We start from the raw sequence: 47,446 nt of genomic DNA on the forward strand, positions 1-47,446 counted from the left end.
TAAATATTCTTTATTGATGTAAAAATTATTCCACACTTTTTCCCGTCCCCAATTTAGTTTAAAAAACACCACCGGACATTAGCCCAGCGGTGTTCCTAAATTCAAAGCAGTCTATTCCATTTAAAGTTAGTCCATCATTAATGCGAGTATGACCCGCCACGAATGGTAATAACCCATTGTGTTATGGCAAATCGTTGCCCGCCGCGAAGTAAACGTCGTACCATTCTTGCCGCGTCAAGTGTACATCCGTACCGGCAATACTTTCACTTAGATGCTGCGGATTCATTGAACCTAAAATCACCTGCATGTTAGCCGGGTGCCGGACGATCCACGCCGTCGCAATCGCATTCTTAGTTACGGCGTACTTATCCGCTAATTCCTGTAACTTCTTATTGAGTTTGGGGAACTTCGGGTTATCAATGTAAGTGCCCGCAAAGGTTCCGTATTGGTACGGTGACCAAGCCTGAATCGTCATGTGGTGTAAGCGGGAATACTCAATAATCTCGCCATCGTGGTTAACACTGGAATCATCTTGCATGTTGGTATGTAACCCAAACTGAATGGGACCGGTGTGCATGACACCAAACTGTAACTGGTTGACCATTAATTTCTGGCTTAGGGCCGCTTGTAACATCGTGACCTGCATCGGGTTAAAGTTAGAAACCCCGAAGTGCCGAACCTTCCCAGCAGCCTGTAGTTCGTCAAAGGCCGCGGCAACTTCGGCGGGGTCCATTAAAGGATCGGGCCGGTGAAGTAAGAAACCGTCTAAATAATCCAACTGCATCCGTTGCAAGATCCCGTCAACCGCCGCAATGATGTGCTTTTTAGAAAAATCATACCGTTTGCCGAAAACTAAGTCCCCGTGGCTACGGTTGGGATCAAGTACGATGCCGCCCTTCGACTGAATGAAAAAGTCATCCCGTTTTAAGTCGGCTTGTTTGAGGGCCTGACCAAAGATGCGTTCCGATTCGCCGTTGCCGTAAATATCGGCGGCATCAATAAAGTTGACCCCCTTGGCGTGAACGGTTTCCAACACCTTAGTCGCGGCACTAGTATCCAGACTGACCATCCGCATAATGCCCAACGCTACCGCCGAAACGCCTAGCTGACTGTCGCCTAATTTAATTGTCTTCATCCTAATAATCACCCTTTCTTAAAAATTCAACCGTGAATTACGACTTGTTTTAAACTATCAATTGCCCCGATAACGCTAAAGTCAAAAAAACGCTGGTCATTTGTCGCGCCACGATTGGCGGCGTAATACCACCGTTCATGGCTAACGCGTCGGTGTCCATAACAGTTTGAACCCCTTTGACCGTGGCCTGATAATTCGGTACTTCTTGGTAAATTCGTTGATACGGTCTTACCATATTAACAACCTCCCCATCACCACTTTCACCATAGCACGCTTAAAAACGCGGACCCATTTTTTATAACCATTAATTGTGAAACCAAACTAAATAACTTACCAAAAAAGCAAACGGAGTCCTGCACCCCATTTGCCTTAATTTTTTGTAATTTTAAAATATAACGCTCACTCACCAACCACGGTCCAGTTTTAGCAACCTTGTCCGTCAACCGTCGTACCGTTTTTTCACTACTACCACGGACTAATGGTTATCATTTTCTTGCTGCTCTCTCAGCTGTTTTTCCAAATCCTTAATTTTTCGTTGTTTCCGGTAAATATAGTAACCTAATAAAGCTAACAGTAATAAAATTAATAGGCCCACCCCAATCCATAACCACCAATTGGTTTGGTGGTCAATTACGGCACTTTTATTAAGTTTATCCGCCTGCTTACCCGTAATCGTAAAGTCCTTAGTAAATTCCCAGTGTTGTTTCTTAGAAGTGACGATAATTTTTGCCGTGTACTTACCCGGCTTTAACGGCGTCGTCCCCACCTTAAGAGGCAACGCATAAACGGAATTAGGCGCCATTTGTCCATTTTTATTTTTCTGTTGATAGACCGCCTTCGTACCACCATACTTATAGATCTGAACGTTGGTTGCTAACTTATTTAAAAAGGCGGCCGTCCGGTTTTCAAGTTCGATAGAAATCTGATTGTAACTGTTGGATTGGGTTGCTTTAATTTCCCCCAACGTCAGTTGATTTTTCTTAAATTCCTTCTTACCGTGCAAGACCGTTGCAATCGTGTACGAGTACTGGTTGCGTATGGCGACGGCGTGCTTGTCCGGCTTTTTATCCGCCTGTTTTAAAAATGTCAATCCCCCAACCAACAATCCCTCATAAGACTTTTTGGGCATTTTAATTTTAAAGTTAACGACCTTACTCTCACCCTTTTTTAGGGTAAGGTTCCGTTGCTTGGTCGTAATCAATTTACTAATATCGTACGGCAGGTTGATACTTTTATCCGCTTTCAAATATTTATATTGCACAGCAGCGTTGACGTTAGTGGTGGCCTTGGCGACACTGGTATGGACCGTAATTGATTTAGAACTGGTATTTTTAACGTTGACCGCCAGTGTTTGCGTCTGCTGAGGTTTTAACTTTAAATCAAAATACGTCACCGATTGGTCGACCTGATTCTTGGGAATTACGGGAGAAACTTCAAAACCAACCGTATTGGCCGAAGCCTTACCACCTAATAATAGTCCCGCCAAGCCTACGATCAAGACCAAACCAATTTTTTGCCACTTTTTAAACACCGCTATGACCTCCTCTTATGTATGATAAACGGCGAGCTGTAACATCCCACCGTTCTTCAACCCGCCACCTTAACTATTGGTTACCAGGTTGACTCGTCAATTCCCAAGTTAACGTCGTTGAATACGTTTTGTTGGCCAACCGTGCCGAGTTTGCTGGTACGGACAACGTTGACTGACTGATATCTGCGATTGAATTACCGTTACCTTGACCGCTTGCCGCCGTCATAAACGGTGTACTGCCATCTTCCGGATTAAGCTCAACTTTCTTAACTAGGGTTGGTGCTTCCTCCCCGCTATTAGACGAACCCGTACTGTAAGAACTCACTAAGGTAATCTTGGAACCATTCAGAGTATCCTTGTCAGTTGTTTCAAAATAGCTATCCTGCGCCACGCTTAAATTCCAACCAGTTGGGTCTCCCCGTAAGTCAGAAACGGAGATTTTTGCATCTGTGTTAACGTTGGGATAAGAATCCGTCGTTGAATCAATTTTATTTTTAAGTCCAAAATCTAAATTAGCCGCATCCGTATCCGTACCATTGTTTTGATTATCAATCGTTATTGAACCTTTTTCAAATCCAACTTGCCCGTTAGATTTGTTTGAAGTCGTGTCATCAGCACTTGCCGTAACGGCCATTCCCGCAATTAATGAAACGGAAAGCATAAACCCTAAGAGTGTTTTTTTCATGATTGTGTTCCCCTTTTTCTAAATTTAATTGTGATTAGCAACATTAATAACGCAGTACCCGTAATAACTAGCTATTAATTTTCTTATCAGTATTTACGCCATATCATAGCCATATGATGACGATGATTGGTCCTTATCAAAATCAACTATTTCCATCAAACACCACCTTTAAATGCTGACAGTTGCCTAAACGTAACGGTACAACAACTACTTATTTTCGACCCCGTTAGTTAAACTCCAGCTCACCTCAGCAGTATACGTATCCTGCCGGGGAACCGTACCACCCGCTACCTTCAGTTTTAGGCCCTCCGTACCGGTTGATAACCAATTTTCAGAAACGTTAACTTCCCCACTACCGCTAGTTGTATCCGCTATCAATTGTACGGGCTGAGTCGTCCCAATCGTTGCCCGTTCACCAGCTGCGTTTTGATAAAGCAACGTGGCATCCAATGAAGCCCCGGTAGTCGTCCCCGTAAAGGGTTTTGTTAATTGCGCCGATAAGCTCCAACCGGCCGTACCATAATTTTTAATTTTGAGATCACCCGTTTTGGACGTTAAATCGTAAATTTGTTCTTCGTTAGAAATCTTGTGGTTTCCAAAGTTAAAGGCCGTCATTGTTTCCGTAAACGCCGGTCCAAGGGCGGCATAGACGTACGTTACCTCGATCGTCTTTCCAGATTGATAGGTTCCCTTAGTATTACTAGGCGTTGTGACCAATTGATAACCGTCAATGTCTAGCGGCGTGGTTTCGTACGGGCCACCATCCGCACCGTACATGACCGTACTTTTATGGACCGCCGTCCCCAGCGCGTCTTGGTAATTGACTTGAACCTGGGCATCCGTTGCCCAATAATAGTCACCAGCCATCGTGTGCCCGTCATACTGTGCCATTAATTCCGCGGAGGTATACATTTGGTTAGTTCCTTGTAAAACCCAGGTTCCGTTATACGGTGCGGTCGAAGAAACCGTGGGTAGTCCAGAACCAGTCAGTAACGTATTTTCACCAAGGACCAGGTGCCGCAGCGCGCTCATTCCGGAAAACATACTACTCAACTTGGCATTAGGGCTCATCTTCCAAGTTGAAAGGTCTAACGCCGTTAGTCGTGAACAATTCATGAACATGCTGACGTATGATTGAACGGTACTCACATCCCAGTCTTTAAAGTTAACGCTGGTTAAACGTGAACAATAATAAAACATTGAAATCATCGACGTCATACTAGTAAAGGTTTTGCCGTTCAGTTTAACGGCATCCGTTAGCACCGTTACATTGTCTTCGGCCAATCCCAGATGCGTATCCAAATAAAATAACGAATTCATTGAAGTAACGGATGAAAAGTCGTTTTGACTCATATCCACGGAAGATAACAGTGAATCCCCGGAAAACATTGAATTGAGACTCGTAACATTCTTCAAATTCAAATTTTCCAAATGATCAATATGACTGACAGCGTATAATCCTGCGAACAGATAATCGTATTTAGTCGCGGCACTAGCAGTTATCTCACCATCAATCGAAACTTCAGTAATACTGCTGGCAAGGTCATTCCACGGTGACCCCGAAGTTAAATTACCGACCGTCCCCTGAAAATCTCCACCACTTAGGTGCAATACCCACTTGGTCGTAATGGTGGTTGAACCAGTCGCCGGGGTAACCCACCATTTTACCGTTCCTAACGTTCCCGCCGGCGTCGTACTCTCGGCTTTCGTGACCATTGAACGGGTCTTTAAAGCCTGACTTGACGCCGTTGAACTCGTTGCCGAACTCGCCGCGTTATCTTCACTTGAACGGCTCGCTTCACTGGAGGTGGAAGTAGTCGTTGCCGTCTTCTCCGCATTCGTCGTTGCCGTTTCTGAATCACCACTTTCCGCCTGATTCGCAATGCTCATGGCATCCAAACTAGTCGCCAATTCCGAACTGTCTGTCACCCCGGAAGCATCGGAAGCGGTATCTGCGGCCCTTGCAATCACGTTTGCAAACCCGGGCAATACCAACAACAACGTTATGACACTAATAACCCCCATTCTTATGACTCGTCGGCATATTCGCAATCTTTACACCTCCCGCAAAGCCCGTTTTCGTAATTGATTCCAACATTCAAATATAAGAATGAATCAATGGTTTTATTAAGCGTTTACATTCTACCAACAACGTTTAACGTAGTCAACCATTAACCCTAAATTTATCGAATCAGTTTATTTTTGTACGACCAACCCGCCATTTACTTTATGACGTTTTTTACCGATAACCGCGCGCCATCCGGTCTCCCCGTACTTCTTTTTGATCCACTAAATTTAGCCATAAAAAAATCTCCCGGAATTTAATCCGAGAGATCAGCGGCATAATCGCCTAAATTATTTTTGAGTAAAAGTCCAAGCAGCTGCTGGTGCAACGCCGGCCTTGGTCTTGATAACCTTGTTCTTAGCGTTAACTAACTTAAATTTCTTAGCGGAAGTGTAACGCATGTAAACCGTGCTCTTCTTCTTTGAACCGCTTGGCGTGTAGGTCAACTTCCAAACGTTTGCAATCTTAGTAGCGGAAGCTTTGTAGCTAGCGTAAGCCACTAAGGTCTTAGTCTTTTTACCATTCTTGTAAAGTTTTTGGTTGAAGCCCTTCTTAGCACTGAACGTCCAAACTTGGGAATACTTGTTAGCCGTGTTGGACTTCCAAGTCCCTGCCGGTGCCTTGACGTCAAACTTTTTAGCAGTTGTCTTCTTAGTGGCCTTTTTGGCTACTGATTTTTTGGCAGTCGCTTTTTTGGTCGTGGCTTTTTTAGCCGTAGTCTTCTTGGCGGTTGCCTTTTTGGTGGTAGCTTTCTTGGTAGCTTGAACCCGAATAATTTCGTAATAGTAAGCCTTCGTCTTAGGGTTAGTTGCATAAACGTAGACGTTACTATTAGTCTTTAACTTCTTTGAAAGCTTAACGGTGTACTTGCCCGTCTTCTTAGCGGCCGTTGCACTCCCCAAATTCTTCTTGGCATTCTTAGTAGCCTTGACCGTAATCTTAGAACCCTTAGTTGCCGTCCCGGTGATGGTCTTAGAGTTATGATAGATGGCATTTACCTTTAAACTCGGGCTCGTAACCTTCTTAGTCGACTTAGTTGCGGCGTTAGCAGTCATTGCAGTCGTTGGTACCGTAACCGTAGCACCCACAGTAGCCACCGTTACTAAGCCAGTCAATGCGACCATGAATTTTTTCATGATAATGTCCCCTTAATCTCGACCGGATCGATTCCGGTATTATTTTTGTAACCGCTTAGTAGTATAACAGTATTTTTACAATTTGATTACATAAATTAAATTATTTTACAAATTTTAAAATAATTTGACTTTTCAAATCCAGAGGAATCCCGGATTCGTCTTTGTCATCCCGTGACTAAGCTCACCAACGTTGCACCCGTTAGTTGGGATTGGTAGCCGCACCCGACACCGACCTAAAATTTTGGCTTAGTGCTCTTGGAAACTGCTAATGCCGACCTAAAGCGCCCAGTTATCCACTGTGGACAACTGGGCGCTTTAGGTTAAGTTCATTTTTCCACATTTTCTTACTTCAGCGGTAGACAACCGTTAACTTGCTGAATCACTTGCGCGGCTAATTCGTTAGCCTGCCGGACCGCCGTTTTCAAATCCATCCCGGCCATTAATCCCGCTAAGAGTCCGCCACAGTGGGTATCCCCCGCCCCAATCGTATTCGTAACGGGAACGGTGGCACCCGGAAGTGTTTGGCTAGTTTGACCATTGTAATACACCGTCCCCCGTTGACCCAACGTCACGATGACCGGGCTGTGGGTCAGTGTGAATAACCGGTGTAACTTATCCTCAAGGTTATCCCCACCTGGGACTAACTCGTCAAGTTCGGCTTCATTACAGTGCACCATTACTCGGTCGCTTAAAATCGCATCACGACAGTCGGCCGGCAAATGCGTGACCCGCGGTGACGGGTCAAAAACCACGTACGCTTGCGAATGCCGCTGTGCCAGGGCCTGCAAAATCACTTGGGCCGAAATGGGATTCTCTAACTCGTAACCACTAATGTAAAAGTAGTCGTAACTTGTTAAGTCCAGCCGGTCAAACCAAGCTGGCTGCCAACACTGCTCAACACCGTCGATGGTTAAAAAGCTCCGTTCACCATCCGGCTCGACCAGCGCCAAATCCCACCCGTTATCGCCGGTTTCAACGGGCAGCGTTACTGGAATCCCGTTCCGTTCAAAATCGGCGCGCACCGTGGCCGCCTGCTCACCAATTCCTACCGGTACAAACAGTTCCGCAATTTGGCCAGCTGCCCGTACCGCACCATAAACGTTGTAGGCACAGCCCCCAACGTGGCTGGCAACCGCTTCACCAGTTACGTCGGCTCCGGACGTGGGGAGTGTGGGGACGTTGACCACCACGTCCACAAAAACGGCGCCTAAAATTAGGGCCCGACTCATGACCGAACCCCCGCAACCGCGGAACTACGGCTCAATGCCTTAACAACTAACATACAAATGATCGCCACGCCGGCCGCGACGAACACGCCTAAACTATTATTGCGAAAAATACCGTGCGCAAACGGTCCGTTCCAAACGGCGTTGTTGGTAAATAGGAACCCCGTCACCGTCGCAATTCCCCACGCACCAATGCCACCCCAGTTGTAGCGAACTTTAGAATCAGTCGTCATCAGCGTCACGTCGTAACCTGCTTTTCTAAACATCGCACTGTCGCAAAGAAAAATGGCCACCCAACTCGCCAAACAGATTCCCAAGAAACTGAGAAAAATTTCAAAACTAGCTAAGAAGTTTCCCGCAATAAATAGGACGTAGACCGGCACTAGTATCACGATCAATCCGTGAATCGTTAATGAAACTGGTTGGGACACTTTAATACCCATCGTAGCTAAGTTAATGCGGGCCGAACGCAATGAAACGATACACTGCGGAATCAAGCCTCCAGCCGCGACTAGGAAGTAAATGACTCCTAACCCACTCGGTAAAGCGCGGTACATGACGCCAAACGGATCACCAGTTGTCGCTAACGAAGGTTCGATCGTACTGAGCAGAATGCCCCCGGCCATCAGGATAAATAGCGGCACGGCACCACCCAGGGTCGTACTCCAAAAGGTGGCCTTAGCACTGGTCCCGGGTTTAACGTAGGCGCCCCAATCGGCCGCGGCCATGGACCAAGAAATACCAGATCCCGCGGCAACAATGCTAATGGCTGGCAATACACCACTCACCCACCGACCGCCGGGTAAGCTCAACGCGGCGTGCCAATTTGCCTTGGTCAAGAAAAAGATCAGGATAACGACGGTCAGCGCGCCAAAAACGTAACTGAGCCACGTTTGAATTTTCCCCAGCGTTGCTTCCTTTAATAGGCCTGAAAGCAGCACTAGGCCACCAAAAATTATCAACGCGACGGCCCGGGTCACACCGTTTTGAGGGACGTTTAAAACCCCGTACAGTGACATTAGCAGCATTGTTCCGGTAATCACGTTGACCGCTAACCAGCCGACCATGTTGAACCAGGCAATCGCATTGGGAATCTTGTTGCCGTACGTTCCAAACGCGGCCCGACTAAGTTTAAAAGTCGTTACGCCTTCCCGTTGACCAATCATGGCAACCCAACCAGGCACTAAAAACGACAGGCTCCCAACTAAAGCGGCAAAGAGCGCCTGCCCAAATGACAAGTGGTACGCTACGATCATGGCGCCAAAGACAAAGCCCATGATTCCGACGTTGGCGGCAAACCAGTTATAGAAGAGTTTGCTAGGTGTTAAGGTTTTATCTTTTTCTGAAACTTTAACCGTATCATTATTCATTAGAAATTTTTCCCCCACAAAAGCTAATTAATATTGGCATTTAAAATTTGGTCCGCATAAGTATGTAAATCGTGCAGCGGATTTTGTTCATCAATGGTTCGACACCACGCCGGGTCAATGCTGTTGACCCCATTTTTGGCCCCACAAATGGCGGTCGCCATTGCGCCAATCGTATCGGTATCCCCACCCAAATTGGCACACATTAACGCACATTGACGTACATCACGGGTATAGTACGCAATGGCAATTGCCGCCGCGGCACTTTCCGACATCATCGTTCCGGTGCCGACTAGTTCGTAGATTGCCCGACTGAACCGTTGTGGCTCGTTGCGGGTCTCGTGCGCAAGTCGTACCCCTAGTTCCACCCGTGAACGGAGCTTGGCCGCCCAGGTGGGAGTCCCTAACCGGTACGCTTGATCACAAACCCGTAAAGCGTAGGTCACGATTGCATCCCAATCGTAATTGGCAATTGCCGCGGTAACGGCCCCGGCAATCAAACCGGCACCCCCAATTGCAACGTCACTCGCATGGGTCACCTTGGTCACGGTCGCCACCAACTTAATCAGTGCTGACGTTTGCTGCGGTTCAAAGAGCGCCCCCACCGGTGCAATCCGCATTGCAGCACCATTAGTTAGCGCTTGGGCGGTCACCGCTTGAGGATCACGTCCCGCTTTAACGGCCAGTAACGCGGCCTTACTACTTGGTCCCAGGATATTCAATTGCCACGCATTTGCCGCGTCCGCCCACGCTAAAATTTGGTGGACAATGCTTTGCGGGTCGGCCCGCCAGTTGGTCGTAATCAGCGAATCTAAGATAGCGAGGGCCTGACCGGTATCATCGGTATACTCCCCACGCGCGTAGTTTTTTGCCACCCGATTACTCGGTGCTCCCGCCACAAAGGTGGTGATGCCCTCCGGATAATTTTGCCGGATGGTCTCCACCGGCCACAGTTCCGTTGGCATGCCCAGCGCATCCCCGATAGCCTGACCATACAGTGTTCCTAAGACCTGATCACGCGTTCGTGTCATTTTTAAACACCTCCCCTTTTAAGCACCGTCCGTTAAACGTTGCCTGGATAAACTAAAATCAGCATAACAATCAACTGTTTAGGCATTGTAAAAAGGACGTTATTTTTAAGTATATTTTGCGCCATTTGTTAGTTTCCACTTTACAATTCAAAAAACCATGTCCACCACCCCATTACGGGATGGCAAACATGGTTCCGTCTGAACGCTTTCTTAACGGTTACGTTCCCACCGTTTCAACCGTTTAGTTCCAACCAGGATACCGACGGTCACAATGATTAGCGGGCTCACGTTTAGTGGACAAAATAGTAGCACCATGATGCCAGCCACCACCGGGTTATCCAATAGACACCCGGCCATGGCAGTTGCTACCACGGCTACGACCACCAGCTGATCAAATTGCGGGAGCCACGCGGCCACTGCAAACCCCTGGGTAAAGCTGGCAAAGAGGATTGGAAAAATATCCCCACCACACCAGCCAAACTGTAAACACCAGGCCAGGAAAAGAAGCTTTACGGCGGCCATACCACTAAGCAGCCACGGGTCACGGTGCTGCCATGCGCCCACTAACAAGTGCACGCTGTGTTGTCCCGAGAATAGCAGGTCGGGTAACCAGTGGGCAATCACGACGATCCCCACCGCACCTAAAATAACTTTTAGCATGAGTGCCGGTGCCCACCACTGGATCAGCTTGTGCCAGTAGCGACCCAGCCAGCGCCAGAGTCGCCCGTAGATACCCGCCCCCATAATTAACGGAAGGATAATGAACCAATCGCGCGCGTGCCAAGTCGATGCACCTAATTTGGTAATAAACGACGGTTGGTCCGTATGCCGCATCAAAATAAAGAATGCTAACAGACCGTTAAGACTAAATATCAAGTATAGTAACCGTTTTTGCCGCAACAACCGTGAGCTTTTAACCGCAACGCGTTCATCGTAAGCCTGCAAATAGCTGTTAAACGTCAGCAGCCGTTGCAAACGGGTTTTAACGGGTAACGCTTTAACCTGCTCATAATTAAAATAAAGGTAACGAATTTTATCCGCTTGCCAACTCGACAAAGTAATGATGGCACTCAGTAACGCGGCTTCCGGCCCGACTCCGGCACCAAAGCTCAAAATGACTAGGGTCACCAATAAGTTGACGAAAACTAGCCGGTAATCACCCAGCTGGTGTTCCTTTAATCCAACCATCGCGGTCTGAGCAGTTTGCGGCATTTGTGGCCACCGTTTCAGTAAGACGTACAATAATCCGGCACCCGCGGCAACCACCAAAATTTGCAAACCCGGGTTAGTACTGCGCCACAAGACGGCGGACACCGCCGCTTCGACAATTAAAAAGGCGCTGGCAAGTATCCCAATCAGGGCGCTTAGCACCAAGCCGTACGCGGTCACACTTAATCTTTTCAAACTAATCCCACCGTTCTACGTTTCTAAATTGCTTTTAGCTTAACACGGACCTAAACGTCTTGTCAGCCGCCACTTTTCATCCCATAAAAAAACGCCTTTACTCGTGGATGAATTTCCAAGCAAAGGCGTTAAATTAATCCTGCCACGGCACGTTGACACTGATGTGGCCGTTAAAATGTTCCTGCCGCTTTAACTTCGCCAACCGTTCGGCCCGCCGTTGTTGATAGCCCTCCGTCACGAAAACGTACTCCGGCTTATCCGCCACTAATTGGGGCAAGGTAATGCCCGGTTGAGTCACCACGAAGGTCGAAAAGCAGGTCAAGCCCAAAAAGCGTTCGCCAGTTTTTAAGTGTTCTCCAATGATCTTAGTAAACACCTCAATGGAGCGACTCCCGACACCAGAAACGTACGATTCCATACACATTGAATCTTGTAACCGGAACGGCATCAAAAAATTGACCTGGTCGACCGACGCGGTAACGGTTTCAATCCGGGCCAGTCGTGACGCCGCAATCGACGAATTATCGTCAATGGTAGCTAACGTTTTACCGCCAAAAACGGTATCGTGTTCGTTTAAATCCGCCGAAAAAACCCGGTGATTACTAATTGATAAAGTTTGCGATACTTTGATTGTGTCCATGCTGCACCCCCGCAGATCCTAATTAAATTAAACTTCCGGTACTTCATACTTCTATTCTAGTGGAATCTACGCACCGAATAAAGTGAATTATGACATTTAAGGTTATCCACCATCGTGTGGACAACGCACCCCGGGACGAATAGTTTTCAACATGTGGATAACCATTTGATCAGGTTAGTTATCCACCATTTTTATCGTTTTCCACCGATGCCTGCCAATAGTGGGGCATCAGTTCTGCCAGTTTAACCGTTCGTACGGGGTGCAGGTTAACTAGTATTTCAATGTCAGGGCTAGTCGTCCCCAGTTGCATCATAAATTCTCGGCAAGCCCCACACGGCATTAACAACTCGTTACCCCGTACCGCGACCACCTTAATAGCGGTATTTTCACCAGCCGTTAACATGCTACCAGTGTGTTTCGCTCCGCGCAGTACCCAAGCGAGCACGCCGTATCAACTGAGATTCCGGTGTAAACGTGCCCGTTTGCCGTTAACACGGCCGCAGCCACGCTCCCCGCGTAGACCGTAGCCGAAACATCGTGCGGCTGACAAGTCGCAACTGCTTGCTGATATAACGCTTGCCAAGTGACGTCGTTCATCTAACATTCCCCCTTAAATTCGGTTAATCTTTATGACCACCCATTTGTCCTCACATTTTACGGACTTATCCTTATGAAACCATACTGATCATTTAATTACTATGGTTATATTTTTCAACTTAATATAAAATAATTAATGGCAATTACTTCCGGGGGCAACGGGAAGTTACGCCACACCATTATTTTTGAGGAGTGAATAAAATGAAGAAAGTCACCGCCACTTGGACTAAGTGGTTCTTGATGTTCGTCCTACTACTAGGGAGCGCGACGGCCACCACCGCCGTGACACCGTCAACGGTCGCCCACGCCACGACCGTTTACGTCACCCGTACGGGGAAACATTATTTTTACAATCGGCACGACCGGGGGTTGAACCGGGCCAAAAAGGTCTACTCAGTTTCGTTATCAACTGCTAAACGGCGAGGATTAACGTTATCCGCCACCGAAAAGGCGCCAACCAAAAAGAAAGTTGCTAAGAAAAAGGTCGTTAAAAAGGCCCCTAAAAAGAAAAAGACGGTCGCCAAGAAAAAAGTCGCTAAAAAGAAAACTACTAAGAAAAAAGCGGCCAAAAAGGTCACTAAGAAGAAAAAAACATCCGCTAAAGCTAGCGGAACCTACGTCGCAGCGGCCAAAAAGTACCGGGTCAAGGTTGTTAACAAAAATAAACCCGGCTTCAGCAAGGCCACCCTTTCCACTAAAAAGGGCGCTTGGCAAAAGTACGGTCAACTAGATTTATATAACCGGGCTAGCGCCGCAAACGCCATGCTCAATAAAAAGCTAATGCCAACGGCTAAGCGTGAAGCCCTAACCATTAACCCGACTGGCTGGCACAATAAACGGATTAAATCCGGCTGGTTATACAACCGGAGTCACTTGATTGGTTACCAGTTAACGGGCCAAAATAATAACTGGAAAAACTTGATCACCGGGACCCGCCAACTCAACGATCCCGGCATGACGAAGTACGAAAACAAGGTGGCGACCTATTTAAAAGCCAGCTCCAAGCACTACGTTCGTTACCGGGTAACCCCCGTGTTTAAGAATCACGAACTACTCGCCCGCGGCGTTAAAATGCAGGCCCAGTCCGTGGGTTCCAACAAAGTTAAATTTAACGTTTACCTGCCAAACACTCAAACTAGCATGAAGCTCAACTATGCCAACGGTTTGAGCAAGGTCGCCAAGTAATCAGCCGTTTAAGGCAATGTTAAAACCGATTGCGTTTCTCAATGAGAAATACAATCGGTTTTTTAATTCAAAATCAATTAAATGGAAAGGGACTTAGCGACCGGGTTAATAACTTAAGGCTCGCTGGCCATCCCGACGCCAGTACTTTTTAAAACTTGCAGTGGTCATACTAGTTTTTTTGTTCGTCCACGGATCATTGTAGTAAATACGAGCCGGACTATAACCGGTCATAGTCAGGGCGTGGGTGTTAAAACCATCGACTCCGCTAACCCAGAGCGTTACCGGGTGACCGCGATTAATTTGCTTCTTCAGCGTTGCCACCGACGTCCCCGTTAAGTTAACTGCCGAATGGGCGTGCTTTTTCACTAACTTCATCAGTGCTGGCGGGTACACCGTCCAACCATAACTGGAGTACGGGTTACCCACGAACCCCTTGTTAGGATTACTGCTACGCGGCATCTCCAAAGTTAAACTCAGCTTGGTCACTTTGCTCCCCTGGTAGCGCAACATCATCGTCACCGCGGTAATTTCACACCCGGTCGGCAACTCCGGGCGTTGCGCAATTAGCGGTACGTTCAGCTTCTTGGCCGCATAATGCCAACTTGCCGTTCGATAACGATTTTTGGTGCCCCGTAAGTTAAACGTCCTCGTCGTTAAGCTCCGGGATGCCCGCAGCCTGAAGTTTCCCCGCGCATCAGCTCGTGCCCGGGCCAGTACTTTTTGTTTGGTACTGAACATTTTAAGCGTGGTTCCTGCCACCGTGTGACCAGTCACCGTCCTACCGCTGACCTTCACCCGGGAAATTTTCAGCGGAACCGTATATTTCCAAGTAACCGGTTGATAGCTCTTTTTCTGGGCCGTAACGTTCACCGGCTTGGAATTGATTGTCTGGATTGTGTTAACGGTAAAGTGACCCTTACGATTGGCCCGGACGCGCCCCAACACCCGTTTTTTCAAGTTTAAAACGCTAACCGTGGCTCCCGCCGTGGTTTGCCCGCTGACCCGGTGTTTTGTCACCTTCACCCGACTAACTCTAAGTGGTGCAACGTACTGCCAGCTTCCCGCGTGGTAGCCCGCTCGCGTTGCTTTTAGTTTAAACGGTGTTCGGTTAACCATTTGTGTAGTCTGTATGGTGAAATGACCGTCGACATCGGCAACGTCCGACCCCACTAATTTTTTCTTACTATTTATTATTTTAACCTTAGCACCGGCTGCCACGTGGCCACTAACGGTCGTTTTGCCAACTTTCACCCGGGTGACTTTTATCTTAGCCAGGTACCGCCACGACGCCGACTGATAACCCGTCCTTGTTGCCCGTAAGGTAAAGGGAACCTTTGTGAGGGCCGTGCTAACCGTGACAGAAAAACGGCCCCGTTCATCGGCCGTCGTAGTTCCCAAAATTTCCTTGTTACCGTTAATGATTTGCACCGTGGTCCCCGCCACCGTGTATCCGCTAACCGTGGACTTAGTGACCTTAACGTTTGTCAGTGTCAACGTTTGTTTGGCCGTGGTAGCCGTCATGGTCTTCGTAGCGGGGGCCGTCGGGGCGGCTAACCGCTGACTAGCTTTACCACTAATGATGGTTTCACGACGATCTGAACTTAGCCGGCTTGAATTCGGTTGCCTAACAGTTGGCACACTGCTCAAGTTAGCATTGCTAATACTTGTTTTTCTTACTAGTGTTGCATTTGTCGTCTCCGCCTGACCCGTTAGTGCAACTAAGGTCATCCCCAGCGTAAGCGTCATCGCGGTCATGATTAACCGTGAACTTCGTAATTGCATGGTTTCCTCCAAGGTGTCACCCGGTTACTAAACGCCCCATTTAACCAAGTAAATATGAATTATTTTATTCCCCACTACGTATAGTGAATGTAACCGTTTTCTTTGTCAATAAATCACCCAAAACATACTAACTTTTACTCGTCCGCTCCGATCGAACAACGACCCTCATTAAAACCCTCGAACAAGCCTTTCCCCGTCTTGCTGAAACTAACCGCTTAATTTCAAGCACCCAAATACTAGCACACCCCTACCACGTTCAACTGTTAGCCGGCGGGGTGGTCAACCTTTCCATTCATTGGCTACAAACTAATCAGCCCGAAACGCCCTGCCAAATGGGGTATCACGTTGTCCATTCAGTTCAGAAGATTTAAAAAAACTGCGACGGAATTTTAAAGAGCGTCAATTACTCAAAATAAATTGATGAGTAATTGACGCTCTTTACTTGCCGTTACGACTCGCCACGGACCAACACCGTTAAAAATCGTTCTCGTCTTCGATAATGTGCTCCTGCGTTTGCCGAAAAATGGTGATAATGTGCTGATCGCTCAACCGGTAATGAATGTTACGACCACGGCGCGCATTCGAAACCAAATTTAGTTGTTTTAACACGCTCAGCTGGTGGGAAATCGACGACTGACTCATGTTCAGCGTGTCCGCAATCTCCCCAACACTCAATGGCGTCTCGGCTAACGCCAGGATAATTTTGACCCGGGTCATATCGCCAAACGCCTTAAAAATATTAACCATGGCGGCTAGGGACTCGTCGTTAGGTAGTTCCGCTTTCAAATTATAAAGGGCCTTTTGATGCTCCTGCTCAAAGTTTTCTTCAGACATACGTAATCCTCTTGTTTATTTTTGTTGAAAATCCTCACAAACTATTATATTATACTTTATATATGAATGGTTGTTCATATATTCACTCATTCATGTAAACCTTTTCTTAGGAGGCTGAGCCATGAAAACGAACAACGCCCAACCCGTTTATCAGTTCAAGAAACGCCGGCAACGATTACGCGCGCAGTTCAGTCCGGCAACTAAAAAAACGATCAACCGCATCCTAATTGCATTCATTTTACTACTTATTGGCGTTAGTGCCACTTTGCCGCTTCCCGTTACCGTTACGACGTACCTCGTCGCCTACGTCGTAATTGGTGGCCGAATCCTTTACAAAGCGATTCGTAACGTTGGTTGCGGCCAGTTTTTCGACGAAAATTTCTTGATGAGCATTGCCACGCTTGGCGCCCTAATTTTAGGGGAATATCCCGAGGCGATTGCCGTCATGTTGTTTTACGAACTTGGCGAAGTCTTTGAAGACGTCGCCGTTAACCGTTCCAAGCGGTCAATTTCAGCGCTGATGGCGGTGAAGCCCACTTCCGCCACACTGATTACAAATGGTCAAACTAAGGTCGTCGCGCCTGCCAAGGTTCAAATTAACCAAACAATTTTAGTTAAACCCGGGGAAAAGATCCCCCTAGACGGAACCGTTGTTCTGGGGCAGTCAGCGGTCGATACGTCGGCGTTAACTGGTGAATCGATTCCACAAAACTTAAAAGTGGGTGACGCGGCCCTCAGTGGTGCCATCAACCAAACCGGAACGCTCCGGATCAAGGTCACCAAAGCGTACCGGGATTCAACGGTTGCTAAAATTTTAGACTTGGTTCAAAACGCCACTAGTAAAAAAACGGCAACCGAGAAGTTCATTACCCGCTTTGCTAAGGTATATACCCCCATCGTTGTCGGGCTAGCGCTAGCCCTAGCCGTGTTACCACCACTCGTAATTGGCGCCGCTTGGTCCACGTGGATTTATCGGGCCCTAATCTTTCTCGTGATTTCGTGCCCGTGCGCGTTGGTCATTTCCGTCCCGCTAAGCTTTTTTGGCGGTATCGGTGCGGCTTCAAAACAGGGCATCCTGGTCAAAGGAAGCAACTACCTCGAGGCGTTAAACGCCGTGGATACCGTGGCGTTTGATAAGACGGGAACCCTCACCAAGGGTCAGTTTGCCGTTACGGACGTGTTGCCACAAGCCAACGTCACGCAAGACCAGCTATTACAGCTAGCCGCCAGCGTGGAGCAGAATTCGACGCACCCGATTGCCGCCTCAATTTTAGCCGCTTACCCGGGTGAACTGCTACCCGTTCAGGACGCAACCGAGCAAGCGGGGCACGGACTACGGGCCACCGTTAACGGGCAGACCGTAATTGTCGGGAACGCTAAGGCCCTAAACGCCGCTAACGTCACTTTTATTAAGCCGGACGCCCCCGGTACGGTCATTTACGTCGCGGTTGCCAACCATTACTGGGGCTGCGTGGTCATTGCGGATGAACCCAAAAACGATGCTAACCGGGCCATTCAACTGTTAAATCAGCGTGGTATCCAACAAACGGTCATGCTGACCGGTGATAATCACACCGTCGGGACGACCATTGCTAAGCAGCTCCAGATGACCAACGTTTATACCGATTTATTACCCGCTGACAAAGTTAAAATTGTTGAACAACTGACTACACCAGCCCACCACCGGCACAAAAAAGTGGCCTTTGTGGGTGACGGAATCAACGATACGCCCGTCCTCGCAACCGCGGATGTCGGGTTTGCCATGGGTGGTCTTGGTTCCGACGCCGCCGTGGAAGCTGCCGATATCGTGATTATGGGTGACGAACCGTCCAAAGTTGCCCAAGCCATGCAGATTGCCAAACGTACCCGTCAAATCGTGATTCAAAACATTACCTTTGCGTTGGTTGTTAAGATTATTTTCTTACTACTCGGCGCCCTTGGCATGGTCAACATGTGGCAGGCGGTTTTTGCGGACGTCGGCGTAACCATTCTAGCCGTCCTAAACGCCATCCGGTTACAATTCATTAACTTTGATCGTTAGGGCTCAATCACACCATAAAAAGACAGTACCGTTCGCAGTCGCTAACCAGAACGGTACTGTCTTTTTATTAACTCTTTCAAATCCATTAATTACGAACGCGTGTAGTGTTCCGCTAAGCGGTCCCCGCACCACTGAACGATTTGGACGATCACAATTAAAATCACAATAACACTAATTAAAACCCCGGTATTGTAACGGTTATAGCCGTATTGAATAGCTAAGTCCCCAATGCCACCGGCACCAATTGTTCCGACCATCGCGGAGTAGCCTAACAGACTGATCAACGTCAACACCACGCCCCGAATTAGCGCCGGTAAGGCTTCCGGAAAGAGGACTTCTTGAAAAATCAGGAAAAAGCCGGCACCAGTTGAACGGGCCGCTTCGACCACCCCGGCGTCAATTTCGGCAAAGGCCCCTTCGGCTAAACGGGCAAAGAACGGAATTGCCGCAACGGATAGGGAAACCGCCCCGCCTAGTGGGGTGTACGGATCACCCGCGACTAGTTTTGCAAACGGAATCAGAACCACCATTAAAATTAAAAATGGTAACGAGCGAATGGCGTTAATAATAAAACCACAGATACTGTTTAACACCGGCCGCGGTGAAAACAACGGGTTCGAAAAATAGTACAAGAACAGGCCAATTAGGGTCCCAAAAATAATCCCAATGAAACCCGAAATAAATACCATTTTAGCGGTATCCCACAGGGCCGTACCTAAATTTTGCTGTAAAATCGTAATGGTTTCATTCATGCGTGGTAACCTCCTTAACGTAATCGACCCGTTGTTTAAAGACTTGCACGGCCCGGCTGATTGCCACCGCCGTTCCGGTCAAGTATACGACCAGCACCCCAATGGCACGCTCCTGAATAAATTCAACCCGGCCCTGAATAATATTAATATCGATGCCGGTTTCCTTGGCAATCTTCGTAATAATCGGGTTCAGTGAGTCACTGCCCCGGTACCGTAAAGCTAAGAGTTGACCATCAGTTTGCGTCACTTGGGCTTGGACCTTGGCTGGCAAGGTCGTATCCAAAAAGCGACTAACTAGCCGTTGCCCCATGTCCGATTGGGGTGCCGCAAACAAATCGTACGTTGACGACTGTTCAACCAGCTGACCGTTCTCCATCACGGCGACCCGGTCAAACAAGCTACGTGCGACTTCCAGTTGGTGGGTAATGAAAACGATCGTAATGTTTAACCGCTGATTAATGCCCTTTAAAATTTCAATGATTTCTTCGGCTGTTTCGACGTCCAACGCGCTCGTCGCCTCGTCACACAGGAGAATGTCGGGGTCGTTGGCGAGCGCCCGGGCAATCCCCACCCGTTGTTTTTGGCCACCCGACAGCTGACTAGGATAGTTATCCTGTCGGTCTGCCAGCCCCACTAAATCTAACAGTTCAGTGATTCGAGCGGGTTGCTGTTTTTCCGGATATCCGCCCGCAGTTAGGGCAAACGCCAAGTTTTGGGCTAGAGTCCGGTTATTGATCAAGTTAAAATTTTGAAAAATAAACCCAATTTTCCGACGAACTTTGGCAATCGTTTTAGCGTTGGCCCGGGTCAAATCGGTCCCGTCCACTACGACCTGACCGTTACTAGGGGCTTGCAAATAGTTAATTGTCCGAACCAGCGTTGATTTACCAGCGCCAGATAAACCTACAATGCCAAAGATCTCACCCTTTTCAACACTCAGGGAAACGTCTTTAACGGCTTGTACCGTCCGGCCCTTCTGTTTAAAGGTCACGTCAATATTTTTTAATTCAATTTGACTCATATTCGGTTCCCCCTACTTCCAACCCGTGGGTTGATCAAAATCTTTAAACTGGGACTTGGCAATGGCCTGCTTAAACGCCCGACTGTTTAACACCGACTTGACCGCCTTAGCAAACTTAGAATTCTTGTTACTCGTTTTGACCACGAAAACTTCTTTGTAATCATCCGACAGTTTTTCCAATGCGAGTGCCTTGGACGGATCCAACTTCGCACTCCAGGAATAGTTGCCGGGAACTACCGTGATCGCAACGTTACTTAGTGATTGTGGTAATTGAGCGGCGTCTAACGTTTTAATGGTTAAATTTTTCGGATTAGTCGCGATGTCCGCCTTGCTGGCCGTCGTCACGTTGATGTGCTTTTTGAGCGTAATCAAGTGTTGGGCGGCTAACAGTTGCAGTGCTCGTGCCAGGTTAGACGGGTCGTTGGGAATTGAAACGGTCGCACCATCCTTTAAGGCACTCAATTTTTTAAGCTTCTTGGAATAGATACCCATCCCGAGCGTTGGTGTTTGCGCAATGGCGGATAATTTCAAATGGTTCGCCTTGGCAAAGGTTTTTAGATATAACGAGTGTTGGAACAGGTTGGCATCAATTTCCCCAGAATTTAACGCCTTATTCGGTTGAACGTAGTCGTTAAATTCCTTAGTCACAACTTTGTAGCCCTTCTTTTCCAGCAACGGTCCGATGACCTTAGTTGCCATGTCCCCGTATGGTCCGGCGGCAACCCCGATTTTAACCGTTTTTAACTTGGACCCACTGGCCCGACCATTACTGTTGCGACTCAAACCAAAAATGGCAATGAACACCACCACAATTCCGACTAACGCTAACAACCACTTCGTATTTCTTCTCATAATCTCATCCTCATCCCTTTTTTATTTTTAAGGCGATAAAAAAAGCCGTCCCGTTATCTAAAATAACAAGGACGACTCCACGGCCGCGGTACCACCTTAATAGTGCCTAAAGACACCTCTCATGCAGAACTAACTGCTGCGATAACGGGCATTTGCCGCAACTAGTTTACGCGTACGCTCACCAGTTGAATTCGTTAAAAAAGACCATCTTCACAACTCGCTCCGGATCACCTTTCAGCAGTTGGTGACTCTCTGTTGCCGGTTAAAAATTGCTACTCATCTTTCGTGCTGACCACAATTATGGCGAAATGATTAAAATTTGTCAAGTTGTTTTTTAATTTAATTTTAATTCTAATCAAATTAGTTCCGGCATTTCCTGCCAAGCAAAACTTTGTCCGATTAAAACCGTTATAATATTAATATAATTATTGATTTGAAAGGAGGCGCCACCGTGCAACGTCATACTCACTTCACGGCCCTCGGGATCGTTCTCGTAGCCGTAAATATGCGGTTACCCATCACTGCAATTCCACCCATCATACACGATCTGCAACGGGCCAGCGGCCTTTCCGCGACCGTTGCTGGTTTATTGACTTCCATTCCACTATTGACCTTCGCCATTTTTTCATCCGTTTTCACTAAGGCTAGTCAGCGTTGGGGCACGTCCCACGTTCTCCTGTTCGCCTTTTTGATCCTATCCCTTGGTGCCGGATTCCGCGTTTTACCGCAAGTCGTAGCACTCCTACTTGGGACCTTTTTAATTGGTTTAGGCATTGACGGCGGTAACGTGATTATTCCGGCCATTATCAAAGAACGGATGCCCGAGCACCCGACCCGCGGTGTCAGTTTGTACACCACTTCCATGGTGCTCATGAGCTCACTGGCAACCGGCGTGGTTGGTTTGCTGACTACCAAGTATTCCCTTACGACTACGATGACGGGCCTGTTTCTGCTGTCCTTAGTTAGTGTGATTGGCTGTCTGTTACTACTTGGTGATCACTCTGCGGAAACGCGCCCAGCGGCTAAAGCCGAGCCCCGGCTTCCTCGTTCAATTTGGACGGATCGCCTGGCCTGGCTAATTACCCTGTTCTTCGGACTGCAGGCGCTTCTATACTATTCACTCGTGACGTGGATGCCCACCATTTTTCAATCGGTCGGTTACACGCCGACCGTGGCGGCCATGCTCGTGACCATCCTGCAACTCGCCTGTTTGGCGTGCGCGCTGTTGACGCCCCTATTTGCGAACTCGAAGGGTGGAAAACGGTTCATGTTAGCCGTGATTGGCCTTGGGTTCGGTTGCGGTTCAGTCGGAGTCTTGCTTCCAATTCATACCCTGATAATGGGCGGCTTGCTCGCCCTCCTAATGGGCATTGCTTCCGGCTTTTCGTTTAATTTGGCCATTATCTTCTTCACCCAAAAAACAAGTAACGGGCGGGAAACCATCGAAGTCTCCGGTATGGCGCAAACTTTTGGTTATTTATTCGCCACGGTCGGTCCGTTTTCCTTTGGCTTGTTAAAAAGTTGGCAAGGTTCCTGGCAAAGCACCCTCATCATCTGTCTCGTACTAGCCATCACGATTTTCATCACCGGTCGTTTGATTGAACGGCAGGAAACGGTTTTCCAAGACCAACCGTAACGGGTTATTATTTCATAAGTTAGTTAATATAATTAATAACAAATAAACCTATTATAAATATCTCAATATGATATAGAATGTACATGGTTCATAGATGTTCAAAGTAAACGGGCTGAATTTTAATTGTTGGGGGAATCCGCAAACCTTCAACACCTATCAACCAGTGGTCATTTAGTTGGGGGAAGGCTTCAAAGGTCTACTTGGTCTTCGCGAACCCAGACTAGCATTAACCATGGTTTGAACGCGTCCTTATTCACTTAACGGCCGAAGTTAATAATCAACCGTGGGTCTTCCGTCTTTCACATCCGTTTGACGGCAGCTAGATAATGTATGTGACGGAAATCAATGTGGCATCACGACTGGGGATCGTGATGTTTTTTGCGCTTTACTCGGTAACCACGCCTTTTATGACCAAATCAAAAATTCCAGCTAAAAGCCGAACGGGCCTTCGCTGGAATTTTTAAATGATTATTTTTAACGCGCGTCAAACTGGTTTGAAAACTTACTCAAAATTTCGTAACCGGCTTGTTTAACGTCATCCGCACTGTTGCTTTGGTTGGTGAACAGGATAATCCCCTGACCATTAGTTTTAGTCAGCTGGACCCAGTTACCAACGTGGTTCTTGGCCAAAGTACCGTAAACCACCTTGATGTTTCCGTTGTGGCGGACGTACATGCCTCCCGAATAGCCATTCCCCGACCGCGTTTTAAGTCCGGTCAAATACTGGTAATCAGCGTAATTCAGGATCTTCCCATTTTGTAGGCCCCGCTCAAAGGTATAGTAATCATTGGGAGTGGTATACATATTGCCCGCCCCGATAATGTAGGATAGCAATTTATTATTCGGGTTAACCCCTTGTTGATAATTTTTATTATTAAACTTATAACTGCGTGCCTTAACGTACTTATTGGAAACCGTATTCCACATATAAGTATGCTTCAAGCCCAGCGGTTTAATGATCCGCTTCTGTAAATTATATTCATACGATTTGCCGGTATAGGCCCGAATGATCCCCGCCAGCAAGATGTAGTTATCATTATTGTAATGGTAGGACTTGCTTGAAACACCGACCCGATTGATGCGACTAACTGCCTGATTGACGGCCTGTTGCTCGCTTAACTGCCAGCCCGGTACCTTCTCAGAATTACTGTCCATAATCCCGGAAGTCTGGGTCAGCAAGTTCCCCACCGTAATATTGCGAGCGCCCGTCAAGTTCGGGTACCAACGACTGATGGCCGTATTTTGGCTCATCTTATGACTCGTTTTTTGCGACTCAGTAATGAGCTGGACCATCATGGCCCCCGTCATGGCTTTCTGCAGCGAAGCCCCCTGATAAAGAACGTTAGATTTATTATTTAAAATACGGCGCCCATAATTCGCATAGCCATAACCTTCCAAATCACGGTTATTTTGCTTGCCGTTAATCACCAATACCTTGCCGCGGAGGTGGTGGTTATTCATGATCTGCTTTATTTCCGTTGCCAAGTAAGTATTGATCAACGGCTTCTTGGGTGTCGTGTAACCGCGCCAAACCCAGCCTTTTGACTTGGCACTAGTAACGTAATAATAAACAGCATTTTTAACCGTCATTTGCTTAGTCACTTTAAACTTCGTAAATTTATTTAATTTATATTTACTAATGAAATTGGTATGCTTCCGAACCACCTTAAAGTTATAAACTTTTTTATTACTAGTTTTTAATCGGTAAGCTGGTTGGACGTAGACCGTTTTTTTAATGGCTTTACGATTTCTAACGGCGTTTTTAGGTGTGTAAGCCTGCGTGTAACCACGCCAAACCCACCCCTTTTGGCCGGTCGTCGTGGTGAAATGGTAATAAACGGCGTTATCAATATTCATCCGGTGATCAACGTACATCACGTTTAATTGGTTGAGGCGGTACTTAGTCTTAAAATTAATCCGCTGATTACTACCCACGGTGCCATCAACAAGGTCGTAAGCCCGGTAAACCGTTGTCCGGTAGGCCGGTCTCACCTTAACGGCATCTTGACGTTTTTGATACTTGGACGTCGTGTGCTTGCCCACCGTTGTGGCAACCTGTGCACTGACTGGCCTGACAGCCATGGCCTTTGCGTGTATCCCCAACTGACCAAAGGCGGTCGCTACCGTTACCAATCCGACTAACTTCACTACTGCTTTTTTCACTGTATTATTCTCTTTTATAAAATTCATAATCTTCTCCCTGAATCATTGTATATTTCAGGGAAAGGCTTATCAAGGTTAGCCAGAATAAAATAGTTGATTTTTGTAAATAATTTAGTTTGTTCCAGGACCTTTTCATTATTATTGTGACTTAAAAACCCACTATTGACAGTTTTTTTGCCAATAGTGGGTTAAATATAAATTAACTTTTTTTACGTCGTGTGACAATCCCACCAATAAGCGCTAATAAGACCAATCCAATTACACCGATAATCATCAACGTTTGTTGCCGTTGTTCACCGGTCTGTGGTAGTTGTTCGGCTGGTTGCTTCGCATTAGTATTAGCAGTTTGCTGGTACGATTGCGGCGTCTGGTCACCTTTCGCCATTGCAAATAGTTGACCTAGCGTCGTTTTAGCTTGATTGACCACCGTAAATACGTCATTACCCGTAACGACATCCCCTCGTCCAGCCGTGATAGTTGGGCGGTGCGGCGTTGCCAAATTTGGCTTACCCGGAGTATCCGGCATAGGAATCCCCGGAACTTCGGGTAACGTTGCTGGCTTGGAATCCGAGCCACTCGGTTTCAGTACATCGTTATGGTTAGTGGTTCCGGGTTTACCTGAACCAGAATTACCAGCTTCTTCCGAATCAGCCATCTCAGTGACATCGGGTTTCGCTGGATCGGTCGTGCTTGGCTTCTCCGGTTCCGTTGGTGCTGGTTGACTTGGGACTTCCGGGTCAACTGGATTCGTCGTCCCCGGCTTTCCCGGTTCCGTTGGCGCCGGTTCACCTGGGACTTCCGGGTCAACTGGGTGCGTCGTCCCCGGCTTCTCCGGTTCCGTTGGTGCCGGTTCACCTGGGGCTTCCGGGTCAACCGGGTTCGTCGTCCCCGGCTTCTCCGGTTCCGTTGGTGTTGGTTCACCTGGGGCTTCCGGATCAACTGGACTCGTCGTTCCCGGCTCTTCCGGTTCAGGATCTTCCGGTTCGGGTTCGCCCGGTTCCGTCACGGGTGGCTCAGGTTCGTCAACGTCATCGCTACCTTCACGATGGATGCTGGTAGCAGCGTTAGCACTATTGCCGTTACTATCCGTATAGTGAATCGAATTACTAAACGTATCGGTATTATTGGGATTATCCGTTGTCGTCTGGTAAGTCAGATGCAGATTCGATTGGTAGGAGCCCTTAATTGTAAAATAAATTTCCGTCCCAGCGGTCTCGACGCTGACCGGAACGTTATTGCCCAAGTCGTCAGTCAACTTAGCACTGTTCTCCACGTAAGTTTGATTAGAACTTAATTTATCAGTAAAATTTGGATCCAATAACCGGTGACCGTTAGACGTCAAGTCAACCGACCAATTGATCTTTGTCTGGTCACTGACATCAGTCCAAGCGGCCGCCTTATGCAATTCAAGCGGAGCCGTTGGAGCCGGCGCGGGTGGCGGAGTCGGCAGCGTGGGCTTCGCCGGAACGTTCCCGTACACGTCAAAGTTTAAGTAACCTTTCCGACTTAGGGTCGCAATTTGTAAAGCCCGGTTCAACGTCATGGTTCCGGTCGTTGCACCCTTGGCAATAAAGAAGGTTCCTAAAGAACCACCCAAATTACCAACAATGGGAAAACTTTGGTCTTCCGTCACGTGAACGTTACTGGGTACGTAACACGTCATGGTATCCCCACTCCGAACTTTAGCTGAATCCGGAATTCGCCACTTATAATTGACCGTGTAATGGTTGGCTTCCGGCAGCTGTTCAGTATGTGAATAAACCTTACCCTTGTCGTCTTTAATGATGGCACTATTGGCATCAAGACCAACGGCTTCAGTTACCTCACGAGCGTGACTAGTCAGGGGGGGACTAAAATTGATGAAAATAATCCCGGCAAATAGCAGGAGCACCCATTGCCAAATTTTCTGCATGCTGTTTCCTCCTCGATTAATTGTTCAGTTTTAAAGCAGCGAACACTAGATTACCATGTCTGTACACGCTATAAAAGGTTTATTTAATCGTTTGTAAATTGTCAAAATTAATTGTAAGCGTATTAGAATTATGGCCTTATCTTTAATATTTATGTTAATAATTCAAGAACCATCGCAATTTCCCACTTTTGCTTGCATTTGGAATAGCGTGAATATTTATCAATAATATTCAATTAATAAATATAATCTGTGAAGAATCGAAACCCTAAAGGCCGTAAAAAAGGCTGGCGCGAGAATTTTCTCGTACCAGCCTTAAACTAGCGATTTAAATTTTAATTCCAATCATAGTCGGTCGGATCTTGCAATCCACGGCCAGTCGCCTTATCAAGCATCAACCGTTGTTCAAAGTGGGCCACGTTACGCTTGGTTTCTTTGACCATGTCCGGGTTAACGGAAACGTAGTCAATCCCGCTTTGAATCAGGAAGTTCGTGAATTCTGGATATTCAGACGGGGCCTGCCCACAAATTGAAACGGTCTTCCCGTCCTTGTGCGCCGCCGTAATGAGGTGCCGAATGGCCCGTTTAACGGCTAAGTTACGTTCATCAAACAAGCTGGCCACCTTGTCGTTGTTCCGGTCACAACCGAGGATCAACATTGCCAAATCATTGGAGCCGATTGAGTAGCCATCAATGAATTGGTTAAATTGGTCGGCTAAAATAATGTTTGACGGAATTTCTGCCATCATGTAAACCTTGAAGTCGGCGTTGCGGACGAGTCCCTCGTGACGCATGATGTCCGTTACCTTCTGGGCTTCATCGACGGTCCGAACAAACGGAATCATTACGTTCAGGTTTTTAAGTCCAAACTCGTTACGAACTTTTTTGACAGCGGCGAGTTCTAGCTTAAACGCGTTCACGTACTTCGGATCGTAATACCGGGAAGCCCCCCGCCAACCTAATAGATCAGCTGGTTCGTGTGGTTCGTACTTTTCGCCACCCTTAAGTTTGCGGTATTCGCTCGACTTAAAATCGGATAGCCGTAACACGACCGGCCGGGGTGCCATGGCCCGCGCAACTTTCGAAATTCCGTCGGCCAGCATGTCGACCACTTTTTCAGGGTGCCCTTCTTCAATTAAGTAGAGCGGGTGTTCGTGGATGTAAGTCGTCCAAAGGAACTCTTCACGCATCAACCCAATGCCGTCAGCTGGTAAGGTGGCGTACTTTTCAGCTAATTCGGGATCACCTAAATTCATCATAACGCCCGTTGCGGTTGGCGCGAAGCTCTCGGCAGCGACGACTTGGGTCGCCGTGCCGGTTGCCGGGGCAGCCTTTTTCAAGATGCCTTCGACCTTACCTTGGTAAACCACCCCGTTTTTAGCGTCGACGGTGACCACGTCGCCCGTATGCAAAACGTCGGTTGCCGCCACGTGCCGGCTTTCAGTCCCGACAATGCACGGAATCTGCATTTCCCGGGAAACGATGGCTGCGTGACAAGTCATCCCACCGTTGTTCGTCACAATGGCCGCCGCCTTCTTCATCGCGGGAACCCAGTCCGGTGACGTCATCAGGGTAACTAAAACCTCACCCTGTTTAAACTTATCAATGTCCTTGGGACTGTCAATCACGTGGACCACGCCACTGGCTAAACCCGGACTGGCCGGTAATCCCCGAACAACTACTTTAGCGTCAGCCGCGGCCACGCTCTTTTCGTCCTTTGCTTCCTTGCTGTCCGCCTTGTTACGCTGTGACCAAACGGTTTCTGGCCGGGCCTGAACGATCCATAACCGGTTGGTGTTCGTGTCCAACGCGTATTCCATGTCCATGTAGCAGCCGTAGTGCTTTTCGATTTGTTTAGCGTAACCGGCTAATTCGATAACTTGACTATCGGTCAAGACTTGCTTTTCCTGTAGTTCGGCGGGCACGGCTTGTTCCTTAGTTCCGCCGTTTGCGACCCGCATTAACTCAACTGGTTGCTTAACCACGTTGCGTTCCACGATCTTCATGGAAGCTTTATCCACAACGAAGTGGTTCGGGGTCACTTTACCCAACACGATGTATTCGCCCAAACCACGAATCCCATCGATCACAATTTTCGAATCGTCACCGTTTGCGACGTTGACCGAGAACATGATCCCGGAAGCCTTTGAGAAGACCATCATTTGAACGGCCGCGGAAAGTGCAACCTTTTCGTACGGGAATTGTTGCTTATGACGGTAGTAGGTCGCCCGGTCGGTAAACAGCGAAGAGTAACACTGCTGAACCCGGTTAACCACGTCGGCGGCACCCTTAATATTCAAATAAGATTCTTGTTGGCCGGCAAACGACGCGTTTGGTAAGTCTTCAGCCGTGGCGGATGAACGAATGGCAACGAACGGATTGGCTTGGCCCACTTTATCCGCCAAATCGACATAGGCCTTTTGAATATCATTGGTCAAATCAGTTGGCATCGTGGCGCCCACGATCAGGTTCCGAATTTGCTCGCAAGTCGCGTGTAGTTCGTCGGAATCTTCGTAGTCTTTAATTCCATTCAGCAACGCGTTAACTTTATCGTTTAACCCCGTTTCCTGCATAAAGTACCGGTACGCTCGGGCGGTGGTTGCAAAACCGTAAGGAACCGGTACGTCCATTGACGAAGTCATTTCGCCGAGTGACGAAGACTTCCCACCAACTAAATTAACATCCTGACGATGTAATTCATTAAACCATAAAACGTTTGCTGCATCACGACTACTCATGAGATTACCTCCTTGTAACTTAACATCAAATCCAGTCAAATAAATTCAAATTCAATCAAACCATGTCAAAATTTGGAAGCGTTTTCATTTACAACTTCATTGTAGTTCAATTCTGCACAAAGTAAAACCTTATTTCAAAATATTATGGTTAAATTTTTTAACATATTGTTCTAATCATTTACCCATCAACTATTAATGGATAATCAATCTTTATTGCTGGTAATACCAATTTAGTTATAATTCACACAAACTATTCAATGCTATCATTTCAAATCCAATATTTTATTTTTAATCATAATTTGACTAACGTACCGGACCATCCTTTTTAGGCTATCCCCCACATTCGGATACGATTTACGCGCAAAACACGCTACGTTCCCACCGTTAGAATAATCTACCCTATCTAAAGAGTTCCTGACTAGCTGAATTTCACACCCCAATCCATTTGACTAACCCCGTTCAGAATATCCCTGGTTATTGATTTACTCATACTACCGTTTCAAAAAAGTAAACATCATTTGATAATTAAGGTATAATACAAATTGTATTAAAAAATAATTAAGTGCACAACTTGTTTATAATCTTAGGCTTTACAACTGCCATTGACTCCGTCGCCTGGTGACTACGCATTTCTCTTTGGAAGTTGACATTCAGGGGGGTTAATCATGATTCACACGGAACCAAAAACACGCTTTAAAATGTACAGAACACACAAAGGCTGGCTGATTGCTGGCATTACTGTAACCAGCATGGGGCTATTTATATCATCACCACACAAAGACACACTCGCCCAAGCTAGTGAAACGTCTACACCGGCAACTACAACTTCAAGTAGTGCCACCGTAACAGCTAACAAAACGGTCACGCTCCCAGCAACGTCCAGCCATCCAAAGACCACGGAACCAACCACACCGGCAACGACCGCTACGTCAACTCAAGATTCATCAGCACCAACAACTACGGTAACCGGCAAAACCACCGGAACGACAACCAATGGCACCGGTGTGACCCATCACGAGCAACCAGCTCCGACGACCGCTTCCACGGCCACCCCGGCACCAACGGAAAAATCTACAAGCGCCCCGCTATCGCCCAACACTGCGCCAGAGCAGCCACAAGCAAGCCGTTCAGTAGCACCGGCTAGTTCAGCGCCATCGCCTTCCAGTTTCCCAAGCTCGCAAGAAAACACGCGTCCTCATTCGACAACGACCATCCAGCCAACCGCTTTAAAAACGCCTTACGCGGCGGCCGTTCCCGAAAGCACACCGGTTCAGACCGGGATCAACGTTACAGATCCTAGTAAGTTAACTAACCAAATTAAAGGGCAATCAGCCTTTAATGTCTCTAAAACGAATCAGTTGCAGTACACCTACGATCACACCGATGCTAACGGGGTTAGCTCGGACTTACGTGTCATTGATGGTTACAATTCTAAACACCAAGTCCAGGGTACGGGAGCATGGTTAGGCGAAACTTATGCAACTAAGATTGCGGCGGATGCTAAGGGCTACGATTATGATTCTCCCTTCACTTCCCCGCAACTCTACATCGACGAATGGCTCCCAGATTCAGGTCTGCAATACTTTATTTGGCAAAATAACTTTGCTTCGAAGTACGCGACCTTTGCTGATTTTCGAAATAACTTTACCAAGGCGGACCTTGCAACCGTTACTGACATCACGACTACCGAAGCCCAGCAAGCAACAACTGCCAATGGCACCACTCCAACTCAGTATTATTACGCCCTGATGTCGATGAAGTCCCTCGAAGGGCTCCAAAACGCGACTAGTTTGGAGACCCTCTACCCCAACGTGAGTGTTAGTAGCGCGCTTTTTGGGACACCCATGAAAAACGGAAATTTGTGGGATATTCGGGCCCTAAAGGATATCCAGACACTCAAAAGCGTCGACATTGCACTTTTCTCTATAAGCGATATTTCTGCTTTGGGTCACAAACCAAACCTGACTCACGTTGGACTACCCTATAACCAGATTGCAAATATTTCCCCGTTAGCTACCGACACCAACCTTGATATTAAAGCCAATGCCGAGTTATCCCAACAGCATATTTTACTGGCACCGATTACGCTAAATACCAAACTGGAAAGTGGTAAAAATAGTGCTGACGGAGGTGTTTACGCGTACACAACCCCGTCATTTATCGTCAAGGATCTTAAAGCTGACAACCTCCCGATTCGTGGCTTTGATAACGCTGAACACCAATTATACCCAACTCTGTACCCGTCTAGTTCCGATACCGGCAACGCTAACAGTAACACCCTAACTTGGTATAACTTGTTAAATAACTCCAAGAGTCAAAACTACGGCAGTTTATCAACAACTTGGGCGGATACCAACAGCAGCTTTGCCGGCTACATTATCCAACCATACGATTTAGCCGAAAACACTAGTGAACTGGTGGTTAACGTTCAGTTGCTGCAAGCTAACGGGCAACAACTGAATCTCGGCCCCGCCACCGTTATCTCTGGTCAAATTGGTGATACGGTCAACGTTCAAAAGAACGCCACCGTCATGACGTTACTTAATCAACAGCTCAGTGACGGCTATCAATTTTCTGGCCTGATTCTTGACGGGACTGGTCTGTATTCCGATTACATTGCCGGTAACGGTAAGGCTAACGCTCAAGCTAGTTGGTCCACCACGCTGGAAAAGGAAACTAAAAACTGGACGATTCTCTTTTACAAAGATGTTTTACCATGGAACTTGACCGTTCAGTACGGTTCGATGAATACCGACGGCCAGTTTGTGGCCATCACCGATCCAAACAGCGCGGATGCTACCTACACCGGTACTTCCGACGCTACCTTAGTACTCAGTGACTACGACCGTGACTTTCCGAACTACGTTTTACAAAAAGTTGAAACTAGCGCGGACAATGTTAGTTGGCGTGATATTAGCCAAGACGTTAACGTTCCATTTGACAACAGTAAGCAAACCGTTCGTTTTGTTTACGTTCAGGCCCACCGCGCGACGGTTACCGTTAAAGACCTCACAACTGGCAAAACGTTACAAACACTTGATTACCAAACTAATCCAGAGTTACGGGGCGCCATCGGGACAACCAGTACGTTTGACGCCACCGCTTTAATTAAAGCGTACTTAGCTAAGGGCTACCGCTTAGTCCAAGACGGGACCAAAAACGCGGACGGTTCCAGTACCATTATTTTTGATCAAGCTAATCAAAATTATGACATCACGCTGGCCCACAACTTTGTTTTAGCGCCAAAGACAGTTAGTGAAACGATCCGTTATCAAGACCAAACCGGAACCCTGGTAGCAACTAACCACGTCCAAACCATTAACTTTACAACCACAACCGATCAAGTTACCGGTAACATGGTCATTTACGTTAACCATAACGCCACTGCCGACTTAGCATTAGACCAAACGGGACAACCAACTGATGCCAGCTGGACCGTTTATGTGGCCGGTAAACCGGTCCAATTTGCCACCGTAAACCACCCGCACGTAACCAACTTACACGTAATTGCCACGTCGGCGGATCCGAGTGACCTGACCGCAATCATCGGCCCAACCGTTACTAACGCCAGTGACGACCTGACGTATACCGTCACTTACGGTCATGATTTCACGCAAACAACGACCCACGTTGCGGAAAGGGTTCATTACGTCGACGTTCATCAGCAAATCGTTGCACCGACAACGACCCAGGAACTAACCTTCCTCACCGTCCACGACACTTATACGGCTACCGACACCAGTTACTACCAAGTTGGTCACGCAATGGCTGCTGCGGTGGACGAAAACGGTCGCCCAATTGATCAGCAGTGGCAGCAATTCCATAATACCGTTAACTTTGCGGCGGTCGTTAACCCGGTTATTGACCACTTAACGGTGCATAGTACGACCGACCCGGCTCAGAATTTAGCCCAAGTCGTCGCACAACCCGTTACACCGCAGAGCGCGGACTTAGCGTTTACCGTTACCTACGCTCACGATTTTGCGACCCACTTAAAACTAGTGACCGAAACCATCAATTATAATCACTTGGATGGCGAAGTCGCCGCGACTAGCGCACGTCATGACTACACCTTTGCAACGATCACCGACTTGTATACTGACCAGGTCGGCATGTACGTCACGACTCGCGCCGCAACGACGATCACCCTTGACAAGTTTGGTCAACCCAACGCTGACTGGCAACCTTACGCCACCGGAACACCACTCGTGCTTAACGCGGTGGTTAATCCCGTCATTGCTAACGCCCACGTCGTTGCCACGACCGATCCGGCCCAGGATTTAACTCAGGTTACCGCCCAAACCATCACGGACACGACCCAGCCGCTACGTTTCACCGTCACTTACGGCCACGACTTTACGGTGCGGGTCACCCCCGTCACCGAAACCATTCGTTATCAGGATACGGCCGGCCACCCGCTTGCAACCGAGTACCGGAATAGCATGACCTTTGCCACCGTCACCGACCAGTTTAACCAGCAAGTACGGACTTATAGCCATGCGGGAACGGCCACGACACTGGAGCTTGATACTCACGGGATCCCAACTAGCAATGCTTGGGACCTTTATACGCCCACCAGTAATTTGCAGTTGCCGGCCGTCACTCACCCGGTCATAACGGGGGCCACCGTCATCCGCACTACCGACCCGAGTGCCAATTTAACAGCAGTGACAGCCAAACCCGTTATGCCAGCCACGACGGATCAAGCGTTGCATTTCACCGTCACTTACGCGCATCAATACCACGTCCAAACGACCCGCGTAACGGCGACGATTCGTTACCAAGACCGCTCTGGCAAACCGGTTGCCCCAACGAACCAGCGGACGACGACCTTTGCCACCCTAACCGACCAACTGACCAACCAAGCCACCATTTACCACCATGCCGGGTTCGTCGCGACGCCGACGTGGGATGAAAATGGCCAACCGTTAGACAGCGACTGGACCCGTTATACTCAGCCCATTACTTTGGCCGCGGTGGCACACCCCAGCGTTGCCGACATGCGGGTCGTAGCCACGACTGAATCACCGCAGGATTTGGCCCAGATTACGGCTCAACACCTAACACCAACTAGCGCTAACTTAAACTTTACGGTCACTTACGACGGTATCCCGCACACCTACACGGCAACGACCCGGCAGGTACGAGAAACCATCCACTACCAGGACAAAGCTGGTCAACCAGTCGCAGTGCCAAAATTACAAGTAATCACCTTCCTGACGGTGACGGATCAAACTAGTCAGCAGACTGTGACCTACACCTACGCCGGGGCTGCCACGGTGCCGAGCTTAAACGCTCAGGGGCAGCCTTTAACGGCCGACTGGACGATTTACTCGCCGGCTCTTACTTTTGCAGCCGTTTTGAACCCAGTAGTCTCCGGCATGCACGTTACGGCAACTACGGACCATGCCAACGATTTAACTCAGGTGACGGCCCAACTCGTGCAACCGGCAAGCAATGATTTGGCGTTCGTCGTCACTTACGCCGCAGATCAAGAAACGACCGAGAAACCGGACAAAGTGACCCCACCAACCGACGTTGATAAGCCCGCGCCCGAACAACCGGAACCTGAACAGCCAATTACTGAGCAACCGGATACTAAGCAGCCTCGGCCCAATCCGTCACTGCCGCAGCTGACACACCAACCCGCCCCACTGAATTTGAAGCAGCGGTCACCGCAAGTGCCAACTACCACCGTTCAACCGCTAGCTGCACGTTCAGTAAAACCGGCCCGAGCGTTCGTTAAACCGACGCCCGAGTTGCCACGGACTAACGAACAGGCCGAACGCGGCTTAATCACCGCGGGACTTGCCCTACTCGTCACCCTACTCGGAGCGGCCGGTTTTAAACGTCGTCATTAATTAATGACTTTTCACAAAAAACGAGTTCGAAGCTTTCTTAGTTTAGAAAGTTTTGAACTCGTTTTTGCGTGTATTTTAGATAAACACTCAATTATCACTTTAATTTCCGCCACAACTGCTTTCAGCAGCTGTAATTTGGTATAGTAAGCGTAACAGAAACTTTACAGAAAGGAGAACTAAAAATGGCTTGGCAATCACTCTTTACACCCACAATTCTTCAACGTGGTTGGCATTATTACCAACGCGGCTTAGTTCATGACTATGTCCACGATGCAGTTCACCAATCAGCCACGGTAAACGGGACCCACCACTACCACGTTGCACTCACTTATCAGCATAAACACACCAGTGACTTAAGTTGCGACTGTCCTTACGCAAAAGCGGGTAACCATTGTAAACACATGGCGGCGCTTCTTTACTATGTTACCAAAGCTCGACCGATGACTAACGTTACCCGTTTAGACGTTTCACAGGAACAGTTAGATCAACTAATGGAGCAGGCAACTGATCATCAAATTAAAGCCTACCTACGCCAACTACTCACGAAAGATTTTGACCACTTTAAACAATTCCAGACGCTTGTTTTTAAACACTTCATTGACACGAATACCCAGTCCCCATCCAAACAGCTTACAACGTTATTTCATCATTTTACCGATAATGAGGGTCGCGTAACCCCCAGTACGGCACCGCAGTTTCAAACAATTTTACAATATTTTTTCAAAGTTAACCTCGAAAGGCTAATTACCGCTCAAAAATTCAAATCAGCCTTTAACCTATCAACACACCTCTTCCGCAAACTAACGCGTCTTAACCACTTATCACCCGTCAATACCTTCGCCAAAGTTGAGGCGGATATTCAAGCTGCCTGGTCACGACTTGCACGCCAAGAAGACCCGTCATTAAACCAATACATGTTTCACTGGTATTGTGCCAATGTCACCACACTTCCATTTCCTCAATCAGCATCAGTTGAAAACTTACTTTTTAATGACCAGCTCTATACTGAGCCACGCGAATTACGGACTAAGTTAAAGCTCATTGATCAAAAGTTAATCCAGTTTCAAAATACAACCTACCATTCACCACTAACTCAGCAAGTTGGGCCAATTGAATGGGTCCACTATCGTATTGCCGTCATGAAAGACTTGCGATTAACACCCAAAGCTAGCCAAAATTTCTGCCTACTCCATTGCAATGATCCCATTGTTCGTGACTATTATTTAGAAAGTTGTCGTGCTAAAAGCGCGTACGTCACCGCGCTTAATTATCTACGAAGTGTTCAAGTCAAAGCCCAAGAAGCTAACGATGACAGTACCGCTAACTGGTGTACGTACACTTTAAATCACTTAAACGAATTTTGGCACACCAGCAAGTTGCTTTAATTGAGCTTAGCCTTTACACCTGACGCCCTTCACATTTTTAATTGTAAATAGGCCTTCCATTATGAAAATATTTATTACCCGTAGGCTTTACATGCGGTTCATGTTATTATTCACACAAGGGGACTTTGCGTTTCAACATCGTATTAATTCATTTATTCTACCGACAAAAAAGTAAAGTAGGTGGTCTTATGTCGATTGCGTTAATTGTAACCATCACCCTCGTTATGGGGGTAATCTTCGTCAATGGCTGGACGGACGCACCCAACGCCATTGCTACTGCGGTATCAACGCGAGTTTTACGACCGCACGTGGCGATTGGCATCGCCGTAGTCATGAACTTTTTTGGTGCGCTGGTCATGACACTGTTCAACGCCCAAGTAGCGGAAACGATTAGTAACATCGTTAGTTTTGACGGTGCGGGCAATACTAGTCAAATCGCGCTTGCCGCTGCGTTATTTGCCATCGTTAGCTGGTCCGTCGCCGCGTGGTGGTTTGGTATTCCCACCAGTGAATCGCACGCGTTGATTGCCGGTTTGACGGGGGCCGCCATCGCCCTCGGCGGACTGGACGCCGTTAATGCCACCGAGTAGTTAAAAGTTTTAATTGGGCTGGTGGTTTCTACCGTTTTAGGTTTAGGTGGCGGCTATTTAATTACCAAACTAATTATCTACGTCTTTCAAGGGGTCAACCGCATCCTAGCTAATAAGTTCTTCACGGTGGGACAAGCCGTCAGTGCCATGGCCATGGCTTTTCTTCACGGTGCGCAGGACGGACAAAAGTTCATGGGCGTCTTCATGTTAACGTTATACTACAACAATTTGGCGGACAAAACTGGTAGCGGTTTCACAATCCCGATCTGGGTCATGGTCCTGTGCTCGGTTACCATGGGTATCGGCACTTCCGTCGGCGGCATGCGGATCATTAAGTCGGTCGGCATGGACATGGTTAAATTGGAACGTTACCAGGGCTTCTCTGCCGATTTAAGCGCGGCCATTACACTGCTGATCTCTTCCCTATTTGGCATTCCCGTTTCCACGACCCACACCAAAACGACCGCCATTATGGGAACCGGCGCGGCTAAGCGGCTTTCTTCCGTAGACTGGAGCATCGTCGGTGACATGGTCCTCGCCTGGGTCTTAACTTTCCCCGGTTGCGGTATTATCGCCTACTTCATGTCCAAACTATTTATCACCATCTTTTAAAGGGAGGTTCATCAAAATGTTACGAAAAAAGAGTTTTGATTTTTTTAAAGCCATGGAACACCTATCGACCAACGCACTGCAAGCCAGCACGGTTCTAGACGAGATTATTACGAACTTTGATGCTGATGAGCTCCCCCAAAAGAGTACCACCATGCACCAAATTGAGGATGCCGGTGATGACGACATTAAGAAGATCATGCACGAACTCTACGTCTCCTTCATCACCCCAATCGACCGCGAAGACATCGTCCAGTTAGTGGACAAGTTAGACAACATTATCGATGGTATGGACGGTTTAACTTACGAGTTCGCCTATTTACATATTCACGAAATGCGACCGAACACCAATCAGTTTATTAAATTAATTTGTGACGCCGTTGCTTCAGTTGACCAGGCCGTTAAAGAATTCTCGCACTATAAGAATTCAAAGACACTTGATCAAAACATTGAAAACGCAAATAAAATCGAGTCACTAGGTGATGACCTGTACACTAAAAACCTAAGCCTACTCTTCGCCGAAGAAACCGACCCAATCGAAGTCATTCGCTGGCAAAAGGTTTACGCGGGCTTTGAAAAAGTATTGGACGCCTGCGAAGACTGTGCCGACATTATTACTGGCTTGGTGATTAAAAATAGTTAAAGTTAGCTTAACGCCAATTACTACAAAAACGGTGTCCCACAACGGACACCGTTTTTTATTGCACTCATTACTCCGGAATTATCCCCACATACGCAGGAAATAACGAAAAAGCGTTGATTTAACACATTCAAAGCTTAAAAAACGACAACTACTTATCACAAATTTTAATTTCAGATTAGCATTATAATTTTTATAAATTTAATCAGCACAGAAATCACATTGTAGACACAAAAAAACACTGTTAAGCCGAAGTAATTTCCAGTTTAACAGTGTCCAACCCTAAGGTTTATTTTTAACCTTACTATCCAATAAAGACCATTGAAGGCCCCATTCAACAGCTAAGTCATTAATTATGCCATTTTTTTCGATCAACGCCCACCAAGGCTAACAAACTTAGTAGCAATTCGCCAAGTAAAGCTCCATTACCACGGGATTGTTCATTCGTTTGTGGTAACTCAGTAGTAGAGTGCTGGGTATCCCGTTTTGTTGTGATACTCGGTTGAGTTACCGAGTGTGACCTAATCGGTATCGACGTTGGTTTAATCAATGTGACACGGTGTGGCTGAGCTTTTTCTAGTTGAACTCCCTGCTGAGGCCCCACTGGTTTAACCGGTGCTTCCGGTTGCGTTGACTGTCCCAATCTAACCGGTGCCTTTGGTTGCGCTGGTGTTTCCGACTTAACCGGTGTCTTTGGTTGTACTGATACTTTCGGTAATGCCGTATACGTCACCAACACTTGCTGATTATCTAAACCGTGTGCTTCAATTTCAGCTACAGAAATTCCCGGAACGCTAGTTTGACTCGCAACATAACCCTTAATTTGTGGTACTAGTACCGCTGTATACCCAGTCTGTGCCGACGCAGTCAGTTCGTGAGTAACTAAATCCGTGCTGGTATTCCACCAAGCCGTCTGAACGGTCGCTTGTGGTGCCAACTGGGCTGCACCCATCACAGTGTAATGAATCGTCCGTACCGTTTGCATGGTCCCAGCTTTGAATTGGTGGTCTAAATAAACAATCAGTGGTTGCATTGCACTGGTAACTGTTAAATGATAGTTTACCGTCGCATGCTGACCTTTTCCAAGTTGATACCCCTGCGGTATTACGACCACATATTGTCCCGTTTGATCTGTTACTCCGATTAAAACGGTATCCAATTCAGGCATGCTTTTACCCAGAGTTTCATCTACGTACTGCACCACCATTCTAGCTGGCTGAGCAGTATACGTTACCGTAATTTGTCGGTCAACTGGTGGCATCGTAGTGTTATCAGCCTTAAATATAACTGTTTTTTTATCCGCCGTATAGCCCGCAATGGTAGGAGTTGTAATCACCACTGTCGTTGGTTTGGGTATATACGTTTGCGTACGAGTCACTAAGTCCGTATTCATTTGCCAGTTAATGAGCCGCGAGCGTTGTGATTGAGCTTCACTAGCTGGTAAACCAGTGTAATCAACACGCACCACCGTTGTCAGCGTCGTTAATTGGTGGACATGCTGAACATGAATTATGATGAAATTACCATCCGTTGCAAACGTGCCCTGACCACTCGTTGCTTGACCTGGCACTAGCTCATAATTCTTAGGTGTTTGTGCCGTCCAAGAATACGGGGCGTCCGTCCAACCACGTTGTTTCGTAATTTTTCCAACTTGAGCACCGTTACAATCATCATCCACATACTTAATGTTAACGAATTGAATTTGGGGCATGTACGTCACCGTCTGACTGAGATCCATGGGCTTCTGGGTGAGCTTACCTGGTGTAAATGTAATCTCATTTTGGTCGGCTCGATATCCGTCAATCTGGGGTGTGTTGAACGTCTGTCCACCCGTTGTCGGCGTGTAAACGACTGTGCCGGTCACTTGGTCTCTATCCCCCGTCCAATTAATCGTTAATTGTTGATTGGGTTGATATTTACTTGCTGGTAAACCAGTATACGTTACCGTGTCCGTCGTTTTAGCCGTTAAGCTCCGATCATGTTGATGACGTAAATGAATAACAACGTTGGGCATGTTAACGGTGAAGCTTCCCGCACCATTGGTCGGATACCCAGCTGTTAAGGCATAGTTTGCGGGTGACGTAGCATTCCAATGATACGGAGTATCTGTGTTTCCAGACTCAATTTTCAGGTCACCTACCTGCTGTCCATTTTCATCGTCGTCTACGTACTGGATTGTAAAGAATTGTACTTGCGCCGTATACGTGACCACTTGTGTTTCGTCGTGCGGTGCTACCCCGGTCATTGCGTGAATAAAGGTCCCAGCTGTAGCGGCTGAATCCACCGTATAACCGGCAAAATGCTTAATTGAATAACTTACCTTGCTTGATGGGGTTTGATAGGTTGCGGTCCCCAAAACTTCATCTTGATCAACCAGCCAATTAACGGCAAATTTCTGCGAATTCGGCAACTTTTCCTGTGGTAACCCTTGATATATCAAGGTATCATAGCTGATTAACTGCGATAAGGCATGTCGGTGAACCAAATGAATCACTACGTTATCCATATCAACGCCAAAGAAACCCGCACCACTAGTTCTTTGATTAGTTGCTAACTCATAATTATCGGGTGCTATGGCCGTCCAAACATAGGCCGCATCCATTGGACCCGTTTCTGTGGTGACCTGACCAACTGGTTTACCACCCTCATCGTCGTCCACGTATTGTAGCATGAAGGACTGACTTTGGGCCGTATACGTGACCGTTTGCATTTCATCGTGTGGAGTCACAGTTGATATTGTGTGGGTGAAAGTCCCCGTCATCATGTTTGGCTCAACCGTGTAGCCTGCAAAATGTTCAATGTCATACGTGACCGGCGTGGTTGTCGGCATATAAATTGCCGTATTTGCAATGTCGTCCCAATCGACAATCCAATTAACCGCGAATCGTTGTTTAGTCGGTAATTTACTTGCTGGTAATCCAGTATAAGTTACTTGATCATAACTAGTCATTGACGCAAATGTATGCTGGTGGACAAGATGAATTACCACATTAGCCATCCTTGCTTCGAATCTCCCGGCATCATCTGTTTTTTGATTCGTTGCTAACCAGTAATTTGTCGGTGCAACTGCTTCCCAGTGAAACGCCGTATCCGTTAACCCACTTTTTTCAGTCAGCAAACCAACTTGCACCCCATGATTATCATCATCCACGTATTGAATCGTAAAGGTCTGCTTTTGTGGTGTATATGAAACCGTTTGAGTCTCGTTTTGTGGCAACGTAGTTAATTCCCGATGGATAAAGTAACCTTGTGTTGGGTTAGGATCGACTGTATAACCATCAAAGAACTTGATTTCATAAGCTATCGTAGTAGCAGTTGGCGTATAGGTCGTTACATTAGACACATTGTCTTGGTTGACCGTCCAATTAACCGCCAATTGCTGATTTGCGGGTTTTTTCCATGCTGGTAATCCCTGATAGATGACCTTGTCATAACTAGTTACTTGTGACAGCGAATGTTGATGAACTAAATGAATCACCACATTAGGCATATTAGGACTAAAAATCCCGCTACCATTGAGTGGTTGATCCGTTGCAAGGATATATTTTGACGGTGCCACAGCTATCCACTGATAAGCAGTATCCGTATTCCCCGTTTTTTTAATCAACACACCAACTTGTGCTTGATTCCGATCATCGTCCACGTATTGAATTGTAAAAAGCTGTTCTTGAGCCGTATACGTAATCGTTTGATGCTGATCTGTCGGAAATTGGTGTGACGTTATATGCGTGAAAACGCCGCTTACTTCATTTGGATCAACGGTATAACCTGCAAAATGGTCGATTTTATAAGTTACTGTACGAGCTGCCGGTATATAGGCAACCGACTTCCAAACATCATCCTTATCAACAGTCCAATTAACCGTTAAGTGCTGTTTGGTTGGCAGTTTATCTGCTGGCAAACCCGTATACGTAACATCATCATAACTGGTCATGAATGCAAACGTATGATGATGAACTAAATGGATCACCACGTCAGTCATGTTGACGCTAAAAGTGCCCGCACCACTGAGGATCTGACCCGGTTTTAATTCGTAATTATCCGGCGCTGTCGCCGTCCAGTTATAAGGGGTATCCGTTAAACCTGCTTCTTGAATCACATCGCCAACTTGAGACCCCTTATCATCATCGTCCACGTACTTGATTGTGAAGGATTGTTGTTGAGCAGTATATTGAACAGTTTGAGTTTCATCTTGTGGTGCCTTGTTAGACGTTGTATGCGTAAAACTTCCTTCAGCTGCATTAGGACTGACCGTATATCCGTCAAAGGATTTGATTCCATACGTAATTTTCGATGCCTTTGGCAGATACGTAACCGTTTGCAAAACGTCGTCCTTATCAACCGTCCAATGAACTGTAATTTGTTGATCTGCTGGTAACAATTCTGCTGGTAAACCAGTATACGTAACGTTATCATAACTCGTCGTTTCTGACAGTGTGTGATGGTGAATCAAATGGATCACTACATTAGGTATTCCCGGCTTAAATTGTCCTTGATAGTTAATTTCATAATTGGGGGCTAGTTCATACCTATCCGGCGCTGTCGCTGTCCAGTTATAAGGGGTATCCGTTAAACCTGTTTCTTGAATCACATCGCCAACTTGAGACTCCTTATCATCATCGTCCACGTACTTGATCGTGAAGGATTGTTGCTGTGCCCTATACGTCACCGTCACCTTTTCATCTTGTGGAAGCTTGTCCGCTTCCGAGACCGTTAATTGTTGAGGTGTAAAGATTACTTCAGCTTGGTCCGGATCATAACCCGGAACCGGTAAGGTTTTAATCGTTAAGTTCGTCGAATCACTCACTACTGGCTTATAAACGGTCACGCCAGTGACCTGATCACGATCCCCCGTCCAATCAACCGTCACGGTTTTATCTTTTGGGAGTTTGCTTTCCGGCAAACCGTCGTAGTGCACGGTATCCGTCGTCTGAGCCGTCAAACTGGTGTCATGTTGGTGGACCAATTCATACTGGATAATTTCACCATCGGTATCATAAGTCGCAACGTCACCAATCCTCGTTGGCGTCAATGCCGTTGTAATGTAATGGTAACTTTCAGATCCTTGAACATAGTTTTTAGGAATTAATGCTTGATCCGTTGCATTGAAATCAGTGATTAACTTTGGATAAATATCTTTTAAAACATCATTATTATTTTTTAATGATTGGCTCAAGTCATCCAGCGCGATATATTGATCTTCACCATTCGCATCAACGTAGTGTAGTCTAGCTGTCACGGTTGAAGTGCCGGTAACGGATAAACTGGTTTCACTCGTTGAAAGTTGCTGATTTATTTCCATGTTAGTTTGCAAATATCCAGTTGTTCCGGCCAAATGGTGAAAATCAGTCTTTTCACCTACGATTTTACCAGCAATTTTAATTCGGCCCGTGGCACTAAGATTGCCAAAATTATTAAGCTGAATAATGATTGAACGAATCGCCGACCAATCCGTGACTTTATCAGCAGTTAGGTAGCCCGTCGTATCAATCAATTGACCATTGGTTACTGTCTGGAGACTTGGCGAATATAGGACGGTCCCATTAATGGCCGTACCGCTGGCACCGTTGGTAGTCGTGTAGTGGCTTGGTAACGTTATTGGGCCACTTAACTGGAATGTATAGCCAGACTTGCCATCATTGATGTTCGGTAAGTTCAATAAACTGACAACATTTGACGCCGTACCATTTTGAAAGGTGCTGACAATATTCGTATAAAAGGTTGCGGTATCCGAGCCACGGTCATCTGAACGACCCGTAGTTTCTGGTGAAAAATCTTGATTACCTTGCGCAAATACTGACTCAGTCAACGTACTAGCAACACTAATAATCCAGTTACCAGATCCAAACTTAATAGCATCCGCATTGCCGTCCGTGTAAGATGTATTCGTCACGTGCTCCGTTTGAGCTAATTTAGTCACTGGTGAATAAATATAGAGTTCGTACGGATATGATCCTGGTAAAGCATCAATGCTATTACCCAAATTCACCTGAATGTTACCAGATAAATTGGTGTTAATATACATGCCGGTACCTTTAAAATCAATTTTAATAACAGTTCGACCATCATCAGTAAATGATTCTGAAATTTTGGCCTTAGCTTCATCTTCCTTTTTACCACTAGAGAATCCAATGTACCGCGAAGCTGCGGGTAAAACATAATAAAAAGTTGGTTCAAAAACCTCATAAGTCGTATGTGTATTATTTCCCGTGGGCCATACATTCATACTACCCGCAACATTTTCGCCAGGCGTTGTGCTTTTCTGAAACTGAACACCACCATAAACGTAGGCAGTCGGAACACCAACAGTTTGCGTTTTAACATTAGTTTGTTTAATTTCAGGGTTAGCCACATATGAAATTTCATTAGTAAAATTAAGCTTATCACCGACTTGTACCAACGAGCCATCACTATAAGTCGAAAGTAATGTTCCTTCCAACGTAAAAGCCTTTTTTGTTGTATACGCTCCCGCGGCTAGATAATTTGGCGTTAACACAATTGAAGCTACTTGTTTGGTTCGATTAGTTGCAACAATCTTGGTACCAGCCGCTGCGATTCCATTCTCAGTAGTACCATCTCGATATGTTAATTGATAAGCATAGGCCGTTGTATTGGGTAAATATTGTGACGAATTCACCAAATCATCTGGCGTCGTTAGACCTGTAAAATGAATCCCATCTGGCACCGTAATTTTAAGATTAATTCCACTTTCCAGAACATCCGTTAAGTTTGTTGTAAATCCATAACTAGCGAGGTAATCCGGGTCGTTTGACGGATCATTATCTAAAATCAAACTATTTGTATCACCTGAACTATTGCCTTCAACCAAGGGGGTAATTCTGTCGCTTGATAACGTTACCGTGTTATTTCCGGTAAGACTTTCAGAAAAAACACTTCCCTCAGCTGTCAAGTTGATTGTTCCCGTATCATTAAGCTTCTGAACAACTTTCAAATTACCAGCAGCTCTCAAGATTTCATCCGTTACAGGCTGAGCGATATTATAAGACCCAACAAATTGATAGCCTGGCGCAAACTGATAGCCTTGTTTACCTGATCCTTTAGGAACAGTAATTAAAATGTTACCACCAGAGCCTTCTGGCTGAGTAATCGTTGTAGCATCATCAAAGCTGTTTAAACTATTCGTAAGTTGATTGTTTAAAGTAAAACCTGTTGGTACGGGAATTGTAATAACCGTACCATAGTTGTCAGCCGAATTAACTTGCGCAGATTGATAATCTTCATAACCAGTAACATTGCCGACACCGTTAGATTCGTTAACATTGAAGGAATAAACATAATCTGTCTTTACTTTAACTGGACTTGTATTAGTATTTGGATGTGTGCGCGTAATATTACTTAGATGAACAATTGGTTGAATATTTTGCGTAAAAGTTAAGCTTGCTAAATCGTTACCATTTGACGCTACGGTAAGAACAGGATTTGTTTGTCCAATATCCGTCATCGGGGTTGCTTTTTTTTGATAATTATTATCAGCTGTTAAAGTTAATCGCTGCTGTAAGATTCCAAGATCCTGTTGTATTTTTTGCGTTAAAACTGTATAACCCGGATTACTATTATCATCGCGACTAAACGTTGCTTGACTTCCTAGTAAACCCTCGAGACTATTAAACGACAGTACACTTGTATGTGGTAGTTTAATGGTAAGTACATCGTCTTTTTGTACATTAGTAAAGTCGATAGTGACCGTAACTTTCCCCGTCGCATCGGTTGGACTACCATATCCCACCGAGGTTGTATCCGCCGATAAAGTAGCAGTGCTTTTTGTCGACGATAAATTAACCGCTGCAGCTACGGGTAAACTAACACTCCGCATAAGCAAACTTTTAACACTCACGTTTTTATTCGTCGCTACTTTTGAGATAGTCGAATCCATCGTATTATTCTTAGCTAACGCAGCAGTTTTTAACGTGCTAGTTGTGACATCCTTAGCCACTACCGCAGTTTTGTTGGCTGCTGTTTGAACATTCATAGCAGAACTACTTTCACTGCCATCAACATGACCGGACGCTGTTTCCTTTACAGCCGCTGTACCACTAGTTTTTTCATCTGACTGATTGTCCCCATCGGTTTGATTCACAGCGTTGGATGAAACTGGCACGGTAGACGAGCTGTTCTGATCAGCTTTTGTAACCGATGTCAATTTTTCACTCGAGCTTTCCGTCGACACGTCAGTTGTTGAGTTAGTACTAGTATCGGTTGACTCCGCTTTAGCAGAATCATTCTTATTTGTCACGTCTGTTGTCGAGGAATCCGTAGATTGGGCCTGCTTTGAAATTGTTTTAGCTGTTGACAAAGTCACCGTTTGAGGCTGTTTTCCTGCGGTGGTGGTTTGACCCGTATCATTCACTGAATGAGTAGCCGTCTCTTCCGCAGTGGTCGTTGCCGCTGAAGCCGTAAATCCAAGACTGCTTAAAATTAACGTGGCACCTAGGGATAAAGAAGCAAGTCGTATATAGGCCCAGCATTTACCTGACTTATATGCCTTATAATGCTCTTTAAGATTAGAATGGACTGCCCATACGTTATTATTTTTTCCAAGCATATTTACTTACCCCCTAGTTTGTAGCAAGCACCCGACTTGTTACAAGCTTTCACTACTAAACCATTAAC

The 47,446-nt window shown here is 46.7% G+C and carries 28 protein-coding genes and 1 pseudogene; 7 read left to right on the forward strand and 22 right to left on the reverse strand.

Annotated elements, in window-relative coordinates:
- Positions 1 to 181 precede the first annotated feature (181 nt).
- The 13 genes from D1831_RS07935 to D1831_RS14625 form a co-directional block, all read right to left on the reverse strand.
- A complete protein-coding gene (locus tag D1831_RS07935; protein ID WP_125072400.1) occupies positions 182 to 1,135 on the reverse strand; it encodes an aldo/keto reductase in 954 nt (317 codons plus the stop codon).
- A gap of 49 nt (positions 1,136 to 1,184) precedes the next feature.
- A complete protein-coding gene (locus tag D1831_RS07940) occupies positions 1,185 to 1,370 on the reverse strand; it encodes a hypothetical protein (protein ID WP_125072401.1) in 186 nt (61 codons plus the stop codon).
- 240 nt (positions 1,371 to 1,610) lie between these two features.
- Positions 1,611 to 2,672, reverse strand: coding sequence for a DUF916 and DUF3324 domain-containing protein (locus D1831_RS07945; RefSeq protein ID WP_125072402.1), 1,062 nt, complete (start codon positions 2,670 to 2,672; stop codon positions 1,611 to 1,613).
- 67 nt (positions 2,673 to 2,739) lie between these two features.
- Positions 2,740 to 3,351 (reverse strand): WxL domain-containing protein, encoded by a 612-nt coding sequence (locus tag D1831_RS07950; RefSeq protein ID WP_125072403.1) that lies wholly within the window; start codon positions 3,349 to 3,351, stop codon positions 2,740 to 2,742.
- 207 nt (positions 3,352 to 3,558) lie between these two features.
- Positions 3,559 to 5,376: a BspA family leucine-rich repeat surface protein gene (locus tag D1831_RS07955; RefSeq protein WP_125072404.1), complete on the reverse strand. Its 1,818-nt coding sequence runs from the start codon at positions 5,374 to 5,376 to the stop codon at positions 3,559 to 3,561.
- A 330-nt stretch (positions 5,377 to 5,706) separates the two neighbouring features.
- Entirely contained in the window at positions 5,707 to 6,552 is an 846-nt protein-coding gene (locus D1831_RS14375; RefSeq protein ID WP_158610648.1) for an Ig-like domain-containing protein, read from the reverse strand.
- A gap of 344 nt (positions 6,553 to 6,896) precedes the next feature.
- Positions 6,897 to 7,781: a PfkB family carbohydrate kinase gene (locus tag D1831_RS07970; RefSeq protein WP_125072407.1), complete on the reverse strand. Its 885-nt coding sequence runs from the start codon at positions 7,779 to 7,781 to the stop codon at positions 6,897 to 6,899.
- Positions 7,778 to 9,148, reverse strand: a complete 1,371-nt coding sequence (locus D1831_RS07975; RefSeq protein ID WP_125072408.1) for a purine-cytosine permease family protein — start codon at positions 9,146 to 9,148, stop codon at positions 7,778 to 7,780. Before D1831_RS07975 ends, D1831_RS07970 begins: the two co-directional genes overlap by 4 nt.
- Before the next feature lie 23 nt (positions 9,149 to 9,171).
- The gene (locus D1831_RS07980) at positions 9,172 to 10,176 is read right to left on the reverse strand and encodes an ADP-ribosylglycohydrolase family protein (protein WP_125072409.1); all 1,005 of its coding nucleotides are present in this window, start codon (positions 10,174 to 10,176) and stop codon (positions 9,172 to 9,174) included.
- 210 nt (positions 10,177 to 10,386) lie between these two features.
- Entirely contained in the window at positions 10,387 to 11,580 is a 1,194-nt protein-coding gene (locus D1831_RS07985; protein ID WP_125072410.1) for a chloride channel protein, read from the reverse strand.
- 133 nt (positions 11,581 to 11,713) lie between these two features.
- Positions 11,714 to 12,220 (reverse strand): acyl-CoA thioesterase, encoded by a 507-nt coding sequence (locus D1831_RS07990; protein WP_125072411.1) that lies wholly within the window; start codon positions 12,218 to 12,220, stop codon positions 11,714 to 11,716.
- A gap of 178 nt (positions 12,221 to 12,398) precedes the next feature.
- Positions 12,399 to 12,623, reverse strand: a complete 225-nt coding sequence (locus D1831_RS14620) for a hypothetical protein (protein WP_225422822.1) — start codon at positions 12,621 to 12,623, stop codon at positions 12,399 to 12,401.
- On the reverse strand, positions 12,617 to 12,817 hold the full coding sequence (locus tag D1831_RS14625; RefSeq protein WP_225422824.1) for a cytidine/deoxycytidylate deaminase family protein: 201 nt from the start codon (positions 12,815 to 12,817) through the stop codon (positions 12,617 to 12,619). The genes D1831_RS14620 and D1831_RS14625 overlap by 7 nt, the downstream gene beginning before the upstream one ends.
- Positions 12,818 to 13,018: 201 nt before the next feature.
- Between D1831_RS14625 and D1831_RS08000 the strand changes: the two genes are divergently transcribed.
- Positions 13,019 to 14,002 carry a DNA/RNA non-specific endonuclease gene (locus D1831_RS08000; RefSeq protein WP_225422825.1) on the forward strand — a complete coding sequence of 328 codons (984 nt, stop codon included), beginning with the start codon at positions 13,019 to 13,021 and terminating at the stop codon, positions 14,000 to 14,002.
- A 105-nt stretch (positions 14,003 to 14,107) separates the two neighbouring features.
- Here the strand turns inward: D1831_RS08000 and D1831_RS14880 are convergent, their stop codons facing one another.
- Together D1831_RS14880 and D1831_RS08010 are read right to left on the reverse strand one after the other, a co-directional pair.
- On the reverse strand, positions 14,108 to 15,784 hold the full coding sequence (locus tag D1831_RS14880; protein WP_158610649.1) for a C39 family peptidase: 1,677 nt from the start codon (positions 15,782 to 15,784) through the stop codon (positions 14,108 to 14,110).
- A gap of 474 nt (positions 15,785 to 16,258) precedes the next feature.
- Complete coding sequence (locus D1831_RS08010; protein ID WP_125072412.1) at positions 16,259 to 16,618, reverse strand: ArsR/SmtB family transcription factor; 360 nt, start codon at positions 16,616 to 16,618, stop codon at positions 16,259 to 16,261.
- A gap of 121 nt (positions 16,619 to 16,739) precedes the next feature.
- Here D1831_RS08010 and D1831_RS08015 point away from each other — a divergent pair, with 121 nt between their 5' ends.
- Positions 16,740 to 18,659 carry a heavy metal translocating P-type ATPase gene (locus tag D1831_RS08015; protein WP_125072413.1) on the forward strand — a complete coding sequence of 640 codons (1,920 nt, stop codon included), beginning with the start codon at positions 16,740 to 16,742 and terminating at the stop codon, positions 18,657 to 18,659.
- A gap of 89 nt (positions 18,660 to 18,748) precedes the next feature.
- Here the strand turns inward: D1831_RS08015 and D1831_RS08020 are convergent, their stop codons facing one another.
- The 3 genes from D1831_RS08020 to D1831_RS08030 are packed head-to-tail and all read right to left on the reverse strand — an operon-like array spanning position 18,749 to position 21,284.
- A complete protein-coding gene (locus D1831_RS08020) occupies positions 18,749 to 19,411 on the reverse strand; it encodes a methionine ABC transporter permease (RefSeq protein WP_125072414.1) in 663 nt (220 codons plus the stop codon).
- Entirely contained in the window at positions 19,404 to 20,432 is a 1,029-nt protein-coding gene (locus D1831_RS08025) for a methionine ABC transporter ATP-binding protein (protein ID WP_125072415.1), read from the reverse strand. The genes D1831_RS08020 and D1831_RS08025 overlap by 8 nt, the downstream gene beginning before the upstream one ends.
- Positions 20,433 to 20,444: 12 nt before the next feature.
- Positions 20,445 to 21,284, reverse strand: coding sequence for a MetQ/NlpA family ABC transporter substrate-binding protein (locus tag D1831_RS08030; protein ID WP_125072416.1), 840 nt, complete (start codon positions 21,282 to 21,284; stop codon positions 20,445 to 20,447).
- Positions 21,285 to 21,735: 451 nt separating this feature from the next.
- Between D1831_RS08030 and D1831_RS08035 the strand changes: the two genes are divergently transcribed.
- Complete coding sequence (locus D1831_RS08035) at positions 21,736 to 22,920, forward strand: MFS transporter (protein ID WP_225422826.1); 1,185 nt, start codon at positions 21,736 to 21,738, stop codon at positions 22,918 to 22,920.
- A gap of 474 nt (positions 22,921 to 23,394) precedes the next feature.
- Here D1831_RS08035 and D1831_RS08040 read toward each other — a convergent pair whose 3' ends face one another.
- From D1831_RS08040 to ppsA, 3 genes are all read right to left on the reverse strand, one after another.
- Entirely contained in the window at positions 23,395 to 25,083 is a 1,689-nt protein-coding gene (locus tag D1831_RS08040; protein ID WP_158610650.1) for a serine hydrolase domain-containing protein, read from the reverse strand.
- A gap of 199 nt (positions 25,084 to 25,282) precedes the next feature.
- On the reverse strand, positions 25,283 to 26,995 hold the full coding sequence (locus tag D1831_RS08045) for an LPXTG cell wall anchor domain-containing protein (protein WP_125072418.1): 1,713 nt from the start codon (positions 26,993 to 26,995) through the stop codon (positions 25,283 to 25,285).
- 332 nt (positions 26,996 to 27,327) lie between these two features.
- Positions 27,328 to 29,730, reverse strand: a complete 2,403-nt coding sequence (ppsA, locus tag D1831_RS08050; RefSeq protein WP_125072419.1) for a phosphoenolpyruvate synthase — start codon at positions 29,728 to 29,730, stop codon at positions 27,328 to 27,330.
- Between the two features lie 665 nt (positions 29,731 to 30,395).
- Here ppsA and D1831_RS08055 point away from each other — a divergent pair.
- The 4 genes and pseudogenes from D1831_RS08055 to D1831_RS08070 all read left to right on the forward strand — a co-directional run bounded on the left by D1831_RS08055 (position 30,396) and on the right by D1831_RS08070 (position 38,818).
- Positions 30,396 to 35,591, forward strand: a complete 5,196-nt coding sequence (locus D1831_RS08055; RefSeq protein WP_125072420.1) for a mucin-binding protein — start codon at positions 30,396 to 30,398, stop codon at positions 35,589 to 35,591.
- A gap of 182 nt (positions 35,592 to 35,773) precedes the next feature.
- The gene (locus tag D1831_RS08060) at positions 35,774 to 36,976 is read left to right on the forward strand and encodes an SWIM zinc finger family protein (RefSeq protein WP_125072421.1); all 1,203 of its coding nucleotides are present in this window, start codon (positions 35,774 to 35,776) and stop codon (positions 36,974 to 36,976) included.
- A 188-nt stretch (positions 36,977 to 37,164) separates the two neighbouring features.
- Positions 37,165 to 38,178, forward strand: a pseudogene (locus D1831_RS08065) (anion permease).
- A gap of 16 nt (positions 38,179 to 38,194) precedes the next feature.
- Positions 38,195 to 38,818 (forward strand): DUF47 domain-containing protein, encoded by a 624-nt coding sequence (locus D1831_RS08070; protein ID WP_125072422.1) that lies wholly within the window; start codon positions 38,195 to 38,197, stop codon positions 38,816 to 38,818.
- Between the two features lie 346 nt (positions 38,819 to 39,164).
- Here the strand turns inward: D1831_RS08070 and D1831_RS08075 are convergent, their stop codons facing one another.
- Entirely contained in the window at positions 39,165 to 47,378 is an 8,214-nt protein-coding gene (locus D1831_RS08075; protein WP_125072423.1) for a mucin-binding protein, read from the reverse strand.
- Positions 47,379 to 47,446 lie beyond the last annotated feature (68 nt).

Source organism: Lactiplantibacillus garii (assembly GCF_003885105.1).
GTDB lineage: Bacteria > Bacillota > Bacilli > Lactobacillales > Lactobacillaceae > Lactiplantibacillus > Lactiplantibacillus garii.

What these genes read in the sequence shown, in the direction of transcription:
- D1831_RS07935 (WP_125072400.1), bottom strand. Translation starts at nt 1,135, where the DNA reads ATGAAGACAATTAAATTAGGCGACAGTCAGCTAGGCGTTTCGGCGGTA.
- D1831_RS07940 (WP_125072401.1), bottom strand. Translation starts at nt 1,370, where the DNA reads ATGGTAAGACCGTATCAACGAATTTACCAAGAAGTACCGAATTATCAG.
- D1831_RS07950 (WP_125072403.1), bottom strand. Translation starts at nt 3,351, where the DNA reads ATGAAAAAAACACTCTTAGGGTTTATGCTTTCCGTTTCATTAATTGCG.
- D1831_RS07955 (WP_125072404.1), bottom strand. Translation starts at nt 5,376, where the DNA reads ATGGGGGTTATTAGTGTCATAACGTTGTTGTTGGTATTGCCCGGGTTT.
- D1831_RS14375 (WP_158610648.1), bottom strand. Translation starts at nt 6,552, where the DNA reads ATGAAAAAATTCATGGTCGCATTGACTGGCTTAGTAACGGTGGCTACT.
- D1831_RS07970 (WP_125072407.1), bottom strand. Translation starts at nt 7,781, where the DNA reads ATGAGTCGGGCCCTAATTTTAGGCGCCGTTTTTGTGGACGTGGTGGTC.
- D1831_RS07975 (WP_125072408.1), bottom strand. Translation starts at nt 9,148, where the DNA reads ATGAATAATGATACGGTTAAAGTTTCAGAAAAAGATAAAACCTTAACA.
- D1831_RS07980 (WP_125072409.1), bottom strand. Translation starts at nt 10,176, where the DNA reads ATGACACGAACGCGTGATCAGGTCTTAGGAACACTGTATGGTCAGGCT.
- D1831_RS07990 (WP_125072411.1), bottom strand. Translation starts at nt 12,220, where the DNA reads ATGGACACAATCAAAGTATCGCAAACTTTATCAATTAGTAATCACCGG.
- D1831_RS14620 (WP_225422822.1), bottom strand. Translation starts at nt 12,623, where the DNA reads ATGTTAACGGCTGGTGAAAATACCGCTATTAAGGTGGTCGCGGTACGG.
- D1831_RS14625 (WP_225422824.1), bottom strand. Translation starts at nt 12,817, where the DNA reads ATGAACGACGTCACTTGGCAAGCGTTATATCAGCAAGCAGTTGCGACT.
- D1831_RS08000 (WP_225422825.1), top strand. Translation starts at nt 13,019, where the DNA reads ATGAAGAAAGTCACCGCCACTTGGACTAAGTGGTTCTTGATGTTCGTC.
- D1831_RS14880 (WP_158610649.1), bottom strand. Translation starts at nt 15,784, where the DNA reads ATGCAATTACGAAGTTCACGGTTAATCATGACCGCGATGACGCTTACG.
- D1831_RS08010 (WP_125072412.1), bottom strand. Translation starts at nt 16,618, where the DNA reads ATGTCTGAAGAAAACTTTGAGCAGGAGCATCAAAAGGCCCTTTATAAT.
- D1831_RS08015 (WP_125072413.1), top strand. Translation starts at nt 16,740, where the DNA reads ATGAAAACGAACAACGCCCAACCCGTTTATCAGTTCAAGAAACGCCGG.
- D1831_RS08020 (WP_125072414.1), bottom strand. Translation starts at nt 19,411, where the DNA reads ATGAATGAAACCATTACGATTTTACAGCAAAATTTAGGTACGGCCCTG.
- D1831_RS08025 (WP_125072415.1), bottom strand. Translation starts at nt 20,432, where the DNA reads ATGAGTCAAATTGAATTAAAAAATATTGACGTGACCTTTAAACAGAAG.
- D1831_RS08030 (WP_125072416.1), bottom strand. Translation starts at nt 21,284, where the DNA reads ATGAGAAGAAATACGAAGTGGTTGTTAGCGTTAGTCGGAATTGTGGTG.
- D1831_RS08045 (WP_125072418.1), bottom strand. Translation starts at nt 26,995, where the DNA reads ATGCAGAAAATTTGGCAATGGGTGCTCCTGCTATTTGCCGGGATTATT.
- ppsA (WP_125072419.1), bottom strand. Translation starts at nt 29,730, where the DNA reads ATGAGTAGTCGTGATGCAGCAAACGTTTTATGGTTTAATGAATTACAT.
- D1831_RS08055 (WP_125072420.1), top strand. Translation starts at nt 30,396, where the DNA reads ATGATTCACACGGAACCAAAAACACGCTTTAAAATGTACAGAACACAC.
- D1831_RS08060 (WP_125072421.1), top strand. Translation starts at nt 35,774, where the DNA reads ATGGCTTGGCAATCACTCTTTACACCCACAATTCTTCAACGTGGTTGG.
- D1831_RS08070 (WP_125072422.1), top strand. Translation starts at nt 38,195, where the DNA reads ATGTTACGAAAAAAGAGTTTTGATTTTTTTAAAGCCATGGAACACCTA.
- D1831_RS08075 (WP_125072423.1), bottom strand. Translation starts at nt 47,378, where the DNA reads ATGCTTGGAAAAAATAATAACGTATGGGCAGTCCATTCTAATCTTAAA.